This is a genomic window from Paraburkholderia sp. BR14374, assembly GCF_040948685.1.
GTDB classification, from domain to species: Bacteria; Pseudomonadota; Gammaproteobacteria; order Burkholderiales; family Burkholderiaceae; genus Paraburkholderia; species Paraburkholderia youngii.
Map to the genome: position 1 here is coordinate 281,707 of NZ_JBFPKF010000008.1, position 57,671 is coordinate 339,377.

At 64.0% G+C, this 57,671-nt stretch carries 46 protein-coding genes (2 of these 46 only partly in view); 14 read left to right on the forward strand and 32 right to left on the reverse strand.

The genetic code is table 11. From position 1 onward, the window contains the following. Together AB3X86_RS20995 and AB3X86_RS21000 are read right to left on the reverse strand one after the other, a co-directional pair. A protein-coding gene (locus AB3X86_RS20995) for a malate synthase G (protein WP_368597465.1) crosses the window boundary here: on the reverse strand, nucleotides 1-535 show its 5' portion. It extends 1,640 nt beyond the left edge of the window; only the first 535 of its 2,175 coding nucleotides appear in the window; it begins with the start codon at nucleotides 533-535; its stop codon lies beyond the left edge, outside the window. 80 nt (nucleotides 536-615) lie between these two features. Beyond that, on the reverse strand, nucleotides 616-1,020 hold the full coding sequence (locus tag AB3X86_RS21000; protein WP_176108535.1) for a heme-binding protein: 405 nt from the start codon (nucleotides 1,018-1,020) through the stop codon (nucleotides 616-618). Nucleotides 1,021-1,272: 252 nt separating this feature from the next. Here AB3X86_RS21000 and AB3X86_RS21005 point away from each other — a divergent pair, with 252 nt between their 5' ends. Next, entirely contained in the window at nucleotides 1,273-2,154 is an 882-nt protein-coding gene (locus AB3X86_RS21005) for an MOSC domain-containing protein (RefSeq protein WP_368597466.1), read from the forward strand. Between the two features lie 38 nt (nucleotides 2,155-2,192). On the opposite strand, the gene cobA is transcribed toward AB3X86_RS21005, so the two are convergent. Further along, nucleotides 2,193-2,996 carry a uroporphyrinogen-III C-methyltransferase gene (cobA, locus tag AB3X86_RS21010; RefSeq protein WP_368597467.1) on the reverse strand — a complete coding sequence of 268 codons (804 nt, stop codon included), beginning with the start codon at nucleotides 2,994-2,996 and terminating at the stop codon, nucleotides 2,193-2,195. Nucleotides 2,997-3,585: 589 nt separating this feature from the next. Here cobA and nirB point away from each other — a divergent pair. The 6 genes from nirB (at nucleotide 3,586) to AB3X86_RS21040 (ending at nucleotide 13,190) form a co-directional block, all read left to right on the forward strand. Continuing rightward, the gene (gene nirB, locus AB3X86_RS21015; protein ID WP_368597468.1) at nucleotides 3,586-6,126 is read left to right on the forward strand and encodes a nitrite reductase large subunit NirB; all 2,541 of its coding nucleotides are present in this window, start codon (nucleotides 3,586-3,588) and stop codon (nucleotides 6,124-6,126) included. A 39-nt stretch (nucleotides 6,127-6,165) separates the two neighbouring features. Then, nucleotides 6,166-6,531, forward strand: a complete 366-nt coding sequence (gene nirD / locus AB3X86_RS21020) for a nitrite reductase small subunit NirD (RefSeq protein WP_176119797.1) — start codon at nucleotides 6,166-6,168, stop codon at nucleotides 6,529-6,531. 49 nt (nucleotides 6,532-6,580) lie between these two features. Next, complete coding sequence (locus AB3X86_RS21025; protein WP_368597469.1) at nucleotides 6,581-10,762, forward strand: molybdopterin-dependent oxidoreductase; 4,182 nt, start codon at nucleotides 6,581-6,583, stop codon at nucleotides 10,760-10,762. 170 nt (nucleotides 10,763-10,932) lie between these two features. Next, on the forward strand, nucleotides 10,933-12,300 hold the full coding sequence (locus tag AB3X86_RS21030; protein ID WP_368597470.1) for an MFS transporter: 1,368 nt from the start codon (nucleotides 10,933-10,935) through the stop codon (nucleotides 12,298-12,300). A gap of 79 nt (nucleotides 12,301-12,379) precedes the next feature. After that, nucleotides 12,380-12,841, forward strand: a complete 462-nt coding sequence (locus AB3X86_RS21035; RefSeq protein ID WP_368597471.1) for an SRPBCC family protein — start codon at nucleotides 12,380-12,382, stop codon at nucleotides 12,839-12,841. Beyond that, a complete protein-coding gene (locus AB3X86_RS21040) occupies nucleotides 12,825-13,190 on the forward strand; it encodes a helix-turn-helix transcriptional regulator (protein WP_176367277.1) in 366 nt (121 codons plus the stop codon). Before AB3X86_RS21035 ends, AB3X86_RS21040 begins: the two co-directional genes overlap by 17 nt. 149 nt (nucleotides 13,191-13,339) lie before the next feature. Here AB3X86_RS21040 and AB3X86_RS21045 read toward each other — a convergent pair whose 3' ends face one another. Both AB3X86_RS21045 and tam read right to left on the reverse strand, forming a co-directional pair. Beyond that, nucleotides 13,340-13,705, reverse strand: a complete 366-nt coding sequence (locus AB3X86_RS21045) for a hypothetical protein (RefSeq protein WP_368597472.1) — start codon at nucleotides 13,703-13,705, stop codon at nucleotides 13,340-13,342. Between the two features lie 249 nt (nucleotides 13,706-13,954). Then, a complete protein-coding gene (tam, locus tag AB3X86_RS21050) occupies nucleotides 13,955-14,752 on the reverse strand; it encodes a trans-aconitate 2-methyltransferase (protein WP_176377770.1) in 798 nt (265 codons plus the stop codon). 94 nt (nucleotides 14,753-14,846) lie between these two features. On the opposite strand from tam, the gene AB3X86_RS21055 reads away from it, so the two are divergent. The 3 genes from AB3X86_RS21055 to AB3X86_RS21065 all read left to right on the forward strand — a co-directional run bounded on the left by AB3X86_RS21055 (nucleotide 14,847) and on the right by AB3X86_RS21065 (nucleotide 16,957). Further along, nucleotides 14,847-15,746, forward strand: coding sequence for a LysR substrate-binding domain-containing protein (locus AB3X86_RS21055; protein WP_368597473.1), 900 nt, complete (start codon nucleotides 14,847-14,849; stop codon nucleotides 15,744-15,746). 84 nt (nucleotides 15,747-15,830) lie between these two features. Continuing rightward, on the forward strand, nucleotides 15,831-16,454 hold the full coding sequence (locus AB3X86_RS21060; protein WP_368597474.1) for a glutathione S-transferase family protein: 624 nt from the start codon (nucleotides 15,831-15,833) through the stop codon (nucleotides 16,452-16,454). Nucleotides 16,455-16,678: 224 nt separating this feature from the next. Continuing rightward, complete coding sequence (locus AB3X86_RS21065) at nucleotides 16,679-16,957, forward strand: hypothetical protein (RefSeq protein WP_246392042.1); 279 nt, start codon at nucleotides 16,679-16,681, stop codon at nucleotides 16,955-16,957. Nucleotides 16,958-17,056: 99 nt separating this feature from the next. Here the strand turns inward: AB3X86_RS21065 and fabV are convergent, their stop codons facing one another. Next, the gene (fabV, locus tag AB3X86_RS21070) at nucleotides 17,057-18,253 is read right to left on the reverse strand and encodes an enoyl-ACP reductase FabV (RefSeq protein ID WP_368597475.1); all 1,197 of its coding nucleotides are present in this window, start codon (nucleotides 18,251-18,253) and stop codon (nucleotides 17,057-17,059) included. A 134-nt stretch (nucleotides 18,254-18,387) separates the two neighbouring features. On the opposite strand from fabV, the gene AB3X86_RS21075 reads away from it, so the two are divergent. Next, nucleotides 18,388-20,919 carry a penicillin-binding protein 1A gene (locus AB3X86_RS21075; RefSeq protein ID WP_368597476.1) on the forward strand — a complete coding sequence of 844 codons (2,532 nt, stop codon included), beginning with the start codon at nucleotides 18,388-18,390 and terminating at the stop codon, nucleotides 20,917-20,919. A 53-nt stretch (nucleotides 20,920-20,972) separates the two neighbouring features. Here the strand turns inward: AB3X86_RS21075 and AB3X86_RS21080 are convergent, their stop codons facing one another. Beyond that, nucleotides 20,973-22,325 (reverse strand): MFS transporter, encoded by a 1,353-nt coding sequence (locus tag AB3X86_RS21080; RefSeq protein ID WP_368597477.1) that lies wholly within the window; start codon nucleotides 22,323-22,325, stop codon nucleotides 20,973-20,975. 295 nt (nucleotides 22,326-22,620) lie between these two features. Here AB3X86_RS21080 and AB3X86_RS21085 point away from each other — a divergent pair, with 295 nt between their 5' ends. Beyond that, nucleotides 22,621-23,028 carry a hypothetical protein gene (locus AB3X86_RS21085; protein WP_368597478.1) on the forward strand — a complete coding sequence of 136 codons (408 nt, stop codon included), beginning with the start codon at nucleotides 22,621-22,623 and terminating at the stop codon, nucleotides 23,026-23,028. 72 nt (nucleotides 23,029-23,100) lie between these two features. Here AB3X86_RS21085 and AB3X86_RS21090 read toward each other — a convergent pair whose 3' ends face one another. The 17 genes from AB3X86_RS21090 to AB3X86_RS21170 all read right to left on the reverse strand — a co-directional run bounded on the left by AB3X86_RS21090 (nucleotide 23,101) and on the right by AB3X86_RS21170 (nucleotide 39,672). Beyond that, nucleotides 23,101-23,547 (reverse strand): cupin domain-containing protein, encoded by a 447-nt coding sequence (locus AB3X86_RS21090; RefSeq protein ID WP_368597479.1) that lies wholly within the window; start codon nucleotides 23,545-23,547, stop codon nucleotides 23,101-23,103. A 4-nt stretch (nucleotides 23,548-23,551) separates the two neighbouring features. Next, on the reverse strand, nucleotides 23,552-24,235 hold the full coding sequence (locus AB3X86_RS21095; protein WP_368597480.1) for an FMN-dependent NADH-azoreductase: 684 nt from the start codon (nucleotides 24,233-24,235) through the stop codon (nucleotides 23,552-23,554). Between the two features lie 116 nt (nucleotides 24,236-24,351). Next, on the reverse strand, nucleotides 24,352-25,422 hold the full coding sequence (locus AB3X86_RS21100; RefSeq protein WP_368597481.1) for a DNA-binding protein: 1,071 nt from the start codon (nucleotides 25,420-25,422) through the stop codon (nucleotides 24,352-24,354). A gap of 469 nt (nucleotides 25,423-25,891) precedes the next feature. After that, the gene (locus AB3X86_RS21105) at nucleotides 25,892-27,769 is read right to left on the reverse strand and encodes a sulfatase-like hydrolase/transferase (RefSeq protein ID WP_368597482.1); all 1,878 of its coding nucleotides are present in this window, start codon (nucleotides 27,767-27,769) and stop codon (nucleotides 25,892-25,894) included. 371 nt (nucleotides 27,770-28,140) lie between these two features. Further along, nucleotides 28,141-28,677 carry a type II secretion system protein gene (locus tag AB3X86_RS21110; protein ID WP_368597483.1) on the reverse strand — a complete coding sequence of 179 codons (537 nt, stop codon included), beginning with the start codon at nucleotides 28,675-28,677 and terminating at the stop codon, nucleotides 28,141-28,143. 53 nt (nucleotides 28,678-28,730) lie between these two features. Beyond that, nucleotides 28,731-29,120 (reverse strand): type IV pilin protein, encoded by a 390-nt coding sequence (locus AB3X86_RS21115; protein ID WP_176119772.1) that lies wholly within the window; start codon nucleotides 29,118-29,120, stop codon nucleotides 28,731-28,733. Between the two features lie 8 nt (nucleotides 29,121-29,128). Beyond that, entirely contained in the window at nucleotides 29,129-29,686 is a 558-nt protein-coding gene (locus tag AB3X86_RS21120) for a type II secretion system protein (RefSeq protein WP_368597484.1), read from the reverse strand. Between the two features lie 3 nt (nucleotides 29,687-29,689). Then, nucleotides 29,690-31,978 carry a secretin N-terminal domain-containing protein gene (locus AB3X86_RS21125; protein ID WP_368597485.1) on the reverse strand — a complete coding sequence of 763 codons (2,289 nt, stop codon included), beginning with the start codon at nucleotides 31,976-31,978 and terminating at the stop codon, nucleotides 29,690-29,692. Next, nucleotides 31,975-32,709 carry a hypothetical protein gene (locus tag AB3X86_RS21130; protein WP_368597486.1) on the reverse strand — a complete coding sequence of 245 codons (735 nt, stop codon included), beginning with the start codon at nucleotides 32,707-32,709 and terminating at the stop codon, nucleotides 31,975-31,977. The genes AB3X86_RS21125 and AB3X86_RS21130 overlap by 4 nt, the downstream gene beginning before the upstream one ends. Continuing rightward, on the reverse strand, nucleotides 32,706-33,278 hold the full coding sequence (locus AB3X86_RS21135; protein WP_368597487.1) for a hypothetical protein: 573 nt from the start codon (nucleotides 33,276-33,278) through the stop codon (nucleotides 32,706-32,708). Before AB3X86_RS21135 ends, AB3X86_RS21130 begins: the two co-directional genes overlap by 4 nt. Further along, a complete protein-coding gene (locus tag AB3X86_RS21140; protein WP_176119767.1) occupies nucleotides 33,275-33,805 on the reverse strand; it encodes a PilN domain-containing protein in 531 nt (176 codons plus the stop codon). Before AB3X86_RS21140 ends, AB3X86_RS21135 begins: the two co-directional genes overlap by 4 nt. Continuing rightward, the gene (locus AB3X86_RS21145; RefSeq protein WP_368597488.1) at nucleotides 33,802-34,509 is read right to left on the reverse strand and encodes a hypothetical protein; all 708 of its coding nucleotides are present in this window, start codon (nucleotides 34,507-34,509) and stop codon (nucleotides 33,802-33,804) included. The genes AB3X86_RS21140 and AB3X86_RS21145 overlap by 4 nt, the downstream gene beginning before the upstream one ends. Nucleotides 34,510-34,654: 145 nt before the next feature. Next, nucleotides 34,655-36,367, reverse strand: a complete 1,713-nt coding sequence (locus AB3X86_RS21150) for a GspE/PulE family protein (protein WP_368597535.1) — start codon at nucleotides 36,365-36,367, stop codon at nucleotides 34,655-34,657. Between the two features lie 19 nt (nucleotides 36,368-36,386). Continuing rightward, nucleotides 36,387-37,586, reverse strand: coding sequence for a type II secretion system F family protein (locus AB3X86_RS21155; RefSeq protein WP_368597489.1), 1,200 nt, complete (start codon nucleotides 37,584-37,586; stop codon nucleotides 36,387-36,389). 26 nt (nucleotides 37,587-37,612) lie between these two features. Continuing rightward, nucleotides 37,613-38,062 carry a type II secretion system major pseudopilin GspG gene (gspG, locus tag AB3X86_RS21160; RefSeq protein ID WP_176378121.1) on the reverse strand — a complete coding sequence of 150 codons (450 nt, stop codon included), beginning with the start codon at nucleotides 38,060-38,062 and terminating at the stop codon, nucleotides 37,613-37,615. A 169-nt stretch (nucleotides 38,063-38,231) separates the two neighbouring features. Next, nucleotides 38,232-38,921 carry a response regulator gene (locus tag AB3X86_RS21165; protein ID WP_368597490.1) on the reverse strand — a complete coding sequence of 230 codons (690 nt, stop codon included), beginning with the start codon at nucleotides 38,919-38,921 and terminating at the stop codon, nucleotides 38,232-38,234. Nucleotides 38,922-38,949: 28 nt separating this feature from the next. Beyond that, nucleotides 38,950-39,672 carry an SCO family protein gene (locus AB3X86_RS21170; protein ID WP_368597491.1) on the reverse strand — a complete coding sequence of 241 codons (723 nt, stop codon included), beginning with the start codon at nucleotides 39,670-39,672 and terminating at the stop codon, nucleotides 38,950-38,952. 285 nt (nucleotides 39,673-39,957) lie between these two features. Between AB3X86_RS21170 and AB3X86_RS21175 the strand changes: the two genes are divergently transcribed. Further along, nucleotides 39,958-41,109: a histidine kinase gene (locus tag AB3X86_RS21175; RefSeq protein ID WP_368597492.1), complete on the forward strand. Its 1,152-nt coding sequence runs from the start codon at nucleotides 39,958-39,960 to the stop codon at nucleotides 41,107-41,109. Nucleotides 41,110-41,142: 33 nt separating this feature from the next. Here the strand turns inward: AB3X86_RS21175 and AB3X86_RS21180 are convergent, their stop codons facing one another. Then, complete coding sequence (locus AB3X86_RS21180; RefSeq protein WP_368597493.1) at nucleotides 41,143-41,931, reverse strand: response regulator; 789 nt, start codon at nucleotides 41,929-41,931, stop codon at nucleotides 41,143-41,145. A 650-nt stretch (nucleotides 41,932-42,581) separates the two neighbouring features. Here AB3X86_RS21180 and AB3X86_RS21185 point away from each other — a divergent pair. Beyond that, complete coding sequence (locus AB3X86_RS21185) at nucleotides 42,582-43,127, forward strand: lytic transglycosylase domain-containing protein (RefSeq protein WP_368597494.1); 546 nt, start codon at nucleotides 42,582-42,584, stop codon at nucleotides 43,125-43,127. A 39-nt stretch (nucleotides 43,128-43,166) separates the two neighbouring features. On the opposite strand, the gene AB3X86_RS21190 is transcribed toward AB3X86_RS21185, so the two are convergent. The 7 genes from AB3X86_RS21190 to AB3X86_RS21220 form a co-directional block, all read right to left on the reverse strand. Beyond that, nucleotides 43,167-44,801 (reverse strand): cytochrome c, encoded by a 1,635-nt coding sequence (locus AB3X86_RS21190; protein ID WP_368597495.1) that lies wholly within the window; start codon nucleotides 44,799-44,801, stop codon nucleotides 43,167-43,169. Between the two features lie 2 nt (nucleotides 44,802-44,803). Continuing rightward, on the reverse strand, nucleotides 44,804-45,646 hold the full coding sequence (locus AB3X86_RS21195) for a hypothetical protein (RefSeq protein WP_368597496.1): 843 nt from the start codon (nucleotides 45,644-45,646) through the stop codon (nucleotides 44,804-44,806). A 26-nt stretch (nucleotides 45,647-45,672) separates the two neighbouring features. Continuing rightward, entirely contained in the window at nucleotides 45,673-46,455 is a 783-nt protein-coding gene (locus tag AB3X86_RS21200) for an outer membrane lipoprotein-sorting protein (RefSeq protein ID WP_176367250.1), read from the reverse strand. 38 nt (nucleotides 46,456-46,493) lie between these two features. Further along, nucleotides 46,494-46,997, reverse strand: a complete 504-nt coding sequence (locus AB3X86_RS21205) for a hypothetical protein (RefSeq protein ID WP_368597497.1) — start codon at nucleotides 46,995-46,997, stop codon at nucleotides 46,494-46,496. Beyond that, nucleotides 46,994-55,081 carry an Ig-like domain-containing protein gene (locus AB3X86_RS21210; protein ID WP_368597498.1) on the reverse strand — a complete coding sequence of 2,696 codons (8,088 nt, stop codon included), beginning with the start codon at nucleotides 55,079-55,081 and terminating at the stop codon, nucleotides 46,994-46,996. The genes AB3X86_RS21205 and AB3X86_RS21210 overlap by 4 nt, the downstream gene beginning before the upstream one ends. A 17-nt stretch (nucleotides 55,082-55,098) precedes the next feature. Beyond that, nucleotides 55,099-56,670, reverse strand: a complete 1,572-nt coding sequence (locus AB3X86_RS21215; RefSeq protein WP_368597536.1) for a multicopper oxidase domain-containing protein — start codon at nucleotides 56,668-56,670, stop codon at nucleotides 55,099-55,101. A gap of 64 nt (nucleotides 56,671-56,734) precedes the next feature. Continuing rightward, nucleotides 56,735-57,671, reverse strand: partial view of a multicopper oxidase domain-containing protein gene (locus tag AB3X86_RS21220; RefSeq protein ID WP_368597499.1) — the 3' portion only. Its footprint extends 626 nt past the window's final position; the window shows 937 of its 1,563 coding nt (coding positions 627-1,563); its start codon lies beyond the right edge, outside the window; it ends in the stop codon at nucleotides 56,735-56,737.

A 57,671-nucleotide genomic window follows, 5' to 3' on the forward strand; every position in this document is an offset into this window, starting at 1 on the left:
CCTGATCGAGGAACTTGCGCGCATACGCGATCACCGCGGCGCCGCGCACCGGGTTGTAACCCTTCTGCTTTTCCGCGCCATCCGTTTCGGGGATCGCGTCGGTGCCGTACAGCGCGTCGTACAGGCTGCCCCAGCGCGCGTTCGCGGCGTTCAGCGCGTAGCGCTGGTTCGACAGCGGCACGACTAGCTGCGGGCCGGCCTGCTCCGAGATTTCGCTGTCCACGTGGTCGGTCGTGGCCTCTACGCTGGCGGGCACGGGCACGATGTAGCCGATGCCTTCGAGAAACGCGCGATACTCGCGCAGATCCCGCACCGGGCCGGGATGGCTCCGATGCCAATTGTCGAGTTCGCTTTGCAGGCGGTCGCGCTCGGCGAGCAACGCCCGATTTTTTGGCGCCAGCTCGTGCACGAGGGCGTCGAAACCCGACCAGAAGGCGGCGCTGTCGATTCCGGTGCCGGGCAGGGCTTCGGTTTCGACGAACTGGTCGAGGTTGGCGGCGACCTGCAGTCCGCCGCGCGGGTTCATCTGAGTCATCGACTGCTCCATCTGTTATGGGACCGATGAGGGGGCATCGGTCCGCGTTGAGCCACGGGATTGCTGTGACGCGCGGCGCCTTAAACGCCGAGCGCCTGAATGCCGGCCTTCGCGATCTGCGCATCCTGCTCCGACTTGACGCCCGACACGCCGACCGCGCCGACCACATGGCCGTCGACGATCACCGGCACGCCGCCTTCGAGCGTGCCCTGCAACGGTGCGCTGAGGAATGCGGTGCGGCCGTTGTTGATCATGTCTTCATACACCTTGGTTTCGCGCCGGCCGAGCGCCGCGGTGCGCGCTTTCTCGGTCGCGATATACGAGGTGGCCGGCGCCGCGCCGTCCAGACGCAGCACCGCGAGCGGATGGCCGCCGTCGTCCACGACCACGATCGCGACGGGCCACCTGTTCTTCTCGGCTTCCGCGCGCGCGGCATCGACGATGCGGGTCGTCTCGGCGACGGTCAACACGGGTTTGGTCAGCATAATGAATGTCCTGTCTCGGTGAGGGGAAAGTGGCGTCTTCGGCTTCTCTCGGTAACGGGTCGATGCGGCGCCTGCGCGCGCGTTCCGCAGCTCTGTCGCATGCCGCATGCCGGCGCCTGCCTGATCGAAGATTCTACTTCCCGCCGCCCCAGCGCGGAACGGCAGCTTCCCTGGTCGCCATCACCGATACACGCGGAGCGCTTTACAATCGCGTCTCAACCTGAAAAACGCGCTTCCCCGACACCTAAGACCATGCCAACCATCAGCGAGCTGTTCGTCTATCCGATCAAATCCTGCGCCGGCATCCGGCTCGATGCGGCGCGCCTGCGGGCGACCGGCCTCGAATACGACCGCAACTGGATGATCGTCGATCCCGAAGGCGCGATGTTCACGCAGCGCGCGTATCCGCGCATGGCCCTGATCAAGGTCGAACTCGGCGCCGAGGATCTGATCGTCAACGCGCCGGGTATGCGTGAGCTGCGCACGCCGCTCGATGCCGCGCGCCTGGCCGGCGCGGCCCGGGTCGATACCGCGGTGTGGAGCGACGCCGCCTACGGGCTCGATACCGGCGAAGCAACGGCGGCGTGGTTCACGGAGTTCCTCGGTCTGCCGGCGCGCTTGCTGCGCTTCGATCCGGAGCGCGAACGCATCGTCGATCCGGACTACACGGACAGCACCGGCGGTGCGACGACCTTTTTCGCCGATGGTTTTCCGCTGCTGGTGGCGGGCCAGGCCTCGCTCGACGATCTGAACGCGCGCCTGAACCGCAAAGGCGCGCCGTCGATCGGAATCGATCGCTTTCGGCCCAACATCGTGCTCACGGGCCTCGAAGCCTATGAAGAGGACTATGTCGAGACGCTCGCCGTCGCCGCGGATGCGGACTCGAGCGCGCGCGTCGAGTTGCGTCTCGTCAAGCTGTGCTCGCGCTGTCCGATGCCGACCATCGATCAGGCGCGCGGCGCGCCCGATCCCGACTGGCCGAACGAGCCGACCGACACGATGCTCGCTTATCGCGTCAGCGAACGCTTCGACGGCGCGGTCACGTTCGGCAACAACGCGCTGGTCGCGAGCGGGGCCGGGGCCTGGCTGCGGGTCGGGCAGCAGGTCGACGCGGAGCTCGGATTCGGCGATTGATTGGATGAAGGGCGGGCGAGGCCCGCTTCGATCGGATCTCAGGCCGCCCGCGCAATCGCCGGCGCGGGCAGCGTCGTTTCCCCACCTTGTTCGCCGCGAGCTTCGCGTTCCCAGCAAGGCGCTTCGGCGCTCTCGCCAACCGCATCGCCCACCAGAATCACCGCCGGACTGCCGAAGCCCGCGCCGAGCGCATCGGCGGCGAGCCGATCGAGTCGCGTCAACAGGCGCCGCTCGTCGCGGCCGCCGGCCCACTGCACGACCGCGGCCGGCGTGTCGGCCGGCAGGTGCGCGAGCAAGGCAGCGGCGATGCCGTCGATGCGCCGCATGCCCATATAGATCGCCAGCGTCGTGCGCGTCGCGGCGAGCGCGGCCCAGTCCGGCTCGCCGTGATCTTCGGTGTGCGCGGTGATGAAGCTCACGCCGTGGCAGTGCCGCCGATGCGTGAGCGACATGCCGAGCCCCGCCGCGGCCGCGAAGCCCGACGAGATGCCGTTGACGATCTCCACCGCAAGGCCCGCGTCGCGCAGCACCGCGAGCTCCTCGCCCGCACGGCCGAACAGCAGCGCTTCGCCGCCTTTGACGCGCACCACGTGCAGCCCCTTCAGCGCATAACGCCGCATCAGCCGCTCGATGAACGCCTGCGGCGTCGAGCGGCAGCCTCCGCGTTTGCCGACGCGGATCACGCGCGCCCGCGGCGCGAGCGTCACGATGTCTGGATTCGCGAGGTCGTCGAGCAGCACGACGTCGGCGGCCGCGAGCGCCTTGACGGCCTTCAGCGTCAGCAAGTCGAGGTCGCCTGGACCCGCGCTCAGCAGCGTGACCTTGCCGGTGTTGGTGTTCATGTTGTGTCCTTGTGCCGTGGGTTTCTCGTGGCTCGAAACGAAAACGGCGTCCGCCCGTGAAGATCACGAGGGGACGCCGTTGTCCATTGCATTGCCGGTTGACGGTTGAGTCTGCGCATCGCGACGACGTTGCCGCGACGACGTTGCGGAGGACCAACGCAAGGACCACGCCATCGATCGAATAGCGGCACGCAAGACGTTGCCACACGCTGCGATTCACGCGGAAAACAGCGTCACGATCGCACCTGCGTGCAGCTTGGTTTCGCACGTCCACAGTGCTGCGTCGCACCATCCCTGTGCCTTGCCGCATCAAAACGCGTCGCGCTCGGGGTGCGCTTCGGAGCCGCGCGATTTGCGGTAAACCCACGCCACACCGTGCTTTGCGGCGCATCGATCTAAATTGGCACAGCCTTTGCAATAAGCGTTGCCATCGAACCAACGTGGGTTCGTCGCGCTTGCAGCAGAAAGCAGCGCCCCGCAGCACCCAACAGGACAACGGCGTCCCCCGGATTCAGCCTCGGCTGGATTCGCGGGACGCCGTTTTTATTTCCGCAATCGCTTTCGCCAGACACCAGAGGACAGCGCGCTCATGAAAATCATCGTTATCGGTCACGGGATGGTCGGCCACAAACTGGTCGAATGCCTGGCGCTTCAGGACGCGCACGATCTCGACATCACGGTGCTGGGCGAAGAATCGCGACCGGCCTACGATCGCGTGCATCTGTCCGAGTTCTTCTCGGGCAAGACCGCCGATGACCTGTCGCTCGTCGAGCCCGGCTTTTTCGAGCGCCACGGCGTGCAACTGAAGCTGAACGCGCGGGCCGTCGCGGTCGATCGCGACGCGCGCACGGTGACGGTCGCGAGCGGCGAAACGCTGACGTACGACCGCCTCGTGTTCGCGACCGGTTCCTATCCGTTCGTGCCGCCGGTGCCGGGCCGTGAGCGCGGCGACTGCTTCGTCTACCGGACGATCGACGATCTCGAAGCGATGCGCGAATGCGGCGCTCGCTCGAAAACGGGCACGGTGGTCGGCGGCGGGCTGCTCGGTCTCGAATGCGCGAAGGCGCTGCGCGATATGGGCCTGCAAACGCATGTGGTCGAATTCGCGCCGCGCCTGATGGCGGTGCAGGTCGACGACGGCGGCGGCCGCGTATTGCGCGGCCGGATCGAAGAACTGGGCGTCACCGTGCACACGCACAAGAACACGACGGCGATCGTCGACGGCGAGGCGGGCACGCACCGCATGCAGTTCGCCGACGGCAGCCATCTCGACACCGACATGATCGTGTTCTCCGCGGGCATCCGTCCGCGCGACGATCTGGCCCGCGCATGCGGCCTCGAACTGGGCGCGCGCGGCGGCATCGTGATCGACGACGCGTGCCGCAGCAGCGATCCGCACATCTACGCGATCGGCGAATGCGCGCTGTGGCACGGTCAGTTGTTCGGCCTCGTCGCGCCCGGCTACGAGATGGCGCGCGTGGTCGCGAAGCAGTTGCTGGGCGACTCGGCCGAATTCGCGGGCGCCGACATGAGCACCAAGCTGAAGCTGATGGGCGTCGATGTGGCCAGCATCGGCGACGCGCACGGCAATACGCCGGGCAGCCGCAGCTACCAGTTCAGCGACGAGCGCAAGCAGATCTACAAGAAGCTCGTCGTGTCCGATTGCGGCAAGTATCTGCTCGGCGGCGTGATGGTCGGCGACGCGAGCGAATACGGCACGCTGCTGCAGATGATGCTGAATCGCATCGAGCTGCCCGCGTCGCCCGAATTCCTGATCCTGCCGCAAGCGGACGGCAGCGCGAAGCCCGCGCTCGGCGTCGAGGCGCTGCCCGCGGCCGCGCAGATCTGCTCGTGCAACAACGTGTCGAAGGGCGAGCTGTGCGCAGCCGTGTGCGCGGGCGCGACCGACATCGGCGCATTGAAGAGCGCGACCGGCGCGGGCACTTCGTGCGGCGGCTGCGTGCCGCTCGTCACGCAAGTGATGAAGGCCGAGATGAAGAAGCAGGGTCTCGCCGTGAACAACCACGTCTGCGAGCACTTCCCGTATTCGCGCCAGGAGCTTTACCACCTCGTGCGCGTCGAGGGGCTGCGCAGTTTCGGCGCGCTGCTCGCGAAACATGGCCGCGGGCTCGGCTGCGACATCTGCAAGCCGGCGGTCGCCAGCATTCTCGCGTCGTGCTGGAACGAATTCGTGCTGAAGAAGGAGCACGCGTCGCTACAGGACACCAACGACTACTACCTCGCGAACATCCAGCGCGACGGCACTTATTCTGTCGTGCCGCGCATGCCGGGCGGCGAAGTGACGCCCGATGGACTGATCGCGGTCGCGCAGGTCGCGAAGAAATACGGCCTCTACACGAAGATCACCGGCGGTCAGCGGGTCGATCTGTTCGGCGCGCGCGTCGAGCAATTGCCGTCGATCTGGGAAGAGCTGATCGCGGCCGGCTTCGAATCGGGCCACGCGTATGGCAAATCGCTGCGTACCGTGAAGTCGTGCGTCGGCTCGACGTGGTGCCGCTATGGCGTCGGCGATTCGGTCGGCCTCGCGGTCGAACTCGAGAATCGCTACAAGGGGCTGCGCACGCCGCACAAGATCAAGTTCGGCGTGTCGGGCTGCACCCGTGAATGCGCGGAAGCGCAGGGCAAGGACGTCGGCGTGATCGCCACCGAGAAGGGCTGGAATCTGTACGTGTGCGGCAACGGCGGCATGAAGCCGCGTCACGCGGAACTGCTCGCCGAGGACCTCGATCGGCAAACGCTGGTGCGCTACATCGACCGCTTCCTGATGTTCTACGTGCGCACCGCCGACCGGCTGCAACGCACCAGCGTGTGGCGCGACAACCTCGAAGGCGGTCTCGAATATCTGATCGACGTGATCGTCAACGATCGCCTTGGCGTTGCCACCGAACTGGAAATGGAGATGCAGCACGTGGTCGACACGTACGAGTGCGAATGGAAGAAGGCCGTCACCGATCCCGAAACACGCAAGCGCTTCCGCCATTTCGTCAACAGCGCCGAGCCCGATAGCAACGTCGCGTTCGTCGAGCAGCGCGGACAGATCCGGCCGGCCACGCCCGCCGAGCGGCAGGCGCCGCGCATCGAGATTCCCATTGTCGTCGAGACGGTTTGACCTCAACCGATTCCCGCTTAACTCAAAAGGAGCCCAGTCATGAAGAACGAACGCTTGCCCCGCGCCTGGACCGCGATCTGCGCACTCGACGACATCGTGCCGAACACCGGCGTTTGCGCGCTCGTCAACGGCGAGCAGGTGGCCGTGTTTCACGTCGAAGGCGGTGAAGCGGAGTCGCCCGCCGAGCCCACGGTGTACGCGATCGAAAACTTCGATCCGGGTTCGCACGCGGCGGTGCTGTCGCGCGGACTCGTCGGCAGCCTCGGCGAGCGCATCGTGGTCGCGTCGCCGATCTACAAGCATCACTTCGATCTGCGCACCGGCGAATGCCTCGAAACGCCGTCGTATTCGGTCAGCGCGTTTGCCACGCGCGTCGAAAACGGCCAGGTGTGGGTCGCGGTTTGAGGTAACGGCCTCGCTTCATCGTTCAGAGTTCTAACCAGATCATTCGCGCATGTCTGATACCAGCGTAAAGAGCGTGTGTCCTTATTGCGGCGTCGGTTGCGGCATGGTGCTGCACGTCGAGGACGGCCAGGTCGTGAAGATCGCCGGCGACAAGGAGCATCCGGCCAACTTTGGCCGGCTCTGCACCAAGGGCCAGTCGGCTCACGTCGCGCTGCGCAAGTCGGGGCGTCTCGAAGGCGCGTTCGTGCGTCATGCGCGCGATGAAGACCCGGCGCCGCTGCCGATGGCGCAGGCGTTGAGCGACACCGCGGCGCGTCTGCGGCGTGTGATCGACGAGCATGGTCCCGATGCGGTGTCGTTTTACGTGTCGGGGCAGATGTCGCTCGAAGCGCAGTATCTGGTCAACAAGCTCGCGAAGGGCTTTATCGGCACGAACAATATCGAAGCGAATTCGCGCCTGTGCATGGCGAGCGCGGCGAGCGGCTACAAGCTGTCGCTCGGTGCGGACGGTCCGCCCGGCTCGTATGAAGACTTCGATCACGCGGATCTGTTTTTCGTCAGCGGCGCGAATATGGCCGACTGTCATCCGATCCTGTTCCTGCGCATGATGGATCGCGTGAAGGCGGGCGCGAAGCTGATCGTCGTCGATCCGCGCCGCAACACGACCGCCGAGAAAGCCGATCTGTTCCTGCAGATCAAACCCGGCACCGACCTCGCGTTGCTGAACGGTCTGCTGCATCTGCTGCACGAAAACGGCGCAACGGATGCGGCTTTTATCGCCGAACACACCGAAGGCTGGGACGCGATGCCCGCGTTTCTGGCCGAGTACACGCCGGAGAACGTCGCCCGCATCACGGGCCTCGCCGCTGACGACATCCGTCGCGCCGCGCAGATGATCGCGTCGGCCAAAGACTGGATGAGCTGCTGGACGATGGGCCTGAACCAGAGCACGCACGGCACGTGGCACACCAATGCGCTGTGCAATCTGCATCTGGCGACGGGCCGCATCTGCCGGCGCGGCAGTGGACCGTTCTCGCTGACGGGCCAGCCGAACGCGATGGGCGGCCGCGAAATGGGCTACATGGGCCCCGGTTTGCCGGGTCAGCGTTCGGCGCTGGTCGCTGAAGATCGCGCGTTCATCGAGGCGCTGTGGGGCATCGCACCGGGCACGCTCAAAGCGGACGCGGGCAACGGCACGATCGACCTGTTCGCGCGCATGGCCGCGGGCGACATCAAGGCGTGCTGGATCATCTGCACGAATCCGGTCGCGACCGTCGCGAACCGGCAGACCGCCATCGCCGGATTGCGCGCGGCCGAACTCGTGATCGCGCAGGACGCGTTCCTCGACACCGAAACGAATCGCTACGCCGACGTGCTGCTGCCAGGCGCTTTGTGGGCCGAAGCCGAAGGCGTGATGGTCAACTCGGAGCGCAATCTGACGCTGATGCAGCAGGCCATCGAACCGCCCGGCGCGGCGTTGCCCGACTGGCAGATCATCGCGCGCATCGCGTGTGAAATGGGCTTTGCCGATGCGTTCAGCTATGCGAGCGCCGACGAAGTGTTCGCCGAACTCACGCGCGCGGCGAACCCGGCGACCGGCTACGATCTGCGCGGCGCGAGTCATCGCCGCTTGAAGGACGCACCGCTGCAGTGGCCGATCGCGTCGGCGGATTCGTCCGAGCGCAATCCGCTTCGCTATCTGAATGACGGCGTGAGCCAAACGCTTAGGGAGGCTGAAGATGGCAGCCGCCCGCGCATTGCTTTTCCGACCGCGAGCGGCAGGGCGAAGTTTTTCGCGCGCGCGTATCAGCCCGCGGCCGAGTTGCCCGATCGCGAGTTTCCGATCGTGTTGAACACGGGCCGCGTGCAGCATCAATGGCACACGATGACCAAGACCGGCAAGGTCGCGATGCTGAACAAGCTGAACCCGGGACCCTTCGTCGAGATTCATCCGCACGATGCGGCCGAACTCGGCATTCGCGCGAAAGACGCGGTCGAGATGCGTTCACGGCGCGGCCGCGCAGTGCTGCCCGCCGTCGTCACCGATCGCGTGAGCGCGGGGCAGTGCTTCGCGCCGATGCACTGGAACGACGTGTTCGGCGACGAGCTTTGCATCAACGCGGTGACCAACGACGCGGTCGATCCGGTTTCATTGCAGCCCGAACTGAAAGTCTGCGCGGTCGCGCTAAGTCCGGTAACGGCCGAGCGCATCGCTGACAAACGCAACGACGACGCGCTCTCTACTCCCGCCGACGCAGCGGCTTTTGCGCCCAGCGCCAAGGATCAACCCATGCCTCGTATCGAAGCCCTCACGACTTTGCTGCAATTGCCGCCTGAGCCCGTACCGATGCCCGCGCTCAGCGATCCGGAGCGCGCGTATCTGGCCGGGTTCGTCAGCGGCCTGCGTTCGTCCGAAGCGCAAGGCCTCGACAACGTGCCGGTGCTGCCGCACAGCGCACCGTTCGATGCGGTGAAGCGGCTCTATGTCGATGGTCTGCTTGCCGGACTGTATAGCCGCAGCGCGACGACGGCCCGGGCTTCAGGCGCTGCATCGCCGCCGAATGCCGTGCAGGAAGAGGCCCGCGAATCGGGCGTGCGTATCGTGCGCACCCGGCCGAAGGTCACGCTGTTGTGGGCCTCGCAAACCGGCAACACCGAATCGCTGACCGAGCGTTACGCGACGCGTCTGATGGAATCGGGCTTCGAGATTCGCACCGCGTGCATGGCCGACTATCCGTTCGCGGCGCTCGCGAAGGCGCAGTACGTGTTGCTGATGACCAGCACGTTCGGCGACGGCGATGCGCCCGACAACGCGCAGGACTTCTGGACGCATCTGAACGCCGCCACGGCGCCGCGCCTCGACGGCGTGCGCTTCGCGGTGCTCGCGCTCGGCGATCGCAACTACGACCAGTTTTGCGGTCACGGCCGTCGGCTCGATGAACGGCTCGCCGCGCAGGGCGCGCTGCGTCTCACCGAGCGCGTCGATTGCGACATCGAATATCAGTCGAGCGCGGATGCATGGCTCGAACGCGTGATCGTCTGTATCAAGCAGGCGGATGCCGCGCTGCATGCGGTGCCGCCGGGCGGCATGATCAACGCGGTGGTGGGCGCGGTGCCGACCAAGGCGCGGCCGGCCGCGTCGCGCATCGTCGGCAATTTGCGACTGAACCGGCAGGGCGCCGTGAAGGATACGCGCTACGTGTCGCTGCAAACGGGCGATTCCAACCTCGAATACGAAGCGGGTGATGCGCTCGGCGTGTGGCCGAGCAACTGCCCCGAACTCGTCGACGAACTGATCACGCTGAGCGGTCTGGATGCCGAAGCATCGGTGCACGTCGCGGGTATCGGCGACATGCGCCTCGCCGATGCGCTCACCAAACACTACGAGATCGCGCGGCCGAGCGCCGAAGCGCTTGCGCTGGTCGCCGCGCGCAGCCGCAACGGCACGCTGGGCGATCTGCTCGCGCCCGAACGCAAGGCGGATCTGAAGCAATGGCTATGGGGACAGCAGCTCGCCGACGTATTGCACGAGTTTCCGGTGAGCCTCTCGGCCGCCGAACTCACCGGCATGCTGAAGCGCTTGCAGCCGCGCCTGTATTCGATCGCATCGAGCCCGAAGGCCCATCCGGGAGAGGTGCATCTGACGGTATCGGCGGTGCGTTACAGCAATGGGCGGCGGCACCGCAAGGGCGTGTCGTCGACGTTTCTCGCGGATCGTGCAAGCGACACCGACGTCCCCGTGTTCGTGCAGAAGTCCGCGCACTTTCGTCCTCCTCATCAGTCGGACACGCCGATGATCATGGTCGGCCCCGGCACCGGCATCGCACCGTTTCGCGGCTTTCTGCACGAACGGCAGGCGCGCGGCGAACGCGGACGCAACTGGCTGTTCTTCGGCGAACAACATGCCGCGACCGACTTCTACTATCGCGACGAGCTCGAAGCGATGCGCGCGAGCGGTCTGTTGACCCGACTCGACGTCGCGTTCTCGCGCGACCAGGCCGACAAAATCTATGTGCAGGACCGCATGCGCGAGCACGGTGCGCAACTGTGGGCATGGCTCGAAGACGGTGCGCATTTCTATGTATGCGGCGACGCGAACCGGATGGCACGCGATGTCGACGCGGCGCTGAAGGACATCATCGCGACGCACGGTGGCATGAGCGAAGAGAAAGCACTCGAATACGTGAGCCGTCTGACGCGCGAAAAGCGCTATGCACGCGACGTGTATTGAGCCGCCGACGCGTTTCGAAAAAGGCCTTAAAAAAGGCCTCAAAACGCACAGCGTGATGGCATGACGCTTGCATATCGAGTCCCGGTTAAAACTCCGGGCGACATGCCGGTGCAAAACACAAGTAACGCAGCAACCGGACTACCAGGCATTTTATTTACCGAGGATCTCTGATGAAAAACGTGATGCACTCCCTGCGAAGCGGCGATTGGCGCGCACTGGTCGCCTGCTTTCTGTATTTCGACACGGGCTTCACCGTCTGGGTGCTGTATGGGCCGCTCGCGCCGTTCATCAGCAAGAGCATCGCGATGACGCCCGCGCAGCAGGGTCTGCTTGTCGCGGTGCCGGTGTTGTCCGCGGCGATTCTGCGCGTGACGCTCGGCAATCTGTATCAGTCCGCGCATGGCAAACGCATTGCGTTGATGGGCGTGTTGCTATCGGCGGTACCGACGATCGTGCTGCCGTTGCTGCAATCCGTGCCGTCCTACGAAATGCTGCTGGTGCTCGGCGTGTTCCTCGGCGTCGGCGGCGCCAGCTTCGCGGTCGCGCTGCCGATGGCCGGCAGCAACTATCCGCCGAAGGTGCAGGGCCTCGTGTTGGGCCTCGCCGCGGCCGGCAACATCGGCGCGGTGCTCGACGGCTTCCTGTTCCCGCAACTGGCGACGCGCTATGGTTGGCAACTCGCCGCGGGCGGCGCCTTGCCGCTGCTCGCGATCGCCGCGATCACGCTGTACTTCTGGGCCAACGACGCGGGCGTCAAGACCGGCAGCGTGCTGCGCGCGTTCGGCAGCTTCGCGACGACGCTGGTCGGCCTGATCGTGCTCGTGCTGCTCGTCGAAGCGGGGCTGTTCGGCGCGGGCAAGACCGGCGTGCTGCTGTTGCCGGTGGTCGGCGCGCTGCTCGCGATCGCGGTGCTGCCGCAACGCTACCGCTCGGTGCTCGCCGAGCGCGATACGTGGGTCATCATGCTCGTCTATAGCATCACGTTCGGCGGTTTCGTCGGCATGTCCTCGTATGTGTCGCTGCTGCTGACCAACCTGTATCAACTGTCGAAGATCGACGCGGGTCTGTTCATGGCGCTGCTCGCCGCGACCGGCGCGATGGTGCGTCCGCTCGGCGGCCTGATTGCCGACCGCGTGTCGGGCGTGCGCGCGCTGACCGTGCTGCTCGCGATCATCGCGATTTGCGACTTCCTGTTCGCGACGGCGATGCCGTCGTTCGCGGGCGGCATCGCATTGCTGCTGTGCATGTACGTGGCGTTCGGCCTCGGCAATGGCGCGACGTTCCAGCTCGTGCCGCATCGCTGGGCCGGCCGCACCGGTCTGATGTCCGGCATCGTCGGCGCGGCGGGCGGCATCGGCGGCTTTTATCTGCCGGTCGTGATGGGCATCGCGAAGGAGAGCACCGGCAGCTATCAGATGGGCTTCGCGACGTTCGGCACGCTGTCGGCGTGCGCGTTCCTTGCGATCGTCGCGCTGCGCCGGCCGTGGATGGCGTGGTCGATGCAGACCGGCGTGATGCATGCGCATGCGACGGAGTGAGGCACGGCGCTGACAAAAGCGCAGTCGAATGCTTGCATATCGGTCGCGGCGTTTCTAATATGCAGCCAGGAGGCTGCATATGGACTCATCGACCGATCGCATCGAAAAGCAGATTCTGTTGAAGGCGCCGCGCTCGCGCGTCTGGCGCGCGCTGGCGAACGCCGAGGAATTCGGCAAATGGTTCGGCGTGAACCTCGCCGGCAAGCAGTTCGTCGCCGGCCAATCCACGCAGGGGCACATCACCTATCCGGGCTACGAGCACCTGGTGATGGACGTGCTGGTCGAGCGCGTCGAGCCCGAGCATCATCTGTCGTGGCGCTGGCATCCGGCCGCGATCGACATCACGATCGACTACACGCCGGAGCCGACCACGCTCGTCGAATTCGATCTGAGCGAGGTCGAGTCCGGCACGCTGCTGCGCGTCGTCGAATCGGGCTTCGACCAGTTGCCGGTCGGGCGCCGCGCGGAAGCGTTTCGGCTGAACGACGGCGGCTGGGGACAGCAGATGGGCAATATCAAACGATATGTCGGCGCGGGTTAAAGCGGGCTCCGCGAAGGCGGGTCTCAAGGCGGCGACGCTGCGCAGTTCGGCGGCGGTGTTCGCCGCGCTCGGTGACGAGACGCGCCTGCGTCTTGTTGCGGCATTGTGTGCGGGCAGCGCGATGTCGATCGCGCAGCTGACGGCCGGCACCGACATCACGCGGCAGTCGGTCACGCAGCATCTGCAGGTACTGGCCGACGCGGGACTCGTACACGATGTAAAGGTCGGACGCGAGCGCCTGTGGGCGTTCGAGCCCGCGCATCTCGACGCGGCGCGCCGCGCGCTCGACGCGATTTCGCGGCAATGGGATCAGGCGCTGCTGAAGTTGAAGACGATGGTCGAGGAATAAAGGGCGGGGCGGTCGCGGCGATTGCACGAACCGCATTTTTTACCGACTGCAAGTAGCGCATCGTGCGCGCTAAGGGCGGAACAATGCAAAAGGGGCCAAAGATCGGCCCCCTAAACCACCGCAAAAAAGGAAGAAAAACCAGCCCGCGGCTAATCGGCGATCCGCTTGTCGGCTAGCGCGCTCTGGCAGTCGCCTATCACCTGCCGGACGAGCCGGGCTTGTGGGTCGAGTTCGTCGGTATCGAGAATTTCCTCGACCGCGTCGCGCGCCCAATCGGCATCGACGAAGCGCGCGTGGCGCCGCGCGATTTCGACGGCGGTGGCAGACAGCTTCGCAATGCACAGCCAGTCGGCTTCGCGCGCGCGGCGGTCGAGCCACTTGTGCGCGGACTGCACGTGAAACGCCGCGTCGGGCCAGTCTTCGTTCAGATAATAAGCGCCGAGGCTTCCGCATGTGAGCCAGCACAACAGCTCCAGGCGGTCACGGGGACTCAGATGTTGGCGTACATCACTCATGGCGACGCTCGCTGCAGTAAATGGCTTCCCGGTGAGGCCGGCGGGCGCCGTCCTCCGCTTTTCATAAACATTAGCATGCGGAATTCCCGGGCGGCAATTCCTGACCAACCCTAGCGTGCGGCACCGCAACAGGCGGGCGTTCGGGCGATGCATCCGCGACGTGCGCGGGCCGCCCGATCGAGCCCGGAGCATCCGCCGGAGCCCCGCCGCGCAGCGCTCAGCGGCTTGTGGCGGTTTCCGGGCGCGGACTCAGCGTTGGCCGCGCGTCGCGACGATGAAAAGCCGCGGAAATGGCAGCAGCACCGTGCCATCGGCGAGCGCCGGGTAGGCTTTGGCGATTTCGTCGCGATAGCGTTGAAGAAACGCGCTGCGTTCGGCGTCGTCGAGCGCAGCCAGAAACGGCCGCAGCGCGCTGCCCTTGAACCATTCGACCACTGCGTCGGGGCCCGCGAGCGGGTGGTGATAGACCGTGCGCCACACGTCGACGCGCGCGCACAGCGGCTTGAGCAGCGCGTAGTACCAGTTCGCGTCGTGGCGCACGGTGCGCTCGACGCCCGTCAGCCTGGGCGCCCAAGGCCCGTCGGCGGCGATTTCGCGCAGCAGCCGGTGCGCCGGTTCGTCGAGATTGACGGGCATCTGCACGGCGAGGCTACCGCCCGTGGCCAGTTTTGCCACCAGCGCGGGGAACAGCCGCTCGTGGTCGGGCACCCATTGCAGCACCGCGTTCGCGAGGATCACGTCGAACGGGCCGCGCGCATCCCACGTCGACACGTCGCCGACGTCGAAGCGCAATTGCGGCAGCCGCCGACGGGCCGCCGCGATCATGTCGGCCGAGCTGTCGATGCCGCTGACCGATGCGCCCGGCACCCGCTCGGCCAGCACCTCGGTCGAGTTGCCCGGTCCGCAGCCGATATCGACCGCGAGCCGGGCCCCGTCCAACGGCACCGCCGCAAGCAGATCGCGCACCGGCCGCGTGCGCTCGTTCTCGAATAGGGTGTACTGCTTCGCGTGCCAATCGCTGTGCTCGTTCGTGGTTTTGTCGGTCATCTTCTGCTCCTTTGCTAGGTTCGTTGCGGCCATTCTCGGCCGCTACCGGTCCCGAGTAAAATGAATTTATGATTCCGATTACTTCATTTTTCTAATGAAAATCGACACGCTCGGCGTGCAGGCATTCGTCGCGATTGCCGATCGCGGCAGCTTCCAGGGCGCGGCGGATTCGCTGCACGTCACGCAAACGGCGATCACGCAACGGCTGCGCAAGCTCGAAACCTATCTCGGCGTCACGCTGATCGAGCGCACCACGCGGTCGATGGCGCTCACCGAAATCGGCCGCAGTTTTCTGCCGCAGGCGCGCCGGCTGCTCGGCGAACTGGCCGACGCGCTGGTCGAAATCCGCGAAACGGGGATCGCACGACGCGGCGACGTGTCGATTGCGTGCGTGCCGACCGTCGGCGTGCAGTATCTGCCGCGCATCTTGCAGGCGTATTCGTCGCGCTATCCGCACAATCGCATCAAGATTCTCGATCACGCGTCGTCGGCGGTGGAGGAGGCCGTATTGCGCAGGGAGGTCGAGTTCGGCATCAACATCGCGCGCGAGCATCATCCTGATCTCGCCACCGTGCCGCTCACCGAAGACCGCTATGTGCTGATCTGCCACGAAGACCATCCGCTCGCGAAGCGGCGGCGCATCGCATGGCGGCAGTTGCAGGCGTTCCCGCTGATTTTCGCCGGCGAGGTCAGCGGCAATCGCGCGCTGCTCGACGTCGCGTTGGCGTCGAGCGAACTCGCGCTGCGGTCGTTCTACGAGGTGCAGCGCAGTTCAACCGCGGTCGGGCTCGTCGCGCAGCGTGTCGGCGCGGCCGTGGTGCCCGCACTCGCGCTGCAGAAGGGCGCGTATCCGAGCGTGCGCACCGTCGAGCTCACGCAGCCCACCGTGTCGCGCACGCTGGTGCTGGTCGCGCGCAAGACCGCGCAGTTGTCGCCGGCCGCGCAGGCGCTGTACGACATGATCCGCGAACAGGCGACGCTGAAAGGCGGATGACGCCGCGCCGCGCGCAAGGCAAACTCATGGGCTGCTGAGTTTGGTACCTTCAACCCGTTCTACCGACGCGACAGACAACGACAGATGCTGCAGATACTCGGCAAGACCACCTCGATCAACGTCCGCAAGGTACTGTGGACCTGCGCGGAACTCGGGCTTGCGTTCGACCAGCAAGACTGGGGCTCGGGCTTTCGCTCGACCGACGCTGCCGAATTCCGCGCGCTCAATCCGAATGCGATGGTCCCCGTGATTCGCGACGGCGACTTCGTGCTGTGGGAATCGAACTCGATCATCCGTTACCTCGCGAACCGTTATCGCGGTGACGCGCTGTATCCGGCCGATCCGGTCGAGCGCGCGCGCTGCGATCAATGGATCGACTGGCAGGCGAGCGAATTGAACCGCTCGTGGAGCTACGCGTTTCTCGCACTCGTGCGGCACTCGCCTGAGCATCAGGACCCGCGGCAGATCGCCGCGTCGTGTGCGAACTGGTCGAAGCATATGGCGATCGTCGAGCAGCAACTCGCGCGCACCGGCGCGTATATCGCGGGCGACGCGTTCTCGCTCGCCGATATTCCGATCGCGCTGTCCGCGAACCGCTGGCTCGAAACGCCGCAGCAGCACGACGATTTGCCGGCGCTGGCCGCGTATATGGCGCGCCTCGCCGAGCGCGACGGGTATCGCAGGTATTGCCGTAACGGCACGCCGTAACCGTTGATTCACGCGCGCGTCCGCAAACCCGCCGATGCTGGCAGATGCCGCCTTCAATATTTACGTATGGCTTTCGAATTGCCGTGCTCGACGGCTTCTGCGCGGTGCACCCGCGTCGCCTACAATGGCGCCCATTTAGCGACATTGAAGGTCCAACGATGCGGGTAACTAAATTCGCGCTGGCTGCGCTGACGGCGTGTTTCACTCTGAATGCGAGTGCCGAGATGACTGCCGCCCAGTACAAGAAATGGGCGCACGCCGACAACAACTCGATCTATGCGGCGTACATCACCGGCACGATCAACGCGTTCGGCTGGGCGAACGGCGACCTGGTCTCGCGCAAACAGCGGCAGCTGTTCTGTCCGCCAGAAACGCTCGCGATCGGCAACCAGACGGTTTATCCGCTGCTCGATGCGTTCTTCGCGAACCATCCGGGCATTTCCGACGATTTTCCGATCGGGCTCGCGATTCTGCGCTCGTTGCAGGGCGCGTATCCGTGCTGACGTGTGGGTGGAAGAAGTGAGGGGAGGGAGTTAAGGGAGGGGATCAAGCGGGGGTAACAGCAGGGGCGAACTCGCGAAGCGGGGCCGCCCCTCGGGGGATCAAACCTGAACGAGATTCGGAATCCGCACGTCCGGATTGACGTCCGCGTCGTAATCGACGCCCTTCATTTCAAAGCCGAACAGACGCAGGAAATCGGTCTTGTAGCCGGCGAAATCGGTGAGTTCGTAGATGTTGTCGTTGTTCACCTGGTTCCACAGCTCCTGCACGCGGCCTTGCACCTGCGGATCGAGTTCCTTGTAGTCCGCGCGCAGACGGCCTTCGTCGTCCAGATGCGGCTGGCTGCCATAGAGGCTGTCCTTGTACAGGCCGTAGACCTGTTCGATGCAGCCTTCGTGCGTACCTTTTTCCTTCATCACCTTGAAGAGCAGCGACAGATACAGCGGCATCATCGGAATCGCCGAGCTTGCCTGCGTGACGACCGCCTTCAGCACCGCGACGCGCGCGTCGCCGCCGTTGGCCGCGAGCTTTGCGCGGATGCCGAGCACCTTCTGGTCGAGATCCTTCTTGGCCGCGCCGATCGAGCCGTTCCAATAGATGTCGTGCGTGATCTTTTCGCCGAGGTAGGTGAATGCGGTGGTCTTCGCGCCGTCGGCGAGCACGCCAGCTTCGCCCAGCGCGTCCATCCACATCTGCCAGTCCTCGCCGCCCATCACCGCGACCGTGTGCGCGATTTCTTCCGGCGTCGCCGGTTCGAGCACGGTTTCCTTGATCACTTCCTTGTCGGTGTCGATGCCGCGCAGGTTGACTGCCTTGCCGATCGGCTTCAGCACCGAGCTGAACACCTCACCGGTTTTCGGATGCTGGCGCTTCGGCGCCGCGAGGCTGTAGACGACCAGATCGACCTGGCCGAGATCGCGCTTGATCACTTCGATGGTGCGCGCCTTCACTTCGTCGGAGAACGCGTCGCCGTTGATGCTGGTCGCGTACAGGCCTTCGGCGTTGGCGAACTTCTCGAACGCCGCGGTGTTGTACCAGCCGGCCGTGCCCGCCTTGGTTTCGCTGCCGGCGCGCTCGAAGAACACGCCGAGGGTCGCCGCGCCCGAGCCGAACGCGGCGCTGATGCGCGCGGCGAGGCCATAGCCGGTAGACGCGCCGATCACGAGTACCTTCTTCGGCCCGTTGGCGATGGGGCCGCGTGCCTTCACATACTCGATCTGTTCCTTGACGTTGGCTTCGCAGCCGGTCGGATGGGTCGATACACAGATGAAGCCACGCACACGCGGTTTGATGATCATGAAGCACCTCTTGTCGGAATTGGCGACATTATAGTGGCCCGGCCGGAGCCGCACGCCATCGCGCGAATGGAGCAAAAATCGGCGCACCCCCCACATCTTGGTACGATTGCGCCTTTCCCAGCCGACGACAGCACGTGAAGCGCCTCTTTTCCTCCTTTCTGGCGGCCCTCGACAAAGGGCTGACCCTCGCGAACCCGCTGTTCGCGAAGGCCGCATGGCATCTGCGCCACCCGACCCGCCGCACGTTCGCGTGGGGGCTCGCCGCGCTGCCGCTGCTGTTCGTGCTGTACGTGCTGCTGCTGATTCCGTTCACGCCGAGCATCGGCGACATCCGCAAGGCGAAGATCGAGCAGCCCGCGCAGATCCTGTCGGCGGACGGCAAGCTGCTCGCCGAGTTCAAGCCGTCGAACCGCGAGTGGGTCAAGCTGACGGACATCTCGCCGAACGTCGTCAACGCGCTGATCGCGACCGAGGATCACCGCTTCTATCAGCATTTCGGGCTCGACTGGCGGCGCACCGCTTCGGCGGCGCTGCACACGTTCTCCGGCGACCGCCAGGGCGGCTCGACGATCACACAGCAGCTTGCGCGCAATCTGTATCCCGACGAAATCGGCCGCGCGCCGACTCTGACGCGCAAGCTGAAGGAAGCGATCACCGCACTGAAGATCGAGGCGTTCTACACGAAGGACGAGATCCTCGAAACCTACCTGAACACGGTGCCGTTCCTGTACAACGCGTACGGCATCGAAATGGCCGCGCGCACCTATTTCGACAAGTCCGCGTCCGAGCTGAACGTGCTCGAAGCGGCGACGCTGACCGGCATGCTGAAGGGCAACGCGTACTACAACCCGGTGCTGAACCCCGAGCGCGCGTTGCAGCGGCGCAATACGGTGCTCGCGCAGCTGGTCAAGTACGGCAAGCTGACGCCCGCGCAGTACGACGGGCTCGCCCGCAAGCCGCTGCGTCTGGACTTCGAGCGCCAGATCGAGCCGCCCGGACCCGCGCCGCACTTCACGCAGCAACTGCGCAAATGGCTGGTCGCGTGGGCCGATCGCAACGACTACAACATCTATTCCGATGGGCTCGTCGTGCGCACGACGATCGACTCGCGCCTCCAGGCGATGGCGACCCAGGCGGTCACGCTGCAGGGCAATCAGTTGCAGAACATCGCGAACTCGGCGTGCGGCACGCGCGCCGGCTGCTCGGCCGACAAAGACCTGCTGCGCACGTTCCTGCGCGAGACGCCCGACTTCCGCGCGGCCAAAGACACGGGCCTGTCCGACGACGACGCGCTCAAACACCTGCTCGCCGATCGCAAACTCGTGCAAAGCGTGTGCGATACGAAGACGCGCGTGCAGGCCGACTTCCTGGCGATGGACCCGCGCACCGGCGAGATCAAGGCGTGGGTCGGCAGCCGCGACTTCGGGGTTGATCCGTTCGATCACGTGCAGCAGGCGCGCCGTCAGCCGGGCTCGACGTTCAAGCCGTTCGTCTACGCGGCGGCCTTCGAGGCCGGCGCGAAGCCCGACGACAAACTGCCGGACAATCCGGTCCAGATCGAACTCGCCGGCGGCGAACTCTGGAAGCCGAACGACGAGGACGAGCCGAGCGGCCGCATGATCAGCCTGCGCGATGCGCTCGCGTATTCGCGCAACCGCATCACCGCGCAGGTGATGGAGTCGGTCGGTCCGAACCGGGTCGCGAAGCTCGCGCGCGCGATGGGTGTGCGCGACAGCCAGCTCGACCCGGTGCCGTCGCTCGCGCTCGGCACGAGCCCGGTCACGCTGAAGGAAATGGTGTCGGCGTACGGCACGATCGCGAACCTTGGCGGCTACGTCGAGCCGCTGATGGTCACGCGCATCGAGGATCGCAACGGGAAGCTGCTCGCCGAATTCAGCCCGGCCACGCCGAGGCGCGAGTTGCCCGCCGACGCGGCGCGCACGCTCGTCGACGTGATGCGCGACGTGGTCAGCCGCGGCACCGGCGCGAGCATCCGCACGCGCTTTGGCGTGCGCGGCGACGTCGCGGGCAAGACCGGCACGACTCAGGACAACGCGGATGGCTGGTTCATCCTGATGCAGCCGCAACTGGTGGCGGGGGCGTGGGTCGGCTTCAACGACAGCCGTGTGACGTTGCGCAGTGACTACTGGGGGGAGGGCGCGCATAGCGCGCTGCCGATCGTCGGCGATTTCTTCCAGCGCGCGCAGCGCTCGCGGCTCGTCGACAGCCACATGAAGTTCGATACCGAGCAGCAGCCCGGCTGGTTCGCGGAGCGCGCCGAACGCTTGCGCAACTGGATCGAGAGTCTGTTCACGCGCACGCTGGCGCAGCCGGACAAGCAGGTCGTGGCGCGTGCTCCGGCGCGGCGCGCGCCGGTGGCACCGGTGCAGCCATCGGCGTCCACCGTGGCTGCTCCGGCGGCGTCAGAGGCAGCGGGCGCGTCCGCGGTGCAGGGCGAGGTACGCGAGTTGCCGCCGTTGCTGCCGGCGCCTGGGTCGGGGTCGGAAGGGGCTCCCACCACGCCGCCCGGTAATGCCGTCGACGGTGAAACGCATGACGGCGCTGCGGCCGCGCTCGCGCCGACCCCGACGCCAGACGACGTCGTACCGCCCGATGCGGGCGGTCAGGGCGGCGCAGGGTCGAACAACGGCAGCGGGGCGAACTGAATGCGACCCGGGCGCGCTGCCCGGGTGCGAATCGAAGCGGGGGAGCCAGAAGGCTAAGGCCTCGCGACGCCCGTTTCACCCGGCCGCCGCGCATGCGGATTGCCATGCGCCGTCTCGAGCGACGTGTCGTGATGCAGCAGCAACACCGCCGCCACACCGATCAGCCCCGCGCCCGCGAGGCATAGCAGCCCGGCGCCGAAGCCGCCGGTGCTGTCCTTGATCCAGCCCATCGCGAACGGGCCGAAAAAACCCGCCAGATTGCCGAGCGAATTGATCGCGGCGATGCCGCCCGCGGCCGCGGCGCCCGACAGAAACGCGGCCGGCAAGGTCCAGATCACCGGCAGGCAACCGAAGATGCCGAAGCCGGCAATCGATAGCGCAATCATCTTAAGCACCGGATTGTCGAGTCCGGCCGAGACCGCGATGCCGCCCGCCGCAATGAACAGCGCAATCGCGACGTGCCAGCGGCGCTCGAGGTGGCGATCCGAATGCCGCCCCCACACGATCATGCCGATGAGCCCGACCACGTACGGCAGCGACGTGACGAAACCCGTCTGCAGATTGGTCAGACCGAAGGCCTTCACGATCTGCGGCAGGAAGAAGCTCAGGCCGTAGTTGGTCGCATTCGCGCCAAAATAGATCAGCGCGATGGCGAGCACGCGCGGATTGATCAGCGCCTCCTTCACGCTGAAGTGGCGCACCGCCTCGCGATGCTCGCGCTCCTGCTTCTGGCGTGCGATCAGCCATTCGCGCTCCTCGGTGCTGAGCCAGGTGGCGTCGGCGGGCTTGTCGGTCAAATAGAGCAGCACTGCGACCGACAGCAATACCGCGGGCGCCGCCTCGATCAGATACAGCCACTGCCAGCCGCCGAGTCCACCGATGCCGTCGAGCGACAGCAGTGCGCCGGAGATCGGGCCGCCGATCACCGTCGACAGCGGAATCGCCGCCATGAAATAGCCGACCACGCGCCCGCGATACGCGGCCGGAAACCACAAGGTCAGCAGAAAAATGATGCCCGGGAAAAAGCCGGCCTCGGCAATACCAAGCAGAATGCGCAGGCCGTAAAACACGTGGGCGGGCGAGAGTCCGGTGAAGCGCGAGATGTCCGGGATGAAGGCCATCGCGCCCGCGAGTATGCCCCACGAGAACATGATCCGCGCGATCCAGCGGCGTGCGCCGAATCGTTCGAGCAGCAGGTTCGACGGCACTTCGAAAAAGAAGTACGCGAGAAAGAACACGCCCGCGCCGAAGCCGAACGCGCTCGCGGAAAGATCGAGCGCCTTATTCATCTGCAAGGCCGCGAAGCCGACGTTCACGCGATCCAGATAAGCGATGAAGTAGCACAGCATCAGAAACGGTATGAGCCGCATCGTGACGCGATGAAGGGTACGTGATTCGAGATCCATATATGTCTCCTCCGGTTCGGCGACCGGTGTATGCCGCTATGTGGTGGGGTCCGTCCGCGGTTCGATATGCCTGTCTGTCGAGCAGGCATCGCTACAGACTAAACGCTCACAAGGGATTCCGGAAGTCTTTTGTGAACCACATGGTCCGCTCATTGCCGATGTGGTCACGGCATTGTGGTCATGTCCATTGTTAAGAGCCGCGCAACAGTGTTTTCGGTTGTATCGGCTGATCTTGCGCGAACGATTCCGGATAATCACTGCCTGATTAATCGGTTAAAAATGCAGGTGATCCACGATGTTGAATCAGAGTTCGGACGGTCTTGCCGAAGCGTGCACAACGGTGCGCGTATGCGAAGCCGACGGCGTCGCGCGAGTGGCGAGCGCAGAAAGGAAGAGTGCGGCGCTGCTCCTGCGTGTGCGCGGAGCGCTCGCAGTGGCGCTCGCGTGCGCGAGTCTCATCGGTTGCGCGTCGAGCACGGATGTGGTCGCGAGCGACAAGCCCGGCAGCTACACGGTCGCCGCGAGCGCGACCGGAGGACGCATGGCCTGGGCGCGCGCGCACGAACTCGCGATGAACGAGGCGCGCGACTACTGCGATCGTCGCGGCATGCAAAGCAGCGTGAATAGGGAGACGGTCAGCGGTGTCAGCGCGATGACCGAGCACGCGTCGTCGGTCAGCTTCGAGTGTCATCCGCGCTTCTGATGCCGCGTTGCGCGCAGCTCGTTGCACCTGCATCGATGCGCGCGGGCGGCGAGTGCCGCCGCCCGACGGCGATTACTTTTTATCGAACGTCACCAGGTGCTGGTCGTTCGTATCCGCGACCAAAATCGCGAGCAGTTTTGCCGGCTCGGTCGTGCTCGCGTTCTCGCTGACCATGTGATGCGCGCCGGGCTTCTCGGTCCACGATTCGCCCGCATGGTAGACGCGCTCCCCGCCGCTATCGACACGGCTGCGGATCGCACCCGACAGCACATAGCCCACCACGAACGCCTGGCCATGCCGATGCGGCGCCGACTTGCCGCCCGGCGCATAGTCGACGACGAGCGCGGTCATCGTCTTGCCCGGCACGTTCGTGATCGGGACGGCGAAGGCGGGGGCGATGGCTTCGTGAGGGGCTGCGCTCGCCTCGGCGGTGTCGGCGGCATAGGCGGACTGCCACGTGCCCGTGATCGCGGCGCCGGCGAACAGCGTCGACGCGAATAAAGTGCGGATCGTATTCATAGCTTCACTCCGCGTCAGCCTGGCACAACGCCTCGGCTTGCCGGTTTGCCACGCGTTCGCCTTGTGCCCACTGCACCGCAACCCCGGCCAATTCTCCACGCGCGCGTTCGAGCGCCGCGGCCCGCGCTTCGGGATTGGCGAACTGCAGCGGCTGCGCATCGACGAAGGTCGGCGCGGCGACGCCAAGAAAACCGAATGCAGCCTTGAGCGCCGGCGTCAGCGCATCCATCGATTCATACGGCGAGCCCGCGCGCAGATCCGCGCCGCGGCTCGTGATGAACAACACCTTGTGCCGGCCCAACTGCCCGACGATGCGACCGTCTTGCGCGTGCAGGTAGGTCACGCCGGTCCGCGTGACGCTATCGATGAACGCCTTGAACGCCGACGGCATCGACCAGTTGTACATCGGCATGGCGAACACCAGCGCGTCGGCGGCGAGCAGGCGCGCGCATAGCGCATCCGATGACGCCAGCGTCGCTTTCATCGCCGCTGTGCGCTCTTGCGCGGCCGTGTAGGTGGCGATCGCGAACGCTTCGGAGACGTGCGGTGGTGTGTCGACTGTCACGTCCAGATAGTCGACGTCGAACTCGACGCGCTCTTCGCGCAGACGCTCGAGAAAATAGCGGGCGAGCGCGCGGGAATTCGATCGCTCGCGCTTCGCGCTGGCGTCGACGTGCATGATCTTCATGGGGGCCGTCCTTGCGGTGGATTTAACGTGAGCTCAGGTTAGACGGTCGACTGGCTTGGTGGAATAACCGGTTTTGTGGAATTGGAGGTAGCCACTTATGCCGCTTATGGGCGTTGTTACGACTCGCGTGATTTGGCGTTGGTCGAGCGTTTGACGAACGGTCCGCCTGAGAAACCCGCCGTTGCGCGGCCTTGCGCGGATGATTTTTCGCGGGCGCGGCGGGCGGGGCGCGCGGACGTTTTTTCTGTTCGCGCCGTCTCGATCTGCCGCGACAGCGTGTCGATACGCTCGCGTAACAGGTCGATCGCAGCCACGCGTTCAGCCAGCAACGCGTCCTTTTCCGCAAGCTGTCCGCGGGTCTCGGCATGCCGCGCAGCCGAGGCAGCCAGTTCCGCCTTTATTGCGGCCAACTCGTTGCGCAGCGCGTCGCGCTCGGTTCGCGATTCGGCTTCGAGCGTCGCCGCCCGCTCGTGACTCGCCTGAAGCTCCTTGCGCAGACGTTGCGCCGCGGCCCGTTCACCGTCGATTTCGAGCAATGCGCGTTTTTCCGCAGCGGCGAGCCGCTGCTCGTTCTGCTCGTGCGAGTGGCGCAGCTTCGCGAGTTCGTCGGCGAAATCCCGGCGGGCATCGGCGAGCGCGGCGGCGCCTGCCGCGATTTCTTCCTTCGATGCCGTCAGTTGGGCCGTCAGCATGTCGTTGGCGGTCTGCAGTTCGACGATGCGCGCCTCGAGCCCGGCGAGCCGCGCGCGCAGGGTCGCGGCGTCGTTGGCCGACTTTTCGGCCTGCTCGACGGCTTCCTGACGCTGCCTGTCTAGTTGCTCGGCCTGTTTTTGCGCCGCGGAGATTTGGGCGTCGGCGTCCTGCCTGAACACGTCGAGCGCAGCGTTCGCGGCGTCGCTCGACAGACGCCACATCTGCGCCGCGAACTCGCCGGCGGCTGTTGCGACCTCAGCTGGCAAATCCGGACGGCCGACATCGACACGCGTTTTGTCACGCACGTCGGTCCAGAAATCGCGCAACGCCTTGGCCGGCGCGCTCATGCTGCCTTTACGCACCAATTGGTACAGGCGGTTTGCGGTCGGCGTTTCGCCGTAGCGGAAAAACAGCAACGCGCAGACTTCGCGATAAAGCGTCTGCGTGTCGGACGCATTTTGGCGGGCGACTTCGATGTCGGCTTCGAGGGTCATGGTGGTACCGGCCTGGGAAATATCGAGTGCGTTGATAATACAACGTAAAACGCGAGGAATGCTACGCACTCGTCCCTGAAACACGACATTAGTACTATAATGTCGTGTTATATCATCTCGTCGTCCAGATAGACGTCAACATGCTCGGCTGCCAGAGCGTGCGCAGCCGGCAACGAGCCGCCGATGTAAAGCGTCTTCCCCCCCAGACTCCGCATCCGCCGTCTCCGCCCGAGCAGGCGCTCGCCGTGTTCGAACTGCTCGACGACCTGCGTGAAGTGATCTGCACCTGCTATCTTCCGACATGCAGCGGGTCCTGCACGAGGACCGCCGGCAACGGGAGCTGCCGTTCAACGAGCGTGATCCGCCGTTCTGATCAATCAACGGCGCGCAAACAACAAAGGGGCCCGCGCGGCCCCTTTCCCCTTTTCACAAATAGCCGCCGATTCTCCGCCGCAGCCTCGCCCCAACGTCAGATATCGCCGATCGACAGTGGCAATTGCGGTTCGCTCACGCCCCCGGAATTAATCAGCCTCACGTAGCTCACATATCTCGCCTCGGCGAGCGTCTGGGCAGCCACCAAACTCCCGGGCAGCGGCGCCCTCAACTCGTTAGGCAAAATATCCGTCAGCAGCTGGTGATAGAGCGTTCGGGCCGCTGGATCGCGGTAACGGTTATCGAGTTCCAGTTGTCCTGCCGTCGTCGCATAGTCGTAGTACTCGAGTTGGCTTCGGCCCGAGATGGTCGTCGACTCCGGTGCCCAGAACGAATAGGTGCCGAGCTTGTTCGCCTGAGTGCGTACACCAATGATATGCGTCGGCGTACTGGACGCGTTTGGTATGTACGACTCAGGCAGTGTTTCGTCGGTCGTGAAGGTGACATAGGGCCGGCCGGCTGCCGAATCGCTTTTCAGCATCGGAAGAAGATCATGCCGGCCGCCGTACAACTGCGCGTAGTCGCCCGTTAGCCAATTGCGGTTCCCGCCGTTGCCTATCGTCACCAGCATCGGAAGAATGTCGACTGAAGAAGTCAGGCCGTCGCGGATCTTGTCGACGTCGCCCGCATACCGTCCCGTAGGATCAACCACGATCAACGGGATGTTGTACGCCTCTTCGTAGCATGTCGAGGTCTTACCGGACACCATCCCGTGCGCGCCAGCGTATTCGCCGTGGTCGGACGTCAGGATAATGATCGTGTTGCGCGCGACATCGTGAGGCAGCGAGTGGACGATCTCGCCAATCCGTTCGTCGACGTCTGTCAGTATCTGCGTGTACGACTCGAGGCTACGCTTCCAGTAACTGAATGGCGATTTGCCGATCCCTTTCGTCACGCCCTGGATCGGCACGGGATATTCAGTGATGACGAAGTCAGCGCTATCCGGATCATCCTGAACACCACCCCATATAGCCTCCTGGATCATTCTGTTGAACGCCTGCGCTGCCGGCTTGGTGCGCTGGATGCGATCCGCCGACTCCCAGTTCGGCAGGACCGCCGCGTACGCCAGCGTCGGTGGATTCTTGAGTGGATTGGTATTCCAATCGTAGTTCGGCGGCCCTACCGTGTAGTCCCGCCATTGCTGATAACCGTTGGGGTTGTAGTTCGAGTTCGCGAAATAATCATGGTAAGTCTGGAATTCCGTTCCCGCCGGGAAGAACTCTTTGTCGTGAGGGTTCACGAGGCCTACGGTCAAACACCAGGGGGCTTCGTTCGGCTTACGCTGACCGAGCCACGCTACCGCCTGATTGGCGATGTACTCGTCGCTGTAGTACAGGTTGGGAATATCGCCGACGGTGCCCTGCAGGTTGCTGCCAGTTGGATCAGGGAAAGTCATCGCCTGAAATCCGTACTCCTGAAGCTCGCGCTGCCCCTGGACGGTAACCGACAGATGCCATTTCCCGATGTAGGGCGTCGAATAACCGAGGTTGCGCAGCAGCTTGCCATAGGTCGGAAACACCCGGCTGAGCGTTGGTTGAAGCGAACCTTTACTTGACGGATTATCGAAGATAGTCGTCAGCACCCAGGTTTGCTGCGAATAAAGACCAGTGACCAAAGTGCCACGCGCCGGCGTACATGCGGAGGCGGCCGTGTAGTGTCCGGAGAACTTAACGCCCCTTCTCCACAGGGAATGCGTTTGGGGCATGAAATGCCTGAGGAAGTCGCCCGGACTGTTGATTCCCGCCGGGAACACACGCGGGTAGCGCATCTCGTCAAGCAGAATGAACAGAATGTTGGGGGTTCCCTTTTGCGCGGCGTCGCCCGCGGCCGCCCCGGATGCGCCAAGCGCGAGCTTTGGCGTAGTCAGTGCGGCGCCAATCGCCGATGTCTTCTTGATAAATTCGCGACGGTCCATAATCGTTTCTCCATGTTAGTTAGAGCGACGAAGGCATCTGCCCTGTCGCGTTGCAGCGCAGTGGAGGCGATTCAATCAGCGTTGATTTATATGAAGAGACCTCTGTTCGGTCTCCTCTGGATTGTCAGGTTAAAGGGACGCGCGGTCCGCTTTTCTGAATTGATGTTTTCAGACCTGAGCCGGCAAAGAGAGGATGCGGGGAAGGCTGTGCGTTTGATGCTAGTTTCTTCTGCAGGCGACGGAAGAGGAAACGTCGAGATATGTGCGGTAGCGCACATTATTCTTTTGCCGTCCCGGCACCGCCAGTGATGATCGCTTCGCCGGCGTAAGCAATGGATTCGGCCATAAGCGCCAACCGGACGACTGTCCGCTCAGCGCAAGCCGCCCACGCTGCGCCCGTTGAAAGTGGGCAACGAGCTGTTCAGCGGATCGAAGGAGGTCGGCGGTTTCGGCGGCGCGCTCAGCGTGTTCGTGTAGTTGCGCACGACCGGCGGCAAATAGAAAAACTGCCAGCCGCCATAGGTCTTCTGATCTTCGAAGTCCTGATAGAGAAGCGGAAAACCAGCGCGTTTGATCGGCAAGTCGGTGGAACTGCTATACACGCCGTATATACGCGCGCCCTGTTGCATAAAAACCCAATCGTTCTTACCCGTCACCGGATCCGGATAGGCGCGGCGCAAATGATGCAGCGGCGCCGGAAAACGCGAGTCGTCGAGCAGTTCGTCGATCGACGCCGGCAGCGCCCTTCCAGCGCGGTAGTAGCGAAGAATCGCGAGCCGGTACTGATTGCCCACGAACAGCAGTTGCCGCTCCCGTTCGCGCTGCCGCTCAAGCGACCACACGTCGAGCGCGCCCATCAATGCGATCGAGATCAGCATCAGCGCAATCAGGAGCGCCAGCAGAACCATTCCATTTTCGCGAGCGACAGGGTGACGTCTGATTGCCCGCGGGCTCACATCGCTCATTGCGCCGCTCCCGCCCGATCTTTCGGCATCCCCTGCGGACTGCTCGCCGGCATGACGTCGTAGACACCCGTCTTGCTCTCGTCAGGCGATGCCACCGCCGCCCATTTATCGTCACCGTTGACGGGGTCGACCGGAATTGCGCGCAGATAGTGCCTTGTCACCAGATCGTCGAGCGTGTCCGGGTATTGGCCGTTGTCGCCATAGTATTTGTCGATGGCGTCACGCATCACCGCCAGGTTCTGTTGACGCACTTGCTCCTTGCCGCGCTCGATACTGTGCATGTAACGGGGCAATGCAACCGTCAGCAACAGACCGATGATCGCCATGACGACCACCAGTTCAATCAATGTGAAGCCTCTGGCTTTACGCGCGCGCACGGTTGTCATGATGCGGCTCACCACTGTTTGTATGGAATGCCGTTGATGCCGACCCGATCGGATTTCGATGTCACGTCGAACACGTCCTTACCGGCGCGCGAATTGCCGGCGGAACCGTTGTCCGCGTCACCGCCCTCACCTGGATCCGGTGCCTCGCCAAAGGCGCGCACGTTCCACGTGTCCTCGGCCGCAATTTCCGCGTCGCCCGTAAAGAACGGATCGCGGGGCACGCGGCGAAGAAACATCAACAAGCCGCCTTTGGGATCTTTCGCATTCTTCACGCCCGTCACCATCACGCTCAGCGAGGGCGGATAGCCGGATGCATCCGCCTCCCGCTCGATCAGGCCGGTGTCGCTCGCTTCCTTGTAAGCGTCCAGTGCGGTGCGAATCTCACGCAGCGCCGCGCTCAGTTGCTGCTCTTTCTGACGCTGCACGATCAATTCCGAGAACGGCATGATCGCGAGCGCCAGGATGCCGACGAGCGCCAGCGTAATCACCAGCTCGATCAGCGTGAAACCGCGCTGGCGAGCGCCAGACCGGCCGCGAGAAGCCAACGCGTCCGCCTGCGCTTTCATGGCTCAGTAACCACCGTTCTGAATCGGACGCAGCGGGTTGTCGCTCGGCATATCCCCTGGCGGCATCACGACGTTCCCCGGCGGAAACGCGGGCGGCGGAGCCGGCGCTTGAGCGGGTGCAGGAGCGGCCGCGGGGGCCTGAGCCTGAGCCTGAGCCTGAGTGCCTGCCTGTGCCGCATTCGCGTCTGGGGCCGCAGCGCTCTCAGCCCCGCTCTGCTCCGCTCCCGGAACCGCCACAGGGCCCGGCGGCGCCGCTGGCACGCTCGGCAGTGTCGAGAAACGGCCACCGTAGGGCGCGGGCGGAGGCGTGGTGCGCGGCGCCGGCGGCAGTTGGCCGAACGAACTGGTCGGCGGCACCGTGCCGGAACCCTGCGCAGCGGCTTGGGAATCGCGTGACGCCCCTGTCGTGCCGCCGCCGACACTGCCAGGCGCACGCACCGCGGGAACCGGCACCTGTTGAGTCGCCTCGGCCCCCACCGGATCGAGCCGCAACTGCTCCGCATGCACATTCACGTCGGTCCCCGACCACAGCTCTTGCGTATCGGCGTCGGCGGATTGCTGCGGACGCACGATATGCGGCGTAATCTGCAGCACGATTTCCGTCTTCAAGTGGTCGCCGTTGTGATTCGAGAACAGGCGCCCGAGCACGGGCAACTGTCCAAGCCCCGGCACTTTGTCGGCGGTCACGCGGTCCTCGTCCTGAATCAGACCGCCGAGAATCTGGCTCTCGCCATCGCGCACCCGCAGACTCGTCGACGCACTGCGCGTGCCGATCTGATAGGCGAGCGAAGTGAGCCCCGTTGACGAGTTACTGCTGGAAATCGTCTTGGTGATGTTGCTGACTTCGAGGTTCAGCTTCATGCCCACGTCGCCGTCACGGTAGACCTGTGGCTCGACCTCGAGCTTGATGCCGACATCGAGGTACTGAATGGTCTGTGCGTAAGACGGCCCGCTCGTGCTCGGCGTGCTCGAACTCGAAATCACCGGTACCTTGTCGCCGATCAGAATCCGCGCCTTTTCCTTGTTGCGCGCGCGGATGCGCGGGCTCGCCAGCAGGTTGGCATCGACGTCGCTGAGCTTGAAGTTCGCTGTGGCCGACAGACCGCTGACGTTATATGCATTGAGCGGCAAATGACGCAACGCGCCCCACGTGTCCACGGTAGACGGCGTCGACATCGTAAATGTATTGGGCCACTCGATACCGAGGTCGGTCAGCCGGTCGTGGGACACCTCCAGAACCTTCACTTCCAGCATCACCTCGGGCTCCGGCAGATCCTGCGCCGCGATCATATCCTCGGCGACGCGAATCGTATCGGGCGTGCCCCGGATCGTGACGGTATTGGCGCGCTCGTCGACGACGACCTCCTTGATCTTCAACAGGCTTTTCAATAGCGACTGGACCTGCTTGGCTTCGACGTTCGACAACTGGAATGTGCGCACTTTCAGCTCCTGGTATTCGAGCTGCTTCGCAGCGGTAGCCGGGTAGATGAAAAGCGTGTTCGCGTTGAGCTGTTTCTTGTCGAGCTGGTTCTGCATCAGGATCATGTTGACCGTGTCCTGCAGCGACGCGTTGGTCACGAAGATCGTGGTCTTCAGATCGGCACGCACGTCCCGATCGAAGATCACGTTCAAGCCCGAGGTCCTCGACAACGCTTCAAACACCATCCGTACATTCGCGTCGCGGAACTGCAGCGTCACCGGTGTGCGCATGATCGACGAAGCGGCAATGTCCTCATCTTTCGCCGCACGTTGCTGCTGCCGTTTTTCGTCGATCTCCTGCGCCATCTGCTGCGCCATCGCATTGGTTGGGTTCTGGGCCAGCACGCGGTGAATGCGTTCGGAAGCCAACGTATATGAACCGCGCCGCATCATCCGGTCGGCCTCCTGCAGCGAGACCAGATCGCGGCGATCCCGATCGATCGCTGCGCCGATATTGCGCCCGCGTTCGCTGTTCGGATCGAGCTGGCTGGCCGCGTAGAGCTTCTGGATCGCGACATCGAATTGATAGCTCTGACGCAACTGGTCGGCTTCGTCGAGCAGCGCATTGACTTTATGATCGCGGTCGCGCAGATAGTTGAGCTGCAACTCGGCGTTGGTCGGATCGCTCTCACGGGTCGGCGAATGAATGCAGCCGCTGAAGGCGAGCACGGCTGCGATGCTCAGCAACGCGAGCCGCCCCGCGGCCCAATTGACGGTGGGACGCTGGTCGCCAGGCGATCTGGCAGCAGACAGATGTTTCCACGAGCCGCTGTCACCGTGGCGGCCCTCACCCCGGTTGCGTGCGGTTTTCATTTATTGTCCTTCGCTTGCGTGGTTAGTATCTGTCTCTCATTGAGAGGCAGATAAGTCAGCACGACGCCACTCTCCGAAATCGACTCGATGCGATACAGCGCGTCGATGACTTCACCCGGCGAAACGATCAGCAGCCGATCGCCGTTGCTGAGGAAAACCTGCGGTTTTGCCGCTTTGGCGTCGAGTTCGCCGAGGTAGGTAAACGGCACGGGCGGCGCGGTGGGCGGCGCAACGGGCTCCGGTGGCGCAGGGGCCACGACCACGGGCGGCGGTGGCGGCAGCCACGACGACGCGGCGAACGGATTGTTCGCCGATTCAAGCGAGAGCGGCGTACGCAGCGCGCGGAGTTTGTCGCGCGCTGTCGGTGCTGATTTCGCTGACCCGGTCGTTTTGACAGGAGTCGGCGAACTTGCTGAAATTGCCGAACTCGCGGCGTTTGTCGCATTCGCCATGCTTGCCGGATGCGCTGCGTTCACCGTGCTCGCCACACTCGCGACATTCGGTGCACTTGCCACAGCCGGCGCAGCAGCCGGCACCGCACCAGCCGCACGCGCGGCCCCGTCGCGATGCATGGCAACCATCCGCAGCGCAGCCCCGCTGCGAAGCGCGCCTGTCAGCGCAGTCACGACCGTCGGCGTGCGCAGGACGGGTTTCAGCTCACGCCAAGCCATCCCTATCGCAGCGATCGCGCAGACCATCAGCAACACGCGGCCGACGAGATCGGGCTTCATGGCTGCGCCGCCCGATAGACGAGTTCAAAGCGCACCCGCGCATCCAGTACGTTGCCATCTACCGCGGGGCGCTCGACATGGATCTCGCGCAACGCCGCGTTCGGTACGTTGTTCAGCACCGACGCCAGAAAACGCCGGATCGCACCATACTGATCCTTGACCGGCAGCAGCATCTGATAGCGCACAAAATGCGCGCTTGAATCGTTGGTCACGAGATACTCGGCCGAGCCGAGCGTCAGGTTGCTGTCGTGCGCCTGGGCGAGGATCGTCGCAATATCGTCGGCGCTCTGCGCGAAACCCGGGAACAGTTCGGGTAACGCATGAAGTGAAATCGCGTCGACAACCGCCGCACGCTCGGCGTCGGCATGACGCGCCCTGGCGGGGTGCGCCAGACGCTCGGAGTCGCGCAGCTCGTGCGAATCGACGTTTGCGTCGACTCGCATAGCCGCTACGGCGACCACCGCCGCCGCCCCCAGCAGCAATGCGCCGAGCAAGCCCGGCAGTCCGAGCGTGCGCCGCAGCTCGAAACGCCACGTGAGCAACCTGTCCGTCATCTGAGCGCCGTTCATGACTTTCTCCAGACGGCGGTGATCTGAAAGCGCACCGGCGTGCCAGGCACATTGGTTTCGATAACGTGATCGTTGAGCACGGCTTCGCGCAGCAGCACACTGTCCTGCAGATACCGGAGGTACGCGATCATCGCGTCGAAGTTCTTCGCTTCCGCCGTGATACGGATCTGGCTTTGCGCAGGACTCTGATCGATGCCTATCAGCGCGACGTCGTGGTCCGGATAGTCCTCGACGATCGACAGCAGGTCCTGCCACGGCACGGTCAGCTCGCGCAACACCGCGAGGCTCTGGTTCTCCGCGAGCCGCGTGGCCGGCGTCGGCGGCGTCTTCGCGGAGTGCGATTCTGCAAACAGCCGGCGCCGCTGCGCGTCCTGTTGCGCTTGCACGCGGTCGCTTTCGTCGTAGGCGTGCCAGAGCCGTTCACCACTCACCAGCAACAACAGGCTGGCGACACACAGCAGCACCATACCCGCCGGAGCGCCCTGCAAGCGGCGACGGCCAAAATCGATGTGAAGGCGGGGCATCATCGCGCGGCCTCCATCAAACGATACGCGACCGGCTTGTCCATCGCCGGTTGCGCGACGCTCTGCGCCGCGCAAAAGCGCCCCTCGAATGGCGCAGGATCCAATTCGGCGCCGCACAGAAATATTCTGCATTCCTCGCGTTTCCCGCTCGTTCGTCCGGCGAGACGCTCGAACGACTGTTCGGCGCGTGCGGCGATCCGCTCGGCGTCGCTGGCGTCGCCGGGAAAAATACGCTGCGAGTCATAGGCGACCCAACGGTTCTCCTCGAACAGCACAGCCTGCATCAGCGTGTCCGCGACGAACAACAGCAGCGCCGTGCCGGCACCGGCGGCGGCGTCCTGCACGCGATTGAGCAATTCTGGCAGGCATAGCTTGAGAGACCGGACGTCGACGCCCGCCGCCATCCCCGCATCGTGGATGCCGTCGTGCAGCGTGCAAGCGATGGCACTCGCGAAGACCGCATGGCCCCCGCGCTGCACCGAAAAGCGCACCTGCACGGACTCGGCCTCGATGCCATACAGATCAGAGAAGTGAGCGAGCACGATCTGGTTGGTTTCGCTTGCGCTCAGTGTGCGGAAGTCGCCTCGCAAGATGGCGTGGCTCGCCCAGAAATCGTCCAGCATGATGTGCGCCTGGCGTTTGACCAATACCGTGCGCGCCGTCTGCCCGGCGTCGGCGGCTAATGCAATGCTCAACGCGTCGAGCACGCCTCTTTCGGTGAAGCACTGCTCGTCGGGAATGGCAACGCTCGTGGGTTCCGCAAGCGCTGCGGCATGACGGCGCGCAACCCTCCAGCGCGGCGCCGTCGCCGCCATGACCAGTTCGCGTGTACCGACGCCGATGGCGAGCGGACTATTCAACCATGGTGACACGGTTGATCTCCTCGAGTGTGGTTTCGCCCTGCTTCACGAGCGAGAGCGCGGCCGTGCGCATGGTCTGCATCCCATAGCGCAGTGCGGCTGCCTTGATGTGCCCAAGTGGCGCGCGCTCCGATAACAATTGCCGCAACTCGTCGTTCATGCGCAGCGTTTCCGCGACCGCGCGGCGCCCGCGATAGCCGCTGCCACGGCAAGCCGCGCAGCCAGCGCCGTGGCGAAAGCGGTAGCTGCCCACGTTGTCCGGATCGATGCCGGAACGGGCCAATGTGTCTCGATCGACCGTGTCGTCCACCACGCAGTCGGCACAGCACTGGCGCAACAGCCGCTGCGCGATCACGCCATTCAGGGCCGACACGAAGCTGTACGGATCGACGTCCATGTTCGTGAAGCGGCCTATCACGTCGAACACGTTGTTCGCGTGCACCGTCGTGAACACCTGGTGTCCGGTCAACGCCGCCTGCACGGCGATTTGCGCGGTTTCGGGATCGCGGATTTCACCGACCATGATCTTGTCCGGATCGTGGCGCAGGATCGATCGCAATCCGCGGGCGAACGTCAGTCCCTTCGCTTCATTCACCGGTATCTGCAGGATGTCCCCCAGTTGATATTCGACTGGGTCCTCGATCGTGACGATCTTTTCCAGGCCGTCGTTGATCTCGGTGAGAATCGCGTACAACGTCGTCGTTTTGCCGCTGCCCGTCGGCCCCGTCACCAGCAGCATTCCGTAGGGCATGGACGCCACCGAGCGCATGAAGCGCGTATCGTCGCTACGAAATCCCAGTGTTTCGAGCGTTAATCCGCCCGGCGCCTGCGAAAGCTGATAACGGTCGAGAATGCGCAGGACCGCATCTTCGCCGAACTGGTTCGGCATGATCGACACGCGAAAGTCGATTTCGCGGCCCGCGTACACCGCCTTGAAGCGACCGTCCTGCGGCACGCGGCGCTCCGCGATGTCGAGTTCGGAAATGACCTTCACGCGCGACAGCACCTGGTCCGCGACATCGCGCCCTTCGGCACGGCCGACCACGGTCAGCACGCCATCCACCCGGCACTTGATCTTCAGCCCGTTCGCGCGGCATTCGAGATGGATGTCGCTCGCCATCATCTTCAACGCGTCGTAGATGGTGGAGTTGAGCAGACGCACCACCGCGCTGTCGTCGCTGCTGATGCCCTGCAACGTCAGCGCGAGCGAAGCGGGATCGGCGGTGTGCTGCACCTCATCGTCGAGGGCGAGCGAATCCATCGCGCGCACGTCTTTTTCGCGCATGGCGAGCCACGCGGTGAGGTCACCGACGCTCGCCAGCGCCCAGCTATACCGCGAAGTGGGCCGCGCACGCATCCGGTGCTCCATCACGCCGCGCGTGCGGGCGTCGAGCGGATCGGCGATCACGAACAGCAGCGCGCCGTTCTGATCCGGCTCGCGAAAGCACACGCATAGCCGGGTGGTGGCTTCGACGAACGGCAGTACCTCGAAATCCGCTTCCAGCCGGTTCAATTCCTGCATGCCGATCGACTTCATGCGGAACTGCCCGGCGAGCCGAACCACCATTTCGTCGGCGCTTAGCGACGCCTGCACCATCAACTCTTCCAGTGCGCGAATGCCCGAGCCGTGCCTGTCGCTGAGCGCGCGCAGCGCGTCACGCAATTCAACGCCCTGAGATTGCGGTGCCTCGCTGATCGTATCCATGCGTTCCCCTCGACACGGCCTACTGGATGCTCGACGCAATTTCAAAGATCGGCATGTACATCAACACGACAATCCCTCCGATCACCACGCCGATGAAAATCATCATCGCCGGCTCGATCAGTCGCGAAATCAGATCGATCGTGCGCGACACTTGCGCTTCCTGGAATGCGGCGATTCTGTCGAGAACAGGACCCAGGCCACCGGTCTTCTCAGCGACAGTCAGCAAGCGATAGGTAATCGCGTTGGCGAGACCCGCTTGCTGGAACGCGTCGGAGATCCTCGCGCCATTGCGTACCTGCTGCATCGCACTTTCCACGGCCGTCTGATCGGCCCGGCTCACCAGTCCACTGGCGAGTGTGAAGGCACGCGTGGCGGGAATGCCGCCTTCGACCAGCATCGCTGTAGTGCGAAAAAACTGCGACTGGCGAAACACGCGGAAGTGCAGACCAATACCCGGCAATGCGAGCAGGCGATCCGCGATCCAGTTGCGCGCCGCGGCCCGGCGCAGCGCGACGCCGACCGTCACCGCCACCACGGAGAGGCCCACAGTGATGGCCATTCCGTGGGCATGCACCATGCCGCCCCAAGCCATCAGCAACTGTGAGAGCAGCGGCAGCTCGCGTCCGCTATGCTCGAGCAGGGTCGCAAAGCGCGGCACGACGAAACCCAGCAGAAACAGCACGACGGCCGCGCCTACGAGCAGTAGCACGGATGGATAGATCGCGGCCGACACCACGCGGCCGCGCAGTTCGTGAAGCAGCGCACTGTTGCGTGAATAGCGCGTCAGACTGTCGGCAAGACCGCCGGTCTGTTCACTCGCTTTCACGCACGCCACGAGGATAGGGGGAAACACGCGGCTGGCATGTTCGAGCGCCGCGGACAGCGAGTGCCCTTCTTCGAGCTGCCGCAGCAGATCTCCATAGACCTCCGCCGACGCCTCGCGGCGCTCATTGCCGCGTAGCGTGCGCAATGCGTCGATCACGCCGACGCCGGCATCGAGCAAGGCCGCGAGTTCGCGCGCGAACAGCTCGACGTTGAATTTCGCGCCCGGCATCGCGCTCCAGCCAGACCGGCGCTGACCTCGCGCTTGCGCGCGTACCGACACCACCCGCAATCCCCTTGCGCGCGCGAGCGCTATCGCGGCTGCGGACGAATCGCAGTCGACGCGAAGCGTCTGCACTGAACCACTGGTATCGAAGCCGCGCAGCAGGTACTTCACGTCGATTCTCCTCGCTGAGAGCCGCACTACCAGGACGTGACGTTCGTGTTCTCACCGGTGCCGCCCACCTTGCCGTCCTTACCGAGCGAGTACAGGTCGTAGTCGCCATGCTCGCCGGGCGAGCGGTAATGGTAGGGGCGACCCCACGGATCCGGCGGCACCGCTTTCTGCAGATACGGGCCACTCCAGTTCGTTGCGTCCTGAGGTTTGGTCATCAGCGCCTGAAGGCCTTCCTCGGTCGTCGGATAGACGCCCATGTCGAGCCTGTATTGATCGAGCGCCTTGCTCAACGAGTCGATCTGGGCCCGCGCGATCTTGGTGTTCGACTTGCCGACCTGTTCGAAATAGCGCGGCGCGACCAGCCCGGCGAGCAAGCCGATGATGACCATGACCACGAGCAGTTCGAGCAGCGTGAAACCGCCGTTGCGCCGACGTGCATCGCCAATGCGTGGAGGGAGCGTCACGCTGCTGCGCATGGCGGCCCTGATCGGGAAAGATTCGTTGCGCACGGTGCCCCCTTTCTGTCGACCCACCGGCCCGATAACACCGGAGCCGTTTTGCTCATTCTTGTTCAGGTGGACACCGGCAAGAAGTAGGGAGACCAGACCAAAGGGATGGGTAAAGACCCTCCAGTTCCCGCGTCGTTCACAGGAAGCGATCGAGCGCGCGTGCCGGTTTCGACAACGGCAGCACACCCATGTCGAGCGCGATCAGCACGAGGCCGGTGACGTTCGTCACGTCGAGCTTGCGCATCAGGCTCGCGCGGTGCTTTTCGATGGTCTTCGGGCTGAGTTGCAGATACTCGCCGACCTGCCGATTGGTGCAGCCTTCCGCGACAAGCCTCAGCACCGCGCGTTCGCGAGCGGTCAAGGTGTGCCATAGCTGCGCATGGCGCGAAACGCCTGGCAGCGGATCGCACGCGACGCCGTTCCCGGCATGCTGTTCGAACGCGGGGTTGCGTTTGCCCTCCATCACGAGGCGCATTTCGCCGACGAGTTCTTCGAACGAGGCGTCCTTGATCACGTAGCCATCGGCGCCCGCCGCGAACGCCTCCTGCACGTGCTCGTCGCTGCTGTGGATCGTCAGCGCGATGATCCGCACCTGCGGTATCCGATACTTGATCACGGCAATGGCCTCGATGCCGCTCATGCCAGGCATCGAGAGATCCATCAGGATCAGATCGGGCCGGATGGCCCAGGCGAGACTGCACGCGTTGATACCGTCGGTCGCCTCGCCCGCGACGGTGTAGTCAGGCAGGGAGGACACCATCGTACGGAGACCGCCGCGCAACAGATGCTGATCCTCGGCGATCAGTACGTGATAAGTCGTCGCCACTTTGCTCGCTCCTGGCGGCCCTCCATGACTAGTTCGAGGCGACGACGTCGTGGTAAGCACTCAGCAGTTCGGCCGGGGTTGCGAGACCGTCCAGACGCAGCCACGGCTTGCCGGGTGCCGCGCGGAAAAAGACCACGGCGGTGTGATTCATCTTGTCGCCACGATAGACGTTGAATGCGCGTTGAGCCGCGATACTAGCCTCGACGGTGCCGGTGTAGTGCTGCCACTCGGGGCCGGCATCGAAGCGGGCGGCGTAGGCCTTCAGGCGGGCTGTCGTGTCCTCTTCGGGATCGATCGAGATCGACACGAGATGAACCTTGTCACGGTCGGCGCCGAGTCTCGCTTGCAATTCCTCGAAGGTTTGACTGACCATTGGGCATATCGTCGTGCAACTCGTGTAGATGAACGTCAGGATGACCGGACGGCCGTCGTTCAGTTCGTCGGGGAGCGAAACAGCTTTGCCGTCGTCGCGAACCAGCGTCACCGCGGGCAGTGTGTATTGCACAGTCGAGCGCACCGTGCCCGTGGTCATGTCATGTTGGTGATGCATGTGCATCGCGGTGTCGTGGACCATCTCATGGGCCATCTTCCCGGCAGGCGCCGGCTGCATGTCCGTCGCCTGATGATGTTGCACCTCGATCGCGGCGCCATCGGCGACGTCTTCGGCAGTCGCGGCCACGGCGCCGACGCCTGTCAGCCCTGCGCCGGTCAGCACGAGCGCGCCGATCATCCATGTGCGGTTCGTCTTCATCGCGGTCTCCTGAGACAATGGAATGGCAATGGCGCGATGCAAGAAGCACAGCGACGCGCCCGGCCGTTCAATTCAGTCTCATGAAATCGCCCGCGCACGTCATTGGATAAAGTCCCCCAAAGCGCGGTAGGGTACGTCTACCAGCGGTAACATCCACCCCGCATAAAGCGGAGTGTCCCCCGCGTGACGTGCGTAGTTGTCCCGTTGGCAGAGCGACGTGCGCGGACCTACAATTTCATAACCAATGCTTAATGTTTCCTTAAGCAAACTCGCTGGGGAGATCCCATGCAGGCACCTCCGCCCGCTGCACGGCAACTGAGGTTGCGCGACGTTGTCGATGCGATGCGCAAGCTTGGGATCGCGGCGCGACTCGACGAAACGCGACTGGACAACGTCACTGACGCGCGCGGCGCCGCGCTTGCGATCCTGTCGGCGCATGGCGAGTTCCTGTCGGTGAACCGCAGCGCCGCAGCGTTGCTCGGATACGCGAACGGCGAACTCGTCGGCCGCTCGCTGCTGGACATGGCGCCCGAGGGCGAACGCGCATCGCTCGCCGCCCAGCTATCGGTCGATCCCGCTCACGACTTTGCTCCGATCACCACGATGCTGACCTTGCGCAATGGCCGTCCCACCTTGCTGTTACTGCACCGCCAACCGATCGCGTCCGACGAGGCGCAGCAGAAACCGCCCGATGGGCAAGCCGCGCAACTGATGCTCTTCGAGGAACCCCTTGCAGCCGATGCCTCGCTGGCGCCTGGCGTCCATCTCCCCAAAGCGGCGGCCCGTGATCGGCTGAAGTATCTGATGATCGGTCAGCAACGCGAGCGTCAACGCCTCGCCGCCGAACTGCACGACGGTCTTGGCCAGGCGCTCACGCTGATCAAGCTGATGGTCGAGGACTCGCGCATGCGCCTGCGTCGCGGACAAGCCGAAGACGCCGCGCAAAAGCTCGACGCCACCGTCCTGCAAGTGCGCGAGGCGATCGGCGAGATGCGACAGATTTGCGGCGAACTTCGTCCGCTAGCACTCGACCGGCTGGGCCTCGCCGTCGCGTTGAACACGCTGTGCCGGCGCGTCGAGCGCAGTGCCGAAGGCCTGGCGGTGAACTTCCGCTGCGACGTCGACGACCGCGATGTGCCCGACTACCTGAAGGCGGACATTTTCCGCCTCGCTCAGGAAGCGCTCAATAACATCGTCAAGCATGCAGCGGCAACCGAGATCCGGCTCACCCTGCAACGGATCGACACCGGTCTGCTGCTCACCGTTCAGGACAACGGCACCGGCTACGATACGCGCCCCCTGTCACCTGAGGACATTGGTTCGATGGGCCTCGGCCTCGCCGGCATGCAACACCGTGTCGAATCGCAGGGTGGCTTTCTCTCGATCCACTCTTCCGACGCCATCGGCACACTCGTATCGGCGAGTTGGACGCTTTGACGGACACCGCCGGCTCGCCCACGCGCGCTGCCCTCATCCGGCTGCTGGTCCACTGAGCCTCGACGCTGGCAGTTCCTCGACATCGCCGGGTGCCGCTGGCGGCTCCGGATGCGCAACCGGCGACTGGACTGGCTTGTCGGAATCGCGTTCCGCGCATTTGGTCGCGAGCGAAGTCAACAGCCCCATGCTGATCGCGACCAGCACGAGTTCCGTCAGATTCTCGATGGCGAGCTTGTGCATCACGCTCGCCCGATACTTCTCGATCGTCTTCGGGCTGAGGTTTAGATACTCTCCGACCTGCCGGTTGGTACGCCCTTCAGCAATCAGCTTCAGCACACTGCGCTCGCGCGCCGTGAGAATGTCCCACGCGTTCTTCGGCGCCACTGCTTCGCGGCCGGTAATGAAAGAGTCGACCATGTAGCCGTACACATCGGCGCTCAGATGCTTTTTTCCCTGCATCACCGCGCGCATCGCAACAATCAGTTCGTCGAACGAAACATCTTTCAGCACATAACCGTCGACGCCCGCACGCAGCGCTTCACGCACGTACTCTTCGTTTTGATGCACGGTGAGCGCCAGGATACGCACGTGAGGCGAGCGGCGCTTGATCGCCGCGCTCGCGTCGATGCCGTTCATGCCGCGCATCGACAGATCCATCAGGATCAGATCAGGATTGAGCGTCATGGCGAACTGACAGGCTTGCTTGCCGTCCGTCGCCTCTCCGACAACAGGGAATTCGCCTTGTGCTGACAGCATCGAGCACAATCCTTTTCGCAGCAGATCATGATCCTCGCTGACCAGGACGCGATATTTGGTATTCACGATCCCCAACTCCTCGTTAGAGCATGGACGGTTGATTTATCAACCGTAAGCGCCTGTGGCAGGACGATTTTCTTCTTTCAAATATTTCTTTCTGATTCCTTGGACATTTCTTTCCGGTAAATTAACCTATCCTTACTTTGACTTAACATTTTTTTGACCACATCCGATTGCCTGCGCGGCCTTGCTGTGCAAGGTTCGCGCCATCTGGCTCAGGACCTTTTCCAGAGTCGGGAAGCACCTCGGAACTTTTAGTTTGAGTAACTAAGTTGGCGAAAAACGTTTCAAAATAGATACGTTTGACCAAAAAACTGATTTTGGTAATAACAGGAATAAAGCGGGTCTTTCCTGTGTTTCGCGGATGCGAGGCAGTACAAACTATGCCATCCGTCCGTAGCGGAACCATTTTCCTTCCCTGAAGCGAATGACGAACAGTAAACAAGCCTGACGGATCTCACGATTCGTTACAGATGTAACATTTCTGCAATTCAGAAAATACCCTACTCGACGCACCTCCAAAAGTAGGAGGGTGCCCCATTGCTCAGGTCCTTTTGCGCGACTCACAATGACGACGCGGAGGGATGTCGAACATGCGCAAGCGCTCTTCTTTGCTGACGGCGAGTACGCTTCGGGCGGTCATGATGACCCTCGGCATGACATCAACTGGGCTCGCGCATGCGGACATCTTTGGCGCGGTCGACAGCCAAGGTGCGATCGTCCTGACCAATACACCGGGCACGGCGGGACTGCGCGTGATCGTCGCGGGAGACCCGCCGCCCGAGCGAAGTGCGAAACGTACAAACGGCACATTCAGCGCCGTGATCGAAGAAGCAAGCCGCACCTTTCGCGTGGCGCCCGAACTGCTGCGCGCGGTGATCGACGTCGAGTCACGCTACAACCCGAATGCCGTATCGGACAAAGGTGCCCTGGGTCTCATGCAGTTGATGCCCGACACCGCGCGGCGCTTTTCGGGCGGCGACATGTTCAATCCGCGCGACAACGTGCTGGCAGGTGCGCGCTATCTACGCTTCCTGCTCGATCTCTTCCAGGACGACATGGAACTTGCGCTGGCCGCGTACAACGCGGGCGAGAACGCCGTGATTCGGGCCGGCTATCGCATCCCTTCGATCCCCGAGACGCGTCAGTACGTGCCGCGCGTGCTGGACCGCTACCGGCGTCTGCTGACGGTCAGCGGCTGATGCGCGCCGGCGGCGCTGTCATGCCGCCCTGCCCGGCTGCTACGGCACGATCCACGCGCTATCGGCAACGACACGCGTGTTCTCGGGTTGCGCAAAGCGAACGAGATAACCGCCCTTCGAGGCAAAGCGCTGACCCGGCGCGAGCGTCAGGCGCGGATAGTAGCCCGTCAGAATCCGATGGTCGAGCATGTCATCGACGCGTTCTACCAGGTAGTCTCTGACGAACGCATCGACCATGTGACTGAGGGTCTCGGCGAGCAGCCCGCACGCGAGATAGGTATCCGCCTGAACGCGCTCGTCGACGACCTGAATATGCCTGATTGCGAACCAGCCGAACGCGTAATCGACACGCACGCGCCGTCCCTCGGGCAGGTCGACCGGATAGGCGATACGCGCGGCGTCGCGCCACCTCTGCGGCAAGGGTATGCGGTCCAGGCCACCCATCAGTCCCGACACAAAGACCTGAGTCGAAGCGGGCGGCTTGCCTGCGACCGCCGCGATATCAGGTGGCCGCAGCCACAGCACCAGCGCATCTGTTCCACGCGCACCGCGAAGCGCTTCGGCAAGGCTATCGCCCGGCGCGAGCCTGTGGCTCGATACGCTCACGCCGTGGTCCTTCAGTGCGCTCGCGAGCGCAAGCGCCGCTGCCTCGCCGCTATCGCCCGCGCGATACAGCTGGCGTACGGTCTTCACCATGCCAGCCGGTGAGCCGCTATTCGCGTCGAGAATACGCTTCGCGATCAGCCCGGCCTCGAGCAGAACGCCCTTCGAGAAATACATCGAGTAAAAGTCCTGGTCGGTCTCGACTGGCACGTCGACGTTGGGAAAGAGGCACGGCACCGCTTCCTGCTCGCAGAAGTCGTGAACGGGCGCCCAGTTCTTGCCGCCGATTCCCGACAACACCGCAAATACGGGTTGCTGCGTCAGATACGTTTTCAACTGCTCGTGCCAGGTCTCGGGTGGGCCGTGCAGTTCCCACACATGCAACTCCCAGCGCCGGTTGACCATGAACATCATCTTGCGCGAGGTGCGCAGTGGCGGCGTTGCGCCGAGCGGCGAAGCGTTCTTGTCGGCGAAATAGTGTTCCAGCACGTCGAGCATGCCGCGCCGTTTCACCGGATCCGCGTCCGGTGTGATGATCGTCGCGAAGTGCAGCACGGTATCCGTGACGCCCGGCGCGCGGCGCCGGTCGAGCCGCTTCAGATAGCCGATCAACGCGGCCATGTCCGCGTCGTTCAGCGCGAACTGCGGCATCAGATTGCTGAGTGGCTTGCCCTCGGAGTCGACGCCTTCGCGGATCGCACGGGCGATCGTCGCGTCCGTGTACGGCTCGCGATTGGCCCGCATGCCGTCGACGTAGGGTATCTCCAGCTCTTCGGGATTCTGAACCCGCGGGTGGAACAGATACTGCCCGCTGATCGGTGGAATGGTGCTGTTGCCTTCGCGCGCGCCGAGCCCGCTGCGCCGGTGGCAATTCATGCATGCGACGGCGGCGCCTTGCATGCGCACGCCGCCATCGTGGGTCGCTTGAACCGCTTCCCCGGAGCCGGCAATACCGCGCTGGTAGATCGACTCGCCGGCATCGATGGGAGGCGCGCCGCGCGCTTGTTGCACGCCGGCCAGCAGCAGCGCGGCAAGCGCGGCCGCTACCCCAAAGAATCCGGCGCGGCGCATGACTAAGGAACCGGCCGGACCGGCGAGCCGCTCGCCGGCGACGTATCGGCGCCGATCGTGACGGAAGCGTGCCGCCCCTGCCAAACAGGTTTGGCGAACGTCAATCTGTCGAGGGGCGGATTGAGCGTGACCTTGTCGATCACCAGCCGGTCTTTCCTATCCGTCCCGACCGGGCCGCTTTCGATGACGAACGGAATCCGCACGCCATCCACGTCCCTGAAGTCGCGATACATCACCTCGACGATCGCGGGCTGGCCCGAAGGACCGCGCGCCTCGCGGTCGGACTTCACATCGAGGAAATTCTGCGCGTCGACCCACACGTGGCGCGTCGCACCGGAGGGCAAGCGCAGCGACAGACGATAGGTATCGCGTCCTTCGACCTTGTCGGTGCCTTCGAGTGCGACGTCGATGCCCTTCGCGGCGTGATCGAGCAACGGGCCGTCGATGACCTGCGCGTCGCGCGCGAACTTCACTTCATCGCTCGTATAGGGGCGCACATCCGGACCGCCGCTTCCCGACGGGCGCACTTTCCAGCCTTCCTTGCCGTCGAATACGTGCCCGATCATCTGATTGGCCGCCGTGACCTCGAAGCGAGTAAGGTCGGGACGTTTCAACGTGAGCATGAACGGCAGATTCGACGTGGGCGCATTCGGACTGTCCACGTGCCCGACCCACTCCATCGACATGACCTTGCGCCAGGCATCCGCGCCGCCACGAGCCTCGGCGTTCCTCGCGACGATTTCCTCCGTGCCAAGGCGGTCGTCCGACCTCGCGGCCGGCATTTGCGCCAGCACGAACGCGGCGGCGATCGCCACAAGCACCCACCACCAGGCAATCCGTTTCATGACCTTCTCCAGGTGTGCTGCCGTCGCTAGCGAGCCGGCACCTTGACCATGGCGAGTTGCGGCTTGGCGAACAGCGAATCGTCGGCGGCTTGATTCACCGTCACGTGCTGAATCGTCATCTGATGGGTCTGCTTCACGCCCGCGACCATTGTCTCGAGCGTATGCGGCACGACCAGGCCGTTTTCCGCGTGGTAATCGCGGAAGTAGACGGCGACGTTGTGCATGCGCCCATCGAGCTTGCGCGGGTCGCCATCCATTTTCAGCTCGAGAAAGTTCGTCGCGTCGATCCACACATGACGCTCGGTGTGATCTTTCGTCGTCAGCAAGAGCCTGTAGGCGCGGTGGCCCTCCACGGTATCCATGCCCTGCACCGCGACCTGGCTGCCCTTGCTCGCGTAGTCGATCAGCGGACCGTCGAGATCGGCGGTGTTCGCGGCCGATTTCGCCTCGGCAGACGTATAAGGCTCGGCGTCATTGCGTCCGAGGAAAGGCCGGACTTTCCAGCCTTGCGAACCGTCGTAGACCTGATACGCGGTCTGATTGTCGAATCGAAGTTCAAAGCGGCTCTTGTGCGGCCGCTTCATCGTCATCGTGAACGGCAGCTTGACTGGTTTGGTGCCGCCCACGTCGATCTGTCCTGTCATCGTTATCGTGTTGACGGCGTGCCACGCCTTCAGACCGCCGCGCGCAGCGACGTTGCGCTCCACGATCTGCGCCGCGCTCAGGTCGGCCGCCGACGCCGCGGCCGGCATCAGGGCCGCGGCCAGCAAGGCCGCCATCGGCACCGTCATCGAAAACAACCGTTTCATGGCTCACCCCTCCCTTTGTTCGCGGATCGCTGGCGCAATCATTCGACCACCAGTCCATCGATATGAAACGTGCCGATCAGCACGTTGACGCGATCGCCCGCCCTGATCAGGTTGCCTTTGTTGGAGAACACCACCCAGTATTGCTGGCCGACCTCCTGCGGACCGGTCTGCCGAAGCTGGCCGATCGTGTCCATCACCGGCACTTCGAGCAATGCATGACTTCTCTCGCCGTATAGATACGGCGTCGAGTTCTTGTCGCCGAGCAACTGCGCGACCGCCGGGTCGGTGACGCGATAGCTGAAGCGCAGCAGATTGCCGGAGGCGGTGCGCCGCACGCTCAGGTTGTCGACGCCATGCATCATTTGATACAGCTGCTGCGCGTGCTGCGGCACTTTCACCGGCATATACGGCGACGCCTTTGGCGAAGTCGCTGCCGCCGCCGAGTTCTGCTGCGCCGCGGCTGCATCCAGCATGGCCGCGGCCAGACAGACACCCGATAGAACCAACGCGGCTCGCCACGCCGGAGACGATGGGTGTTTCATGGCAAGAGTCCCCCGGGACCGAACGGCAGCAAGCTTCCTGTCACCAGCCCGGCGAGACCGGCATTTTTACCATTGCTCGGCAACTCGACCGCGCCGATATCGATCCCCCCGGCCTGCGGGCGCGGCGTGCCGAAGAAGTCGTGGTTCGGCGCACCAACCGACGTGGCTGCATTGACGGCCGGCGAATTCGACTGGATCGCGTAGTCGCCGAGCGGCACGCCATAGCCGGCTCCCTTCGTGATCGTGGCGTTGGACAGCGACAGCGGCCCGTACGACATGTTGATCCAGTTGTTGCCTTCATCCGGCGTGGCCGACGGCTGCAGGCTGAAGAGCGGATTCGGCAGCACCGTGTCGGCAATCCCCGGAGGCACCGCGAAGCCGTTCCCGCCAGCTTCAGGCGGCACACGCGAGCCGTTGCAGTACTGGCTGACCACGTCCGGATTCGTGCCGATGTTGTGCGCGTTCGGGTAATCGACAACATCGGTCAGGATCGAATACTGCGGGGCCAGCGTCACCCCCGACTCGTGAGTCGAGGGCTTCACATCGCCATACGCGCCGATGTCCCAATACATCGCGTTCGGATCGCAATATCCGGTCTTCTGGCCTTTCTGGTTCAGCGTCGGGTTCAGTGTGACCGTGTTCTGCAGGCCCGGAATGTTCGGATCGAGTCCAGCCACCGTGATGTAGAAGGAGCGGTTTTGCCAGAACACGTTGTTCGTCAGCACCGGGTCGGAGAACGTCGCGCAGTCCGACACGTTGCCAGGACACTTCAGATTTTTCTTCGAATTCGCGAACGCACTGATGAAGTTCGCCGTATGCCGCGCGACCTCGAGACCCGCCGGCTGGAACGCCGACGTCGTGATCGGGCTGCAGGTCGTTTCGGCGCCCACCGTCGTGCAGTTCGGCGGCCCGACGTTCGCCTGCGCGGCCAGCGCCGTATTGAACAGCACACCGGCCGTGGAAGTCGAATCGTTCGAAATCACCGTGTTATTGATGAAGCTCACCGCCACCGCGTCCTGCAGCGACACGCCTCCGCCCGCCCAGCCCGCCACGTTGTTCGCGATGATGTTGTTGATGACGGTAACGTCGTTCCACGATTTGCTGTCACTCGGACTGCGCTGCACGTCCGTGCCGTTGATGTTCTGCAAGCGCAGACCGCCGCCTTTACCGCTTTCCGCGGTATTGCCGACAATCAGGTTGCCGTCGATCACGAGGCCCGGACCGACGCCATCGGAAAGCTGCGGCGCGCAGTCGATGTCGACCGCCGAGTTTTCACAGAAGGTGCCGTCCGGCGGCACGCCCTGGGCGATGATGCCGCCGCCGTACGTCGGCAACGTCGGGTTGTTGCTCTGGTTGAAGATCACCCAGTTGTGCGAGATGTCGCCGTTGTAGCTGAACCCGAAGTGAGCGATGCCGCCGCCGTCGCCGCTGCTGATATTGCCGCACACAAAGTTGTAGTTGAAGTGATAGTTGTCGGCGCCCGAGCAGAACGTCACGCCGGCCGCGGACGAAGGCGTCGTCGAGTTGATTTCATCGCCATACGAAGCATTCGAGGTCACCGCGTTGTGGTGCACGTTCACAAATGTGTTGTACCCGAACGGCAGCTCCGTGACGCCGTTCGCCGCGATCGTGCCGTCCGGCACTTCGACCTGGCCGATCGTGATGCCGCCCGTGAGCGTTCCGGCATTGCTCGACACGCGGTTGTTCGACACCTCCGTGTAGTGGTTCCAGCCGTGCAGGAAGATCCCGCCGCCGCCTTGCGAACTATTCGTGAAGGTCATGCCGTCCACCCGCGACGGATTGCACAGGAAGTTGCTGGGGTACTGAGCGCAATCCTTTTTACTGCTGGTGAGCGGCGTGCAGATGCCGTTCGCCGTGCAGTTCGCGTCTGCCTGCCCGTTCACGTCGGCCACGCCCTTGGCGAGCACCGTGATGGCGGCGCCTTCGTAGGCTCCCATCAGCGTGGGTTCGATCAGCAGTTCACCGAGATTGCCGTTGAGCGTATTGTCCCAGCCTATCGTCGGTTCCAGCGGAATCGCATCCACTTGCCGTTGCATCGTGCTGCTGCACGAGTACTTGCCGGTCGGGTCGTACGGGTTACTGGAACTGATCAGGCCACCGTTGAGCGCCACGCCGAACAGGCAGTCGACCTGTCTGCGCCACGGGTCCATCTTGCCGGACGGGTGGGGATTCGCGTTGACCGTCACGGAACTCGCGCCGACGCCTTGCAAACGAACCGGCTTCCACATCAACAGCATCTCCTTGTAGTTACCGGGGCCGACGATGATCATGTCGCCCGGGGCTGCCTTGTCGATGGCGGTCTGGATGGCGTTGCTCGTGCTGTTCTCGCCAGCCACATACGTAGGTGCCTTACCGCCGATCGTGACCGTGACGGTATCGATCGACTTCTTGCCGTTGCCAGCCGTGATCACCAGTTCACCGCAGCTCGTCGCCGCGGTTACGCCCATCTGCTGGATCGTGCAGCTCGACTGCGCCTTGCTCAGCGTAGGCACCGTCACCGTGATCTGCATGTCGCTCCACGAGGTCACCTTCGCGGCGACACCGCCGATCGTGACCGTGCCAGTGCCCTGCGCGTCCCCGAAGCCATAGTGGCGCGTGACGAACTTCTGGTTGAACGGCGCTTTGGTCTGAGCCGGCCCGCTATAGGCATGGTTGATCACGGTCTGATCGCCGAGCGCTTTGATCGTCAGCGTATGGCCGGTCGCACTGACCCACGGACCTGCCCCGCCGCCGCTCGAGTCGCCAGTCACCGTCGAGACGGCCGGGGTTCCGTCGGGATAAGCACAGTCAGGCTGGTTGTAGCCGTCCGCGAAGGCCTGGACCGGCACGACCGGGGTATCCATATACTGCGTCTGGCCGGGCATGAACGGAATCTCGTAGCAGAACTGGCTGTACGCCGGGTTAAAGAGCGGGTCGCGTATCGTCTGGCCGGGGTGCGCCGGATCGGGCTTGTCGGGATCGTTCATGCAGGCCACCATCATGTTCGGCGAGTAACCCGTCGGGTTCGGCGGATTCACTTCCCACGTCGAATATTGCAGCCCGTTGAAGATGCCCCACTGATCCGCATACACACGGGACACTTCATTGCCGGCGAAGTCCTTCAGCGAAACCGGCACGTTCGGCACCGCGAACTTTTCGCCGAACTGCGGCGAGTACGGGTCGAACTCCGACGAGAAGTCATCCAGCATGAAGCCCGTGAAGTGAGCGGCGACGTGCGTGGAGCTGAACACCCAGAACTTCACGACCGCCGACATCTGGTTGGTCAGCGTGACTTCCTTGCGGTCGCACAGGTGCCGGGACGCGCCCGCGAACGGTGCGACTTCCTGCGAACCCGGGAACAGGCTGATGAAGTCGGGCACGATCCGCAGCGCACCGACGCACGGCCAGGACGGTTGAATGACGCCCGTAACCTCTTCGTTGCGAGTCTGCATGCCGAGATCCGTGGTCGGGTTCTGCGCATTGTTCGCGTTGTAGCTCGAATTCACCGCCGCCTGGTCGGGCAGGATGAAGATGTTGCCGAGACTGCCGAACTGTTGCGTCACCGGCGCGATGTAGTTGTCGCCGATCAGGATGTTCTTGTCCTCCTCCTTCACGAGTTCATAACCCGGCGGCACGATGACTTCGACCACGTACTTGCCTGCGGGCAGCATCTTCGTGCCGTCGCCGGACGGGTTCGTCACGCAGATCGAGCAGTTCGTGCCGGTCGGCTTGCCGGTGGTCGGGTTGCGGCCCGTCACGCTCGGGAACTGGTACATCCCGTCATACGGCGCGGGCTGCAACTGGTTGAACGCGTGCATGCCGTCATAGCACTTGAATTGCGAGTTTGCCGGCAACGCGCGCTGCTGGGGATCGAGCCATTGCGGCGAGTTTTTCAGCGTGAAGAAGAACGGGTCCGTGGTTTCCTGGCCGGGACAGTTCATGTTCGGCACGCCGTCCGAACGGAAGCCCTGCGCCCAGTCGTCCCAACTGCTGGTTTTGGTCGTATCCACGAGCGCGAGGCTCTGGGTGCCGTCCGCGGCAACGCTCTCCTGATAGAGGTTCACCGTGACGTTCGGCACATTCGGCGTCCAGCTATTGTGAGAGAGTTGGGCCGGGTCGTCGAACGGCCGTGTCGACGCATAGACCACTTCGCCACGAATGCCGCCATTCTCAGTTGGGCCGAACGGCGTCTTGCCGAATTCGAGGAACGAGCTCTGACCGGAGAAGCCTTGCCAGCCCATGGTCGTCACCCATGGCGGATCGATCCGTCCCGTCGATGGATTGGTGCCTGAGCGATCGTTGCAGTCCGCGTCGTTGCAATACACCGAGCCGGGGAAGCGCAGGTTAGTCGGCAGGTGTGCCGTCGCGGATTCCTTCGTATTGGCGTAGTGAGCCGCAATGGTCGAGGTACCGCCGCCAGGTGTGCCATCCGGCGGCCCGCCCGCGTCGTAGACAGCATGGACGCCGGTCTGCTTGTAGCGCGTCGTATCGGCCTCGGCGATGTACCAGTTGAACAGCGGGAATACTTCGTTAAACGACGCATAGCCGTTCATGTCGGTGGTCAGGAAATTCGAATAGCTGCCGTCGCGGAACCGGATCGTGGTTGGCACGAGCGCGAGACCGGGCTTGCTGGCATCCGACACCCCATTGCCATTGGTGTCGAGGAAGGTTCGCGTGTACAGATTGGTGTGCCATTGAAGCACCGACAGCTCGCCGACGTTCGCCGTCTGCCCGCCCTTCACCGCGACCGCCGTCGCCAGCCCGTCGACGATCTGATCGTTCCACTGATCGAACACCGTGATTCTGTAGGTGCCATCGGGCAAGCCGCTGATGCTGAACGAGCCGTCGGCCGCGCACTTGGTGAAGGCGACATCCTCGCCGTCCGGATCGCCGACGCTCACGTAGCACTGCGTGAAGCTGAGCGAGTTGCGCGAGCCGGCGCCGTAGAGGTTTTCGTTAGGCGGCCGGCTGTAGTGCAGGTTGGTAATCTGGCCTTTGATGCCGTTGTTGCAGGTCACGCCTTTGCAAAGAAGCGGCAGCCGCGCATTGATGATCTTCGGATTGGCAAAGCCGATCGTCACGTGAAAACCCGCCGGCCCGAATTCCTGGAAGTACGCCGGGCCGCCGACCTTGATGAATGCATCGTGCGCTTTCTGGCCGTCGAGCGTGTTGGTCTGCAGCCACTCTTCGCCGCGTGCGATGCGGTCGGCCGCAGGGTACGCGGCTACACCGAAGCGCCCCGGCATCAGATTGGAGATGATCGCCTGGCCCACCAGCGGCGACAGCGTCTTGCCGTCAGACTCGAATTTCGGGCAAGTCGGGATCATGCCGACGATGCCGTCATGCGTCGTCTTCGAGATCGGGCAAGCGTCGAGACCGGTGGCCGGGTCCTTCATTCCCGCGAGCGAGTTGGACAGCGGATTGTTGAACATGTCGTAGCTCATCTGGCCGGTCGCATCGCCCGTGCCGCCCGCGTCGTCGAAGAGCTTGATTTCGAAGCCGCCGAGGCCCGGTTCACGCGCCGTGCCGAATGCATCCGTACCGCCGCTCACGTCCACTTCACCGTTGACCGGCGCGTCATCTTCAAACACGAACACCGAGATTTTCGCGGTCTGCAGCGGGGTCTGTTGCAACAGCACGTTCACCGCCGTTTGTGCCGGTGCGATCGGCGCGCCGCCCATCGCGTGACCACACTTGCCGGTACCGGGCGCGAAGTCCGCGCCGCTCGGGCCGGACGGGCAGTCCTTCGAGATGTCGAATTGCCGTAGCGCACCGTTCGTCCCTGCTACCGGCGCGCCGGAGCCTTGCGCGAACGTGTTGCCCGCGTCGCCCGGCAGGATCGAAATGTAGTAGTGCTTCGTTGGATCGAGCGCCACTTGCGACGGATCGACCGGAGTCTGTTGCGCGGCGGTCGTGCGGCATGCTCCATCGCCCACGTCGCACACGGCCGGCACATGGGTGTTGGTGGTCGGATCGAACACCGTCTGCCCCGACTCGCACGCTATGGTTCCCACGCAGCCCGACGCGATGACCGGCATATAGCTGGTGTGGAAACTGGTGCCGAGACTCGGCACCGGCAGCGGCGGGCAGGTACTCGGGCGCCCGGCGCCGTTCACCTGACAGGCGGGGTCGATCTGGAACGTGCGGTCCTCCTCGATGATCCAGCGATAGTCCTTGATCGCAATGCCGGTCGGCGCGTCCTTCACCGCCACGGCGAGTCCGCTGCCGCCGTTGAACGTCACGGTGACCGTTGCGGCTGCGCTAGCCGTGTTCTGTGAATTGACCGCCTTGTACTGGAATGTGACCTGGGCCGTCTTCCCGCTGCCGACCTGCGGCGTCGACGGTGCGGCGTTGAACGAACCATCGGCGTTCAGCGTGACGGTGCCGCCCGATACCGTACCCGACAAGGTGGCGGTGAGCGGCAGGCCAGACGGGTCAGTGGCGTTGGCGAGCACGCCCGGTGCGCCGACGTGCAGGTACGAAGCGACATTGCTGGTGTAGGTGGCGGCGTTGGCAACGGGTGCGCCGGACAGGCAATGAGCACTTGCCGTGCATGCCGCCAGCGTCACTAGCGCCGTCAGCGCGGGATTGCCGTTCGCCTGATAGACGAAGCTGTCCGACGTCGTGCCGCTGTTCGGCACATACGTGAAGGTGCCGTTCTGATTCAGCGTGAGCACGCCGCCTGTCGGCGGGGTCTTGACCTGCACGCCGGAGACGCCCACATCGTTGGCGATCACGCCGCGCGCGGGATCGGTCACGCTCAGGGTGTTGCCGGGCACGAGGAAATACTTGTCGGGGTTGGCCACGGCGCCGGTGTTGGCAGCCGTCGACACCGGCGTTGCGCCACCGTTCACGCTGATATACCCCTGCATCCCACCATCGCGTTGATTATTGGTGGACAGGCTCAGCTCGCGATCGAACACAGGCAACGCGAGTGCGCCCGTTGCAGGCGCATTCATCAGCACGTCATAGGTTTTGCCGGCAGCGAGGAACACCTCCGACTGAACCCGCAGATTGCCCGGCAAAACGTTGCCGTCCTCCGCCAGCAGCGAGAAGCCGGACATCGGGGGGGTGCCGGTTTGCGCGCCCACCACGGACGGCACGTGCATGCGCAGCCCGGCATTGACGAAGCGCAGCAGCACGAGCCCCGTCGAGGCCGGCGCGGCAGCCGCAAAGGTCGAACCGGCCGCGTTGTTGCGGTCGAACGCGATGCCGTTGATCAGGTAATAGCGCGGGTCGTAGTTCACCGCCGGCGGATAGCAGGTGCCGTACGTAGACGACGACGGATTGCCGCAACCGCCCGGCTGACCGGACCAGACCGTGGTTTCGCTGAAGCCGGACGTCGTCACCGCCGATGCCACGGCGGCGTTCTGCACCGGATCGATTTCGCTCAGCAAGAGCGGCACGTCCGCGTCATAGCTGACGCCGGGATAGGCCAGCGCGCGCGTCGAACCATTGGCCGGCGTTCTGACCACCAGTACGCCGTACAGGCCCATCGGCCCCTGAATGGACGGATGCGTGCCCGACTCGATCAAGTAAGTGCCGGGGTTGAGATTGTTCCAGGCAAGGGTGGTCGTCTGGCCATTCGTCACTTCGTTCGCGAACGACTGCACACGCGGCGGCTGCGCGGGCGGCGTGAAAGTCGCGCCGGCCGAACTGCTGGCGATCGGCCAGGTGGTCGCGGTTTGCGTCGCATGCACGGGGCTTGTTGTGCTCGTCGCCGTCGTGCCTTGGCCGACACCGAGTTGGCCGACCACGACAAGCGAAGTCGGTATCGAGCCCGGCAGACTGTTCTTGAGATTGATGGTCAGCGGGCCGGGCGGTACCGTGATCAAGACAGGCGACCAGTTCGCGCCCGCGCCCGGATTCGTCGCCGCGCAGGTAGCGGGCGCCGTCGCCGGCGCTGAACAGGTGTATCCCCACATCGGCACGACCTGTCCGTCGGGGAGTGCAACCGTCGAGGCCTGCGCCGTCAGATTGACACTTGTGGCCCAGGCCATGCCGCTCGCCGTGAGCAGGATCGTTGCGGCGACGCCCGCCTTGATCAGACCGAGGAGCGTCCCTTTGAACTGGGTGGATCTCATCGCGTTTCTCCCCGCCTCTAATTACCTTCGTTGATCGTGAAAGCCTGTGGATCCACGAGCATCATCATCATCATTCCGCCAGGGAAGATGTTGTTCGTGGTGATCTCGCGTTCATTGTGTGAGTGCCACATGTAGGCGAAGCCGGCTTCGGCGGACGGTGGATTCACGACCGTGCCGTTGGGCGGCGTCGTCCCGTTGTAAGCGGTCGCGCGAACGGTGGCGTCGGGCCCGAGGTAGGGACTGCCACCGAACCAGGCGCCGTTGGTCAGCACACGCGCATCCGGCAAGGTGACCGGACCGCCGCTGCCTACGTTGCCAAATGGATGAGCTTCCAGCGCCTTGTTGTGATCGGCGCACCACTCGTAGTAATTCGGCGCTTTCGGGTCAGCGGTGTAGTAGCCGTTCGCATCAGGAATACAGACGCTGCCGTCGCCCGGCTTGTGCCCGTACACGTCCCAATTCAGGCCCTTGCCGGTCCAGTAGAAAATGCCGTCCATCGCGAGGCCTGGCGTGGTCGTAGTCGTGAACAGCAAGGGACCGGCGAGTTTGGTCGCATCCGTCTTGCTGAGCAGCAGGTTGCCGTCGCGCGCCAGCACACGCACGTGATTGCCGTGTTCGTGGAACGGATGCTGCCAGCGCCCCGTGCCGATCACTCGCAGCAGCACCAGTTCGCCGGGATGCATGTGCGGATTGCCGTTGTACGGCTGATTCGGATATTGCGGCGCGTAGTTCGCGTCCATGTCGTCAGGCATGGAGCGCCCGTTGATCATGAAATAGGCCGGGTGATAGGGCTCGGTTTCGACGGTCATGCAACCGGTGGACTGGGTGCACGCTTTGGCCGCTTGCTGTTCCGCCTGCGAGTGGATGCGCGGATCCATTTCGGCAAACTGGAACAGATACTCGCGGTCGTAGCAGGTCGCGCTATGGTTATAGGCCGCCGCAGCATTCCGGTAATCGGGCTGGCCGTCGGGCAGCGTCGAGGATACGGCGCGGCAGCCCGTCGGCACCGCGAGGGTCCCGGGCGCGGAAGTCGGCAAGACGATCAGCGCGCCGGACAAGCCCATTTCAATCTGCAGATCGCCCTGCGTGCCGCTGTAGTAGCTATGCGTTCCCGGCGTCGCCGCCACGAAGCTGTAGGTGACCGTGTTGCCGTGGGTCGCCTCGCGTGTCAACACACCTGGCACGCCGGTCTGCGTCGCCGGACAGGTGCCGTCCGGGTTCAGGACCGCCGCACATACCTGGAAGCCCGGAAACAGGATCGAGGTATTGCCCGCGGCGGCCGGCAGATTGTTGGTGAGCGTGACCGTCACGAGGTCGCCCTGCTTGACGATCAGTGTCGGCCCCGGAACCTGCATGCTGGGACAGTTCGCGCCGGCAATGCCCGCTGGCGAAAATCCCGCTGGCGCCGTCCGGCACCCGTAACCCCACGCGTAAATGCTCGCGCCGTCCGGCTGGCTGACACGGTTCGCCTCGGCGCTCAGATCGAACGTCGTTCCGGTGATACCCGGCGCGGCAGCCTGCGCATGCAGGCAGAACAGTGCCGCCAGCAACACGGCGCCGAATCGCGCGAAGCGTGTCAAACGCGCGATGCATGCGGGGTACGCACGCAGGGCGATCCACCTTGCGTTGATGAAGTTACCCACGGTTTTTCTCCTAGGAGCAGGACTTCGTGGTCGGGTCCACCGAGTGGCAGATGTGGACCTCGGTCATCAACCCGCCGAAGTTCTCGGCGTCGTTGGACAGGTGATCGAGGTTCGGCGTGTACAGGTAATAGACCGAGCCCGGCGCGTATTTGGTCGTATCGCTCGCGTCGAGAATCACGTCGATCGACTCGCCGCCCCCCAGGGTGACCGAGTTCGTGTTGTAGGTCATGTCGTTGCCGGCCAGGTCACGAAGCAGCCGTGCATTCATGCCAATCACGTGCATTGGAATGCCGAGCGAAGCGAGCGTCTGAAACTCCGTGACGTCGAGGTCGGAGATTCTGAGCAGCGCGCGGCCGCCGGCCGGAATGTTGATCAGCGCGGGCAGCGGTTGCGAATAGTGCTTCGATCCATCCGCGACCGGCGTCTGCATCGGCCCTGGCGTCACAGTGTCCGGATAGCTGCGACCATTCAACATGAAGTGCTTGTCCTTCATATCGACGAATGGCTCCGGGTTGAACGTCATGCCGATGAAGTGGAAGTTCGGATCGAAGCCATGGATCTGAACTGGATACTCGACGTCGTACGCAGTCGAACCGTCACCGTCGTTGTAGGCGTAAAGCGTCGGCGTGCCGCTCTTGTTCTTCGCGTGCATCACGCTGTTTTGCGGCGGCAGCGGCGTCGAGCACAGAATGTCGCTGCCGCATGCCGTGCGCGGATCGAGTTGTTGCTGCTGCAGCGACGCGTAGAGCGTCCCCGTCGTGACGCGGTTCTGCCTCGGCCGCACGTAGATCTGCCCGACCATCCCCATCTGCAAATGCTCAGGCGGCGTGATGTGGCAGTGCCAGAAGTAAGTGCCGGCATCCGGTGCGAGGTAGTAGTACGTGAAGCTCGCACCGATGTTGATCGCCACCGACGCATCCGGCACGCCGTCGAAGAACGCGGACGCG

Coding starts and splice junctions, on each gene's coding strand:
- AB3X86_RS21000 (WP_176108535.1), bottom strand. CDS start 1,020: ATGCTGACCAAACCCGTGTTGACCGTCGCCGAGACGACCCGCATCGTC.
- AB3X86_RS21005 (WP_368597466.1), top strand. CDS start 1,273: ATGCCAACCATCAGCGAGCTGTTCGTCTATCCGATCAAATCCTGCGCC.
- cobA (WP_368597467.1), bottom strand. CDS start 2,996: ATGAACACCAACACCGGCAAGGTCACGCTGCTGAGCGCGGGTCCAGGC.
- nirB (WP_368597468.1), top strand. CDS start 3,586: ATGAAAATCATCGTTATCGGTCACGGGATGGTCGGCCACAAACTGGTC.
- nirD (WP_176119797.1), top strand. CDS start 6,166: ATGAAGAACGAACGCTTGCCCCGCGCCTGGACCGCGATCTGCGCACTC.
- AB3X86_RS21025 (WP_368597469.1), top strand. CDS start 6,581: ATGTCTGATACCAGCGTAAAGAGCGTGTGTCCTTATTGCGGCGTCGGT.
- AB3X86_RS21030 (WP_368597470.1), top strand. CDS start 10,933: ATGAAAAACGTGATGCACTCCCTGCGAAGCGGCGATTGGCGCGCACTG.
- AB3X86_RS21035 (WP_368597471.1), top strand. CDS start 12,380: ATGGACTCATCGACCGATCGCATCGAAAAGCAGATTCTGTTGAAGGCG.
- AB3X86_RS21040 (WP_176367277.1), top strand. CDS start 12,825: ATGTCGGCGCGGGTTAAAGCGGGCTCCGCGAAGGCGGGTCTCAAGGCG.
- AB3X86_RS21045 (WP_368597472.1), bottom strand. CDS start 13,705: ATGAGTGATGTACGCCAACATCTGAGTCCCCGTGACCGCCTGGAGCTG.
- tam (WP_176377770.1), bottom strand. CDS start 14,752: ATGACCGACAAAACCACGAACGAGCACAGCGATTGGCACGCGAAGCAG.
- AB3X86_RS21055 (WP_368597473.1), top strand. CDS start 14,847: ATGAAAATCGACACGCTCGGCGTGCAGGCATTCGTCGCGATTGCCGAT.
- AB3X86_RS21060 (WP_368597474.1), top strand. CDS start 15,831: ATGCTGCAGATACTCGGCAAGACCACCTCGATCAACGTCCGCAAGGTA.
- AB3X86_RS21065 (WP_246392042.1), top strand. CDS start 16,679: ATGACTGCCGCCCAGTACAAGAAATGGGCGCACGCCGACAACAACTCG.
- fabV (WP_368597475.1), bottom strand. CDS start 18,253: ATGATCATCAAACCGCGTGTGCGTGGCTTCATCTGTGTATCGACCCAT.
- AB3X86_RS21080 (WP_368597477.1), bottom strand. CDS start 22,325: ATGGATCTCGAATCACGTACCCTTCATCGCGTCACGATGCGGCTCATA.
- AB3X86_RS21085 (WP_368597478.1), top strand. CDS start 22,621: ATGTTGAATCAGAGTTCGGACGGTCTTGCCGAAGCGTGCACAACGGTG.
- AB3X86_RS21090 (WP_368597479.1), bottom strand. CDS start 23,547: ATGAATACGATCCGCACTTTATTCGCGTCGACGCTGTTCGCCGGCGCC.
- AB3X86_RS21095 (WP_368597480.1), bottom strand. CDS start 24,235: ATGAAGATCATGCACGTCGACGCCAGCGCGAAGCGCGAGCGATCGAAT.
- AB3X86_RS21100 (WP_368597481.1), bottom strand. CDS start 25,422: ATGACCCTCGAAGCCGACATCGAAGTCGCCCGCCAAAATGCGTCCGAC.
- AB3X86_RS21105 (WP_368597482.1), bottom strand. CDS start 27,769: ATGGACCGTCGCGAATTTATCAAGAAGACATCGGCGATTGGCGCCGCA.
- AB3X86_RS21110 (WP_368597483.1), bottom strand. CDS start 28,677: ATGGTTCTGCTGGCGCTCCTGATTGCGCTGATGCTGATCTCGATCGCA.
- AB3X86_RS21115 (WP_176119772.1), bottom strand. CDS start 29,120: ATGACAACCGTGCGCGCGCGTAAAGCCAGAGGCTTCACATTGATTGAA.
- AB3X86_RS21120 (WP_368597484.1), bottom strand. CDS start 29,686: ATGAAAGCGCAGGCGGACGCGTTGGCTTCTCGCGGCCGGTCTGGCGCT.
- AB3X86_RS21125 (WP_368597485.1), bottom strand. CDS start 31,978: ATGAAAACCGCACGCAACCGGGGTGAGGGCCGCCACGGTGACAGCGGC.
- AB3X86_RS21130 (WP_368597486.1), bottom strand. CDS start 32,709: ATGAAGCCCGATCTCGTCGGCCGCGTGTTGCTGATGGTCTGCGCGATC.
- AB3X86_RS21135 (WP_368597487.1), bottom strand. CDS start 33,278: ATGAACGGCGCTCAGATGACGGACAGGTTGCTCACGTGGCGTTTCGAG.
- AB3X86_RS21140 (WP_176119767.1), bottom strand. CDS start 33,805: ATGATGCCCCGCCTTCACATCGATTTTGGCCGTCGCCGCTTGCAGGGC.
- AB3X86_RS21150 (WP_368597535.1), bottom strand. CDS start 36,367: ATGGATACGATCAGCGAGGCACCGCAATCTCAGGGCGTTGAATTGCGT.
- gspG (WP_176378121.1), bottom strand. CDS start 38,062: ATGCGCAGCAGCGTGACGCTCCCTCCACGCATTGGCGATGCACGTCGG.
- AB3X86_RS21170 (WP_368597491.1), bottom strand. CDS start 39,672: ATGAAGACGAACCGCACATGGATGATCGGCGCGCTCGTGCTGACCGGC.
- AB3X86_RS21175 (WP_368597492.1), top strand. CDS start 39,958: ATGCAGGCACCTCCGCCCGCTGCACGGCAACTGAGGTTGCGCGACGTT.
- AB3X86_RS21185 (WP_368597494.1), top strand. CDS start 42,582: ATGACATCAACTGGGCTCGCGCATGCGGACATCTTTGGCGCGGTCGAC.
- AB3X86_RS21190 (WP_368597495.1), bottom strand. CDS start 44,801: ATGCGCCGCGCCGGATTCTTTGGGGTAGCGGCCGCGCTTGCCGCGCTG.
- AB3X86_RS21195 (WP_368597496.1), bottom strand. CDS start 45,646: ATGAAACGGATTGCCTGGTGGTGGGTGCTTGTGGCGATCGCCGCCGCG.
- AB3X86_RS21200 (WP_176367250.1), bottom strand. CDS start 46,455: ATGAAACGGTTGTTTTCGATGACGGTGCCGATGGCGGCCTTGCTGGCC.
- AB3X86_RS21205 (WP_368597497.1), bottom strand. CDS start 46,997: ATGAAACACCCATCGTCTCCGGCGTGGCGAGCCGCGTTGGTTCTATCG.
- AB3X86_RS21210 (WP_368597498.1), bottom strand. CDS start 55,081: ATGAGATCCACCCAGTTCAAAGGGACGCTCCTCGGTCTGATCAAGGCG.